This window comes from Citricoccus muralis, assembly GCF_029637705.1.
Classification (GTDB): domain Bacteria; phylum Actinomycetota; class Actinomycetes; order Actinomycetales; family Micrococcaceae; genus CmP2.
In genome coordinates this window covers 2706310-2763371 of the sequence record NZ_CP121252.1, presented here as the reverse complement: position 1 = coordinate 2763371, position 57062 = coordinate 2706310, and the positions used below count along the sequence as shown (strand labels likewise).

The window sequence follows — 57062 nt, the reverse complement described above, 5'->3', positions numbered from 1 at the left end:
GTGGCTCCGCCTATAGTATTCATCACCGCGTTGAAGATGAGCTTCTCCCAGATCGGCACCCGAACGTCCGGATGCGATCTGGCTTGGAGCCCCGCCGAATGCAGCAACGTCGCAGTCTGCTCGGCTAGTTCCGAAGGTGACTCTGTAAGCGCGGCGTCTCCAAGAATCACCGCTCCGCTGTCCACGGTGCCAATTTCAGTGAGAGATTTCCGGTCTGCAGGGAAGCTTGTCATGCCCATTAGCGTTCGGTCTTCGCCCAAGAGGTTGATAATCGCCCGTTCGTTTCCCACCCCGTTCTGGAGCGTGAGGCCTACCGTACGCTCGTCAACCACGTGACGGATTGAATCCAGAGCGTCGGACGTGTGAGACCCCTTGGTGAATACTAAGACGAGGTCGACCGAATCGGTCAGATCCTGCGCCTGCGCTGCCAACACTGGGACCGTGAAGCTGCTCATCGGTGTTGTTACGGTGATACCGCTAGTGTTCAACGCCGCCACGGTGTCGGCGTCGACGTCGATCATGGTGACCGTGTTTCCTGCGGCGGCCAGCCGGGCGCCGAAGAGCTGGCCCATGGCCCCGGCTCCGAGTATCGCGATGGTCATGGAAGTTCGGTCCTTTCGTGGAGGGGCGTGGGGCCCTGGGGCGTGGTTCGTCGCCGGGCTCCACCGCGCGTTACTGGACGATGGAGGGCAGCCAGAGGGTGATGCTGGGGAATGCGAAGAACACGGCAACCAGCAGGATCTCGATGACGACGAACGGCCAGATGCCGCGGAACACATCCGAGGAACGGATTTTGGCGGTGCCGGCCACCACGAAGCAGTTGATGCCGACCGGCGGGGTGACCATGCCGATCTCGATCAGCTTCACGATCAGGATGCCGAGCCAGACGCCGTCGAATCCCATGGCCATGGCGGCCGGGTAGATCAGCGGCACCGTGATCACCATGATGGAGATGGACTCCAGTGCGGTGCCCAGCGGGATGAGGAACGCCAACAGCAGCGCCAGGATGATCCAATTCGGCACGTCGAGGGAGGTGACCGCGTCTGTGACGGTTTTCGGGACTCTGGCCACCACGAAGAAGACGGACAGCAGGGCGGATCCGACGATGATGGCGAACACCATGCTCGTCGTCTTGGCCGTCTCCTTCAGCGCCTCCACGATCTCATGGCCGATCCGGCGCGCTCCGTCGCGGCGGAATTCGAGGATCAGGATCAGCAGACTGAACAGGGCCGCGATGGCGGCGGACTCGGTGGGGGTGAACAGTCCGGAGTAGATGCCGCCCATGATGATCAGGAAGATGACGGCCAGGCGGAACAGCCCGCGCAGCGGCAGACGCTGGTTGTCCTGGCGGATCTGTAGGTTGGTGATGGTGGTGTCCAGTTCGCCGGCGAGCTCCCCGGAGCCGCCGCCGACGGTTGCGGGAACCTTCGACGACGCCGTATTCGCCGGGGTCACCTGCTTGCGAGACTGCACCATGATGTAGATCGAGTAGGCGATGGCCGAGAGTAGTCCCGGGATGATGCCGGCAGCGAGCATGGCAGCGATCGATTCGCCGGTCAGGATGGCGTAGAGCACCAGGAACAGACTCGGAGGGATCATCGCGCCCAGGGTGCCGGAGACCGCGACCAGCGCGCCGGCGAGACTGGCGGAGTAGCCGGCCTTGCGCATCTCGCCGATCGACAGTCTCGACATGGTGGCGGTGGTGGCAATAGTCGATCCAGACACCGCCGCGAACCCGGCACAAGCTGCCACCGTGGCGATGCCCAGACCGCCGGGAAGACGCTGGAATGCTCGACGTGCGATAGCGAAGACCTGCTCGGCGATCCGAGCGCGCACGGCGAACACTCCGAGCAGAATGAACATCGGGATGATGGTCAGCGAGAACGTTGAGGTGTGCTCGAAAGCGGTCGACGCCAGCATTCCGCTCGTGAAGCGTTCATCACGGAGCAGCACCAGCCCGATGGCTCCGGAGAGCCCGAGGGCCACCCACACCGGCATACGGGTCAGCAGCAGGCCGATCAGCAGAACGACGACGATGACAACGGCGATTCCGGCGCTCATGAGGGGATGTCCTTGGTCTCGAGAGTGGTGTCCTCGTCCTCGCCGAGCAGCGGCTCGTTCATGAAGGACAGGGCAGCGTTGATCAGGGCGATGAGGAGGAAGGTGGCGAAGCCGATCACCACCAGCCAGCGGGAAGGCCACAGGGGCCACTGCATCAGACCCTGGCTGATCTCCCGCGAGGAGGTACTCTGCAGCGCTCGATCCAGGGTGGCTAGTACATACCAGAGCACCATCCCCGATGCCAGCAACCAGACGACCCCGGCGAACCGGCGAGCGAAAGCCTGCGGAAACCGATCCGTGAGCAGATCAACAGCAACGTGGGCGTTGGTGGCGCCCGCATAGGCGAGGCCGAGGAAAACCGTGGCCACAAGTGCCGTTTCGCTCATTTCCAAGAGTCCAGGTACTGACCTGCCGAGGAAATTGCGCGAAACCACATCAATGGTCACGGCGACCATGATGATCAGAGTGGAGATGGAGGCCAGCGCTGCCAGAGGTGCCGAGATGAACATCCCGGCACACCTGAGCACGCTGCCACGTTCATGTGTGCGAGTCGTAGACATGATGACCTGAATTCAGTGGGCTCAATGGGAACGATGTGGGTCAGCTTCGTCCAGCGCATTCGATGGCCGGGTCTTCGCGGACCTGACCCTCGAAGGTGTCGAGCTTCTCCTTGTACGCGGCCAGATAGTCGGCAGCACCTTCAAGCCCGTCACGTTCGGCGTCCTCGACCCAGCGATCCTCGAGGCTGTTGCCGAGTGCGTCAGCCCAGCGTGCGGTTTCGGATTCATCCCATTGGCGCAAATCGCCGATGTCTTCGAGCAGGGCGTCGCACTGCTCGGCGGTGACCTCGGTGAAGATCCGCTGAGCGTGCTCTCGGTTGAACTCCTCCGTGACCTCGTCGACGATGCTGCGGAGTTCGTCGTCCAGGGAGTCGTAAACTTCCTTGTTCATCCACATGCCAATGGTCGTGTAGGTGCCTACCCCCGGGTCGGTCCACTCAGGAAGAACATCCTTGAGCTGATAGGTGATCGTTCCGTCCAGAGGGAACGCGGCGGCGTCGGCAATGCCACGCTCGAGACCCTCGTAGGTCTCCGGTGCGGTCAGTGTTACGGAGTTGACGCCGATGGCGTCAACGGCATGCTGGGCGTACTGGCCGGCCATGCGCAGTCGTAGGTTCTGCAGGTCGTCGATCGAGGCAAGATCGGTGTGACCACCAAGCAGCAGACGACCCGGGGGCACATGGGCGATGGGGTGCAGGCCGTTTTGCTCCCAGAGCGCGGCCGCGCCCTCGTGCTCCTGGCTCAGATCGTAGACGGCCTGGGTGACGGCCTCGCTGTTGTTGTTCAGGAACGGGATGCTGGAGATGGTGGCCTGAGGAAACAGCTGTGAAGCGTAGTCCGTGAGGGACTGCCCCAGATCAGCGCGACCGTCGCGCACGCACTCCGGGATCTCGGAAGCGCTGCAGAGAGAGTCTGCTGCGTCGATGTTGAAGGTGATACGCCCATCCGAGCGTTCTTCAACCTGCTCATACCACCAGTTGCCCATCTCCTCTGAAACACTGCCTGGGGTGGCCCAGGACGCGACATTGAGTTCGATGGACTCGGTGCCGCCGCCTTCGGACTCCCCGCAAGCGGTGAGACCGAGAGCGAGTACGGTGACGCTGAGCGCTGCCACGGAGGAAGCGAAGCGGCGGGTGCTGCGTAGTGATGAAGTGGCCATGATGTGTCCTTGAGGTGAGTTGCGTGAGCAATGAGATGAATTGGGTGGTGGTGTCGTCAGACGATGCGGACGTCGATGAGGACGGGGCCCTCGGCAGCGAGGGCGCGGGTGTAGGCGGCGTCGAAGTCCTGGCGGTTGTCCACCCGCTGGGCGGGCACACCGTAGCCTTCGGCGATGGAGACGAAGTCGATGCCGGGGACCTCCAGGCCGGGGGTGTCGGGAACCCCCATGCGCTGGGCGAAACCGGAGAGGGCCCCGTAGCCGCTGTTGTTCACGATGATGAAAATCGTGCGGGTGCCGCGCTGGGCGGCGGTGTAGAGGGCAGTGATGCCGAAGTTTGCGGAGCCGTCCCCGATGGTGGCCACCACGGTCTTCTCCGGGGCGCCGAGGGCGTACCCCACCGCCACTGGCAGGCCGAAGCCCAGGCCACCGGAGGCCGGGAAGTGGTACATCCCGGGGCGGTCAATGGCGATCCGCTCGATGTATTCGAGATCCAGGGTGGTGGTCTCGTTGATGTAGGTGACCGTCTCATCGACGTGCTGGTTGAGCACCTCTAGGATCTCGGTGCCGGTCATGCCCTCCTCCGAGGTGTGGGCGGCGGGCAGGGTGCGGGAGCCGGGCTCGCCACGGCGGGTTCCCCCGTCGCTGACGCCGGCGGCGAGGGTGCGGACCGCTGCTGCGACGTCGGCCACCACGGCCTCGCCGAAGGGGGCGCGGGCGGCTTCGCTGGGATCTTCGGTCACGTGCAGCACCCGGGTGCCGGCGGTGAGGTAGTTGCTGGGCTCCCACCGGTGGTACCGGAACACGGCGGCGCCCAGGACCAGCACTGTGTCGTAGTCAGCGAGCCGGTCGCGCACCGACTTCACCCCCGGCACCAGCACGCCCTCGAAATTGGGATGCGTGGTGGGGAACGGGGCGCGGTTCGGTGACGGCGCCACGAACACTGACGCATCGGTCTTCTCAGCCAATTGCACGGCGGCGTCCATGACCCCGTGATCGCGCACCGCGGCAGCGTCCAGCTGGGGGCCGACCACCAAGGCCAGGCGTCCGGCATCACCGATCGCCTGGATCAGGTGATCGGCGATGTCCGCCGTGAGCTGACCGGAGCTGACCACGGTGCGTTCGGTGAGCAGCGCGTCGTCGTCGGAGGCAGGTCGATCCCAGTCGTCCAGGGGCACCGAGACGTAGACCGGACCCGAGGGAGCGGTAGTGGCCTCGAAGATCGCCTGCGACAGGGCGCGCGGCACGTCCTGCGGTGACAGAGGCTCATGGGCGTGCTTGACCAGCGGAGCCGGCAGCGCTGTGGCGTTCACGTTCGCCAGCATCGTCTCCTGTCCGACCGTGGACCGTACCTGCTGACCGGCGAGGATCACCAGCGGCGTCTGCCCATAGGCGGCGTTGGTGAGCGCACCCATGGCATTGCCGCTGCCCGAGGCCGCGTGCAGGTTGACCAGGGCCGGTCCGCCGGTGGCGCGTGAGTAGCCTTCCGCCATGCCGAGCACCACCTGCTCGTGCAGACCCAACACGAAGTCGAAGTTCTCGTCCAGTCCCGCCAAGAACGGCAGCTCGTTGGAGCCCGGGTTGCCGAAGATGGTGGTCAGGCCGTGGGCTTGGAAAACGTCGAGGGTGCTGTCGAGCACGGTACGGTCGGTGTCGGTCATGGTGGAGTCCTCTACGGATCGGTGCCGGTCAGTCAGGTAAAGGTGGTGGATGCTGGTGACGCCGTTTAGAACGGGACCGGGCCCATCTCCTGGCGCACGCCGATCCAGTGCAGCGTAGTGAAGTCCTCGATGGCCTGCTCGCCGTTGAAACGGCCGATCCCGGAGTTCTTCTCGCCGCCGAACATCACGTGCGGCTCGTCGTTGACCGTGGAATCGTTGATGTGGGTCATACCGGCCCGGATGCCGCGGGCGAAGCGCAGCCCGCGCTCGACATTTCGGGTGAACACCGCGGAAGAGAGGCCGAACTCGGTCTGATTGGCCAGGCGCAGCGCGTCGGCTTCGTCCTGGGCCTTGATGATGCCGATGGCGGGGCCGAAGATCTCCTTCTGGGCGATCTCCATGTCCTCGGTGACTCCGGCGAAGATGTGCGGGTGGATCACGCGTCCGTCGATGCCGCCCTCGGTGACGAGCTGTGCGCCCTGCTCCTGGGCGGAGCGGATGAGGGATGAGACGGTCTCGACCTGATCGTCATTGGCCACCGGCCCGATGATCACCGACTCGTCGGCGGTGTCGCCCACGGGAAGCTGCTGTGCGCGCTGCACGAAGCGCTCCACGAACTCGTCGTGGATAGACGCGTCGACGATGATGCGGTTGGCGGCCATGCAGATCTGGCCCTGGTGTAGGAACTTGGCCATCAGAGCGCCGTTCACGGCGCCGTCGATGTCAGCATCGTCAAGTACCACCAACGGGGCGTTGCCGCCGAGCTCCAGAGCAACATGCTTGAGGTGGCCCTGGGCGGCAAGCGAGCCGACGCGCTGGCCCACCGGGGTGGAACCAGTGAAGGAGATCATTGAGGGAACCCGGTGGGTGACCACGTGATCGCCGATCTCAGAACCGGACCCGGGTACCACGGAGAGCAGCCCCTGCGGCAAGCCGGCTTCTTCGAAGATCTCGGCGATGATCAGCCCGCCGGTGTAGGCGGTGTCAGAGGCAGGCTTGACGACGACGGCGTTGCCGAGCGCCAGGGCCGGGGACACCGAGCGCATCGACAGGTGCAACGGGAAGTTCCAGGGGGAGATGACACCGATAACACCACGGGCCTCGCGGTAGACGCGGTTCTCCTTGCCGGGGAACACCGAGGGGTGGATGGTGCCGTGTACGCGGGTGGGGAAGGTGGCGGCCTCGCGGGTGATGCCGATCGCCGAGCTCACCTCGATGTTGGCTTTCAACGCGGAGGATCCGGATTCCACCCGCAACAACGCGGTGACCTCGTCGCGGCGGGATTCCAAGATCTCGGCGGCGCGCAGCAGTACGGCGGTGCGCTCGGTCGGCGGCAGCTCGGCCCATTCCTGCTGAGCGGCCTCGGCTGCTTCATACGCGGCGTCGACGTCAGCCGTCGAGCATCCGGTGAACGTGCGCAGAACCGCTCCGTCGATGGCTGCGGAGATGGTGATCTCGCGCTCGGAGGAACCGTCCTTCCAGGCGCCGGCGATGAACGCGCCCGCGCGCAGTTGCTCGATGGCGCTGGCGGCCAGCTCGACGGCGGAGGTGGTGGATGCGGTGGTGGTCATGGGGAGCCTCGTTCCTGTGATTCCGCGAGCCCTCGAAGCGAGGGCGATGACGTTGCTCACAGCCTAGGTAACCCAAATCACGCAAGTCCAATAAAGATTCAGCGCCTGACCCATAAGATAGCGTTAATGATGGTAGTCCGGTCGCGAATCACGCGGAGGGGAGAACGATGGTGAATCTGAATGCGATCAGGGTGTTCTGTGCGGTGATGGAAGAAGGCTCGGTCACGGCGGCGTCGGAGCGGCTGAAGCTCTCACAGCCCGCGGTGACGCAGACGTTGAACACACTGCGCCGGGCCAGCGGGGATCAGCTGTTCCGCCGGGTGGGCCGTGGCATCGAGCCGACACGTGGCGCGGTGGAGCTCTATGAGCAGGTCAGCGGAGTGACGGATCAGGTGGAACGCGCGGTGACCAGCCTGCACTCATTTGACCCGGCAACGGCTCAGATCACTTTCCGGGTGGCCTTGACGGACCTCGGTCAGGCGGTGTTCTTACCGGAGCTGGTGGCTGTGTTGGCCCAGCGTGCCCCTGGGTGCAGTTTGGATGTGGTGAACGTTAATACGGCGACCGTCGTGGAGGATTTGGTTGCCGGGAAACTGGACGTGGCCGTCTCGTCGACACCGCTGGCAGGTCCCGTGCGCTCGGAGGTACTCCGTGCGGAACACTATTGTTGCGTCACCCGGCAGGGTCGCTTCGGGGAGCAGAGGCTGTCCACCGAGGAACTCGTCGAGTTGCCGCGTGTCGTGGTGCGTGGCTCGACCGGCCACACATTGGTGGAAGCACTCATGCCGCCACCGGTGCGCGGATCCGTGCACTTGTCCGGATTCGCGTCGATTCCGGCGGTGGTGTCGCGTACGGAACTGATTGCTTTCGTTCCGGATGCGGTGGCGGCCGAGTGGGTGGACCGTTGGGACGTCGAGATTCATGCGCTTCCCAGCGATGATTTCGCGATGACGGTGCGCGGGCACGTACCGGTGAAACCCGTGTCAGCGGCCAGTCGGTGGTTCATCGACTGGTCGCTAAAGGGGCTCTTCGGACATCCGGTGGGGGTAGGGCTCGCCGGGTGATGGTTGGCGTGTAGGGGTCGAGGTCCCCGAGGATCAGAAGCGCTAACTCTCTGATCTACCCCGAGGACCTCGACATGCTTCACCCTACTTCGGGGTGCGCTTCGGCGCGCTCTGCTTGCTGTCCGTGTGCCCGCTGTGACCTGCTGGTCGGCCTTCCCGGTGTTCATGTCGAGCACGTCGACCGTCGCGACGGGCTGCTGGTCGTGACGGTCTCGAGCCCCGCCGCGCCTGCCGGGTGCCCGTCGTGCGGTGTCGTCGCGACAGGTCGAGGGCGCCGCCGGCGGGTGCTGCATGACGTGCCCGGAGCGACCCGGGTGCGGATCGTGTGGCGGCAGCGGGTCTGGCGATGCGACGACGAGGGCTGTCTGCGGAAGACGTTCACGGAGCAGCTGCCGTCGCTGGTTGCCCGGCGCGGGTCGATCACGACGCGCGCTATCGGCTGGGCGATCGGGCAGCTGCGTCGCGAGCATGCCACGATCGCGGGCCTGGCCCGGCAGCTCGGGACGTCGTGGAAGACGGTGTGGCGGGCCGTCGAACCCGAACTCGTCAAGCTGGCCGTCGATGAGACCCGGTTCGAGAACGTCACCACGCTCGGCGTCGACGAGCACATCTGGCACCACGTCGACCCCCGCAAGCGCGGCCCGAAGGAGTTGACCGGGATGGTCGACCTCACCCGCGACGAGCACGGAAAGACGCGGGCCCGGCTGCTGGATCTCGTCCCGGGCCGATCGGGGAAGGCGTATGCCTCCTGGCTCGGTGATCGTGGCGACGCGTTCCGGAAGAACGTGCGAGTGGCAGCTCTCGATCCGTTCGCGGGATACAAGACTGCGATCGACGACAAGCTGCAGGACGCCACCGCGGTGCTCGACGCGTTCCACGTCGTCAAGCTCGGCACCGCCGCCGTTGACGAGGTCCGCCGGCGCGTCCAGCAAGACACTCTCGGGCATCGCGGCCGTAAGGGCGACCCGCTCTACGGGATCCAGACCATCCTCCGCGCCGGCGCGGAGAACCTCACCGAGAAACAGCGAGCACGGCTCACCGCCGCGATCGAGGCCGACCCCGCGCACGACGAGGTGTTCGTCGCGTGGCAGTGCGCGCAGCAACTTCGCTCCGCCTACCACCAGAAGGACCTCGCCGCCGGGCGGCGGATCGCCGAGCAGGTCGTCGAGACGTTCCACACCTGCCCGATCCCCGAGATCGCCCGCCTCGGCCGCACCCTCCGCCGCTGGCGGGACGCGTTCGTGGCCTACTTCACCACCGGCCGCGCGAACAACGGCGGCACCGAGGCCGTGAACGGGATCATCGAGCTCCACCGCCGCCTCGCGAGAGGATTCCGCAACCGCGACAACTACCGGCTCCGAATGCTCCTCGCCGCTGGCGGACTCATCCCCTGACCCCACCGGATGTCCGAAGAGCCGCTAAAGGTCATGAAGAGTCTGTCGCCACGTATCCCGCAGGGCGCCTCGTCAATTCTGGTCAGGGCTTCTGCACGGTGATCGACCACTCGGCGGCGCCGCGCTTGACGAACTCCGTCACCGGGTAGCCGTTCTCTGCGGCCCACTCGGGCAGCGAGTCGGTGGCCTGGGTGCAGTCGAAGTTGATGACGAGCTCGTCACCCGCCGGCAGCTGCTCCATGGCCTGCTTGGCCTCCACCAGGGGGAAGGGGCAGACCTGGCCGTCGGTGGACGGCTGCCGGTTCCCTGGTGGCGCATGATGAAGATCTTCGCTGCGGCGCCGGTGCCCAACACCATGAAGAGCAGAGCGGTCCAGCCCTGGAAGCTGAAGGTCGCGGTGTTGACCATGGCGTTGCCGATGGTGCAGCCACCGGCCCAGGCTGCGCCCCAGCCCATGAGGATGCCGCCGATGATCGAGCGCACCGTGGTCTGGGCGTCAGGGACACGGATCTTGAACTCATCGGATGCCTTTGCAGCGATGAAGGAACCGATGAGCAGGTGGGCCAGCCCCGTCTTCGACGCGGGCAGGGTGACCCGAGGACGCAGACGCTCCCGCTGCAGCTGGCGTGCGGCGGCCACCGCGACCACCGCGACAAGGATGGCGACGAAGATCCAGGGGCTCACGCCCAGCGCCTCCTGGAACGAGCCGTTCTGCGTCTCGATCGATCGGATGCCGTCGGTGGTGTCGGACAGCGGTCCGACGCGGAACACGGTGGCGCCGATCATGTAGAAGATCAGCGCTAGCCAGGATCCCACCAGGCCCTCATCGGCACGGTAATAGGTACCGGTGGCGCATCCGCCTGCGAGCACGATGGCGAATCCGAAGATGAATCCGCCGATGATGGTGCCCAGCCACGGGAAGGTGCTGGCCTCCAGGGAGATGACCCCGAACGCATCGAGCACGGTGCCCAGGATGAGGCCGGTGAGAATCATCCCTCCACGGTGGTGGAGTGCCCTACGGGAGTGACCACCGGAGCGTCAAAAAGTGTCATCTCTAGGCCGTGATGATCCGACCGGCGTCGATGGTGACGATGCGGTCGGCGACGGTGGCAGCCTCGTCGTGGTCGTGGGTGACGAAGACTGCGGCGATGGAGGTCGACGTCAGGATCTGGCGGATGTCCACGGCCAGGCGCTCGCGCAGGTCGCGATCCAGGGCGGAGAGCGGCTCGTCGAGCAGCAGCAGCTTCGGCCGCGGCGCCAAGGACCGTGCCAGGGCAACTCGCTGGCCTTGCCCGCCCGACAGGGTGGTGACCGGGCGATTCTCGAACCCCTCCAGGCTAACCAGCTGTAGCATCTGCGCCACCCGCTCCCTGCGCTCGGGCTTCGGGACCCCGGCGGCTTCCAGCCCGTAGGCGATGTTCCGCCCCACGGTGCGGTGCGGGAACAGCTGGCCGTCCTGGAACACCATGCCGCAGCCTCGCTGATGCACTGGACGCGGGATCACGCCCGGGCCGTCCACGACGACGTCGTCCATCAACACCCGCCCGGAGGTGATGCGCTCCAGGCCGGCCAGCCCGCGCAATAGGGTGGACTTGCCGGAGCCGGAGGGCCCGAGCAGGGCGACGATCTCCCCGGGGGCCACGGCCAGGTCAATGTCCTGTACCGCGGTGAAGCCATCGGGGTAGGTGATGGACACCTGCTGACATTCCACGGCGGGGACACTCACAGGGCACCGACTTTCTGGGTTGAGGGCGTGGCGAGGCTGGAGCCCAGCGTCTGTTCGGGGGCACGGTCGCGCAGGGCGCGCGGGCGCAGGCGCTCGCAGATCAGCAGCACGGCGGCGGTGATCACCGCCAGTAGCACGGAGCCGGCCATCGCCATTCCGTAGTTGTCCGCGCCGGGGCGGCCGAGCAATTGGACGATCAGCATCGGCAGGGTTTGGCGCTCGGGGGAGGCCAGGAAACTGGTGGCGCCGAACTCGCCCAGCGAGATGGCGAAGGCGAAACCGGTGGCCAGGCCGAGACCGCGCAGCAGGAACGGCCCGTCCACGGTAGCGAGCACCCGCAGCGGGGAAGCGCCCAGGGTGGCCGCGGCCTCGCGCAGCCGGGGACTGATCGCACCCAACACGGGCACCAGGGTGCGCACCACCATCGGCAGCGCCACCACCGACTGGGCCAGCGGCACCAGGGCGCCGGAGTAGGCCAGCTGCGGGGCGGCCAGCTGCACGGAGACCACGAAGCCGAAGCCGATGGTCACCGCGGACACCCCGATCGGCAGCATGATCAGCGCATCCATGCCGCGCTGCAGCCGCCGCCCCCACACGGTGCGCACCGGGCGGGTGAGCAGAAACGCCAGCGGCACCGCCATCACCAGGGTGATCAACGTGGCGTCGACGGCGATCCGCACGGAATGCTCCAGTGCCTCGAGCACCGTGGCACCGCCGGCGTACCCGGTCCCGGAGCTGGTGGCCAGCAGCTGGTAATTAGTTACGCTCCACTCGCCAGCAGTACGGAACGAGCGCACCACCAGGGACACCAGGGGCCCGGAGACCAGCAGCACCACGGTGGCCAGGGTGAGGGCCAGGGGCACGACGTCGGCGCGGGTGAGACGGTGGGTGTGGGACTGTTGCAGCCGCAGCCCGGTGGTGGTGCGCTTCAGTACTCCCTGGGTGAGCCCCACCGAGGCGAGCACGAACACGAACTGCAGCACCGAGAACACCGCGGCGGTGCGCAGATCCAGGAACACGTGGGTCTGCCGGTGGATCTCGGTTTCCACGGTGCCTACACCCGGCGCGCCCAGCGAGCGGACGATCCCGTAGGCGGTGGAACAGAACAGGAACACCAACCCCGCGGAGGAGGCGATGGCGGGTCCGAGCGCGGGCAGGGTGACGGTGGTGAACGCGCGCAGCGGGGAGGCGCCCAGGGTGCGCGCGGCATCCACGGTGCGCGGGTCCAGCACCTGCCACAGCGCGCCCACCTGGCGCACCACCACCGAGAAGTTGAAGAACACCATCGCGAGAACGACCGCCGCCGTCGTCTGGTCCAGACCCAGGAACTGCAGCGGCCCGCCGGGGCCGAACAGGGCGCGGAAGGCCACCCCCACCACCACGGTGGGCAGTACGAACGGGATGGTGGAGATTCCGCGCAGCAGCGACTGACCGGGGAACCGGCACCGGTAGAGGATGTAGGCGCCGGGGATGCCCAGCAGCACCGCCCCCGCCGTCCCAGCAACCGCCATGAACAGGGTGTGCCCGATGATCCGCCAACTGCGCGCACTGCCCAGCACTTCGGCGAACCCGGTGAGGTCGACCCCGTGCTCGCCGAGAAACCCGCGGGTCAGCATGGCTCCGACGGGCCAGGCGAAGAACACGGCAAGGAACGCCAGCGGGAGTGTTCCCGCCAGCGTCCATGCGAGGGGCCGGCCGATGCGGTGCAGGGTCAGGACTCGTAGAGCTCGGTCCAGGTGGTGAGCCAGTCAGCGCGCTGCTCGGCCACCTCGGCGGTGTCCGGCCGGATCGGGTCCTCGGCGAGCTGGGCGTTCTCGGTCCACTCGGTGGGAAGTTCAACACTGTCGTCCACCGGGTACATGTACATCGCCTCCGGCAGCGAGGCCTGGAAGTCCTCGGAGAGCAGGAAGTCAATGAACGCCTGGGCGCCTTCCGGATTCTGCGCGCCCTCGACGACCCCGGCGTATTCGACCTGCGGGGAGCAGGAATCCTCGATGATGCTGGTGGTGGGCTCATAAGCGGGCGACGACGAGTAGCTCAGCACCAGCGGGGAGGGGCCCTCGCCGTCGGATCCGGAGAACTCCACGTAGTAGGCGTCCGACCAGCCGGAGGCCACGGTCGCGCCGCCGTCGAGCAGGTCACTCCAGTAGTTCTCCCATTCGCCGTCGGGGTAGGCAGTGGCGGTGGCCGCAAGGAATGCGAGCCCGGGGGAGGAAGTGTTCGGGTCGATCACGGTGAGCAGCTCGGCATACTCCGGATCACGCAGCTGCTCCAGCGAGGTGGGAGCGGCCAGCTCGTCGGTGTTGCTGGCATCGTCTGCGAACCAGGCGTCGTCCACGTTGATGCACACCTGGCCCTGATCGATCGGGGTGAAGTAGCCAACCGCGTCGCCGTCGGCCAGCAGCTCCTGTGCGGAATCGGGCAGTGCCTCCGACGAATATTCAGCCATGACCCCCTCGTCCACCAACGGGGCGGTGGAGTAGTCCTCGATGCCGTACACCCCGTCCACGGTGGGGGAGTCCTTCTGCAGGATCAACTGGTTCACCAGGGCGCCGGAGTCCCCGGGCGCGGTAGTGACCAGCTCGTAGCCGGACTGCTCTTCGAACTCGGCGATCTGCTCTTCGGAGATCGCGAACGAGTCGTGGGTCATGATGGTCACGGTGCCGCCGGATTCCCCAGCCTCATCGGAGCCGTTGGAGTCACCGGATCCTCCGGTCAGCGAGCAGCCGGCCAGCGCCAGAGTACTGACGACGGCGAGGCCGGACACGGTGAGGGCGGTACGCGCTCGGCGCGTAGAGGTCGGGTTGAGCATGGATCCTCCATCGGTGTAGTGGAGGGGCCGCACGGAGCCCACCGCGTGCGGCAGAATCCGTGCGGGGAGAGAATTCTCGACTTCCTTCGCCGGTGCTAACCGGAAGCAGGTTCGAGGGTCTGCGCTTGCGTCGCGCACTCTCAGCACCAGCGTGGGTGCTCCCCTGTCGAATGTCCCTCCAGCATAGCGCCCTCGACGCGTGGTCAGGTACCGGCGGTCTCACGTAGGCTGGAGAATTGCTGAAACTGCGCAAACCGCCAGGTGCCGTGTTCACCTGCGTCCTCACAGGAGAGCCATGATTGTCGAGATGACCCTCACCGGGCTCCTCATTCTGCTCACGGTCAACGTGCTGATCAGTTTGGTGCGTGTGGTCCGCGGACCCACCGGGCGCGATCGCCTCACCGGTGTGCTCTTCGCCGGCACGACCGGAGCAGGGGTCATGCTGGTCGGCTCGGTGCTGACAGACCAGCCGGCGCTGCGCGACATCGCTCTGGGCCTGGTAGCCCTGGCCGCCGTGGTCGTTGTGGTGCGCTTGGCCGCCGAAAAACAGCGACGGTCCGTTTCATGAGTGTGCTCGCCGATGCGGTAACCGTGCTGTCTGCTCTGGGCGCGGCCGTATTTTTCACTGCAGGAACCGTGGGTCTGCTGCGATTCCCGGACCTGCGATCCCGCCTGCACGCGCTCACCAAGGCCGACTCCTTGGGGTTGGGGTTCGCAGCCCTGGCCGTGATGGTTCAAATGGATACGGTGGCGTCGGCGCTGAAGGTCTTGCTGGTCTGGTTGCTCGCGTTGGCCACCGCCGCCACTGCGGCCACCCTGCTCTCACGGGACGACGACGCGTGATTCCGCCCAGTGACGTGAACGCCGTGCACGTGGTGTTGGCCGCCGTCGTGCTCGTTGCGGCCGTGCTCGCCCTCTACGCTCCGCGACGGATGACCGCCGTGGTGCTGTTTCTGGTTTTCGGCGTACTGCTGAGCGGCTACTGGGCGATGATCGGGGTTCCCGATGTGGCCCTGGCGGAGGCGGTGATCGGCACCGGAGTGACGGGGGCACTCTTCGGCTGGGTGGCCACCCTGCTGCCCGAGACCCCTGGGCGACGCTGGGTGAACGGTCGGGGTCTGCTCGGCCTGACGCTCGGGACAGGCCTGGGAGCCGGGCTCGGGGTTGCGCTGGCGCGCATCGTGCCGGCGTCTGAGACAGCATCGCCTGCCGCGGAACCGGGGCTCGGTGCCGAGGTGGAGCGGGCGCTGCCGGCCACCGGGGTGGAGCACGGCATCACCGGGGTGCTGCTGAACCTCCGCTCCTTCGACACCCTGATGGAGATGGTGGTGCTGTTGGTCGCCGTGGTGGTGGCACTGGCCTTCGTCCGCTCGTCCGGGACCGCCTCGAACCCTCAGCCCGTCACCTCGGACAGTGGTGATGCTGGAGCCTCTCAACCTGACGACGACGCCGCACCACTGCTCTGGCTCTTCGTGCGCCTGGTCGCCCCGGTGGCGCTGTTGCTGGCGGCCTGGGTGCTGTTCGCCGGCTCCTCCCAGCCCGGCGGCGCGTTCCAAGCCGGCGCCGCTGGAGCAGCCGTGCTGATCCTGATGCACGCTTCGCGTACCCGCGCCATCGCCCCCGGAACCGGGCTGACGGCGCTGCTGGTGGTCGGAGTGCTCGGCTTCGTGGCCGTGGCCGTGGGCGGGCTGGTGGTCGGCGAGTCGTGGCTGATGCTGCGCGGTGAGGGTGCCGGTGTGGTCACCGTGGTGCTCGAGACGCTGCTCGCGGTGAGCATCGGCGCCAGCCTCGCCGTGGTATTCCTGGCCTCGGCCCGAGGACGCCGATCATGAGTGAGCTGACCTTGTGGCTGGGAGCTCTGCTGACGGGGATCGCCGTGATCCGTCTGCTCACCGTGGAGGAGCCGCTGTCTCGGCTGATCGCACTGAACATCACCGGCGGAGGCACTCTGATGATCCTGGTCGGGCTCGCCGTGCGCAGCGAGGCCCCGGACCCGGTACCCCAGGCGCTGGCCCTGACCGGGATCGTGATCACCGTGGCGTTCACTGGAGTGGGTCTCGTGCTGCTGCGCGCAGTGCACGAGGAGGAACTGACCGACCTCGACGATGCCGAGGAGACTGAGGACACTGAGGGCGCTGCGGATACCGGAGAGCAGGAGAGCCGATGACTGATATCCCGGGTGCTTCCGCACTGTTGCCGGCGGTGGTGCTGCTGCCGGTGCTCGGCGCTGTGGTGTGCGTGTGCCTGTCACGTCACCGCCAGGTGCTGCCCGGCGTCATCACTGCCGCGCTGAGCGTGCTGATCTCGCTCGCGCTCGCGGTCACCGTGGCCTCGTCGGGTCCGCTGGAGCATCAGATGGCTGGCTGGGCGCCGCCGTTGGGCATCGTCCTGCGCGCCGACGGCATGGCAGTGGCGTTCATCGCGCTCGCCGGCGTCGTCGGTCTGGCTACGCTGCTGGTGGCCAGCACCGACGAGCGGACCACCGGGGACCGCAATGGATTCTGGCCGCTGTCGCTGCTGTGCTGGTCCGGGCTGAACGCGGTGTTCCTCGCCCAGGATCTGTTCAACGCCTACGTCGCCCTGGAGGTGCTCAGCCTCGCCGCCGTCGGGCTGGTGGCCCTCGGCAGCGGGGGCGCGCTGCGTGCTGCGCTGCGCTATCTGGTGGTCGCGGTGATCGGTTCCATGCTGCTGCTGGTGGCGATCGCGGTGATCTACGCCCAGACCGGCACTCTGGACATGACCCTAGCCGGGCAGCGTCTCGATGCGCCGACCGCCCGGCTGGCCCTGGTGTTGGCGGTGGTCGGAATGGGGCTCAAAGCCGCAGTGGTGCCGATGCACGCCTGGCTCCCTCCGGCCCACGCCGGTGCTCCGGCCGCGGTCAGCCCGTTAATGTCGGCGCTGGTGGTCAAGGGTGCTTTCTACCTGTTGTTGCGACTGTGGCTGGAGGTTGTCCCCGCCGATCCCGTTATCGGGCTGGCGCTCGGGATTCTGGGGGCAATCTCGGTGGTGTGGGGCAGCCTGATGGCGCTGACCGAGAAGCATCTCAAGCGCATTGCCGCCTACTCGACCATCTCGCAGATGGGCTACCTCTTCCTCGCCTTCCCGCTGCTGCAGTCCGCCGAGCCCGACGAGCAGGTCAGGGCCATGCTCGCCGCCGTGATCACCATGGCCCTGGCCCACGGCTTAGCCAAAGCCGCGCTGTTTTTGGTGGCCGGCGCCCTGATGCTCGGCACCGGCACCGACCACGTGGACGGGTTCGTCGGAGCTGCACGTACCCAGGGTGTGCTGGTCGCGGGGATGATCATGGCTGCGGTGAGCCTCATCGGGCTGCCTGTTTCCTTGGGCTTCACCGCGAAGTGGGGATACCTGACCACCGCCATGGACCAGGGCGTCTGGTGGATCGTGGCGGTGCTGCTGCTTGGCACCCTGCTGGCGGCTGGGTACCTGCTGCGCCCGATCGCCGCACTGCTGCGCTCCGCCGACATCTATGACGAATCGTTGCGCGTGGAACCCAGTTCCCGGCCAGCCCTGCAGCGCTGGGTGCCGTTCTCGCTCGGGGCAGCCGCGATCGCCACCGGCTTCCTCGGCGCGCCGATGGCTCAGCTCGCCGTGGCGGGGGTGGGCGCCGGATGACCACGCTGTTGACGCTCGTCCCGCTGGTGCTATTGATCCTCTCCGCGGTGCCCGCCCTGATCATCTTCATGATGCCGGAGCACGCCTCCCGGGCCCGGATTACCCTCAACGTGAGCGCCGCCGCCGTGAAGCTGGTGCTGATGGCGGCCCTGGTGCCGTTCATCATGGACGCCGACATCGCCCCGGAGGTCCGTTTCGAGTTCGTGCCCGGGATCGATCTGGTGTTGCGCGTCGACTCGCTCTCGCTATTGTTCACGCTGCTCTCGGCCCTGCTCTGGCTGGTCACCACCATCTACGCGGTCTCCTACCTGCACGGCCAGCCCAACCGGCGCCGGTTCTTCGGGTTCTTCGCCCTCTGCGTGACCGCCACGGTGGGGATCGGCTTTGCCGGGAATCTGCTCACGTTTCTGCTCTTCTACGAGATGCTCACCCTCGTGACCTATCCGCTCGTGGCCCACTACGGCACTCGCGCGGCGCTGAAAGCAGCCCGAGGGTACCTGTTCTACGCACTCAGCGGGGGACTGGTGATGCTCGTCGGGGTGGTGTGGCTGACCATGCTCATCGGTCCGGTCGAGTTCAGCGTGGGCGGGGCCCAGGCCGTCGCCGAACTGGCTGCCGAGCGACCTGGCACCGCAGCCGCCATCTTCGGTCTGCTGGTCGCCGGGCTCGGTGTGAAGGCCGCCCTGTTTCCCCTGCACGGCTGGCTCCCGCGCGCCATGGTGGCCCCAGCCCCGGTCAGCGCCCTGTTACACGCCGTGGCCGTGGTCAAGGCCGGCGCATTCGGACTCATCCGGGTGATCGATGATCTCTACGGGGTGGAAGTCGCCTCGGAGCTGGGCGTGCTGACCCCGTTGCTGATCGTCGCGGCAGTGACTGTCCTGTACGGTTCCGTACGCGCGCTGCTTCAGGATGATCTGAAGAAGCGACTGGCCTATTCGACCGTAAGCCAGGTGAGTTACATCGCCCTGGGGCTGACCTTGCTGAGCGTGACCGCCACCACAGGCGGACTAGTGCACTTGATCCACCAGGGCCTGTCGAAGATCACCTTGTTCTTCTGCGCCGGCCTGATCGCGGAGGTCTGGGGGATCAAGAAGGTCAGCCAGCTCGACGGCCTGGGGCGGCGGATGCCGCTCACCGCGGCGGCGTTCACCGTGGGCGCGCTGAGCATGATCGGGGTGCCCCCGACGGCCGGATTCATCACCAAATGGCATCTCGGGGTGGGCGCGGTCGAGGCGGAATCCTCCTGGGTGGTCGCGGTGCTGATCACCAGCGCGCTGCTCAACGCCGCCTACTTCTTGCCGCCGGTAGTGCGAATGTGGTTCCGTGAGCCGACCCCGGTCCCGGATGGTCCCGTTCAGGAACGCCGACATCCGGTACTGGAAGCCCCGCCTTGGCTGCTCACCCCCGCACTGGCCACGGCTGGATTTGTGCTCTTGGTGGGTCTGTTCGCCGGCGTCCCGTACTCGCCCCTGGAGGTCGCCGAGTATCTGGCAGACAGGGTGTATCAATGATGCTGACTTTGTGGATCGTCTCCGTGCTCGCCCCGCTGCTCGTCGCCGCGGTGCTCGCCGGCACGCACCGGGCGCGCACTCCGCGCATCCGGGTGATTGCCCAGCGGCACCTGAGCCTGGCGCCACTCAGCCTATTGCCGGCCGCGCTGCTGACCCTCCTCGCGCCCGCGGAACCGCTGCACGCCAACTGGCTGATGATGGGCATCACCGTGGGGTTCGATGTGGTCTCGCGGGCGCTCACTATGGTGGCGGTGCTGCTCTACGCCGCCGCGATCTGGGCGGTCACCTGGCGCTACGACCATCGCGCCCCGGAGCTGGTGGCTTACTTGCTCGTCTGCTTCGTGGGCAACGCCGGGGTGTATCTGGCCCAGGATGTGGTGATGCTCTACGCCAGTTTCTCGCTGATGAGCCTGGCGGCAGTGGGCCTGGTGGTACACGAGCGGACCGCGGAGGCGTTTCGCGCGACCCGGATCTATCTGGTGCTCGCGGTGATCAGCGAGATGGCGGTCCTCGCCGGGGTCGTCTTCACCGCCCAGGCCGGTGGCTATCTCGTTGTTGACGCCCCGGCGGCCGTGGCAGAGTCTCCGCACCGGGCCGTGATCGTGGTGCTGCTCATCCTGGGCTTCGGCATCAAGGCCGGACTCGTCGGGCTGCACATGTGGCTGCCGCTGGCTCATCCGGCGGCACCCCCGCCGGCCAGTGCCGTGCTCTCCGGCGCTATGGTCAAAGCCGGGCTGGTCGGCATGCTGCGGCTGCTGCCCCTAGGGGAGGCTGCGATGCCCGCTGTGGGCGCAGCCGTCATCGTCCTCGCGCTGTTTGGCGCCTTCGCCGCCGTCGTTCTGGGCGTGGTGCAGCGCGACCCCAAGGTGGTCCTGGCCTACTCAACCATCTCCCAGATGGGTTTCCTGAGCGTGCTGGTGGGCACCGCATTGGTCGCACCCGAGCTGGCCGGGGCCTGCATCACAGCCGCCGTCATCTACGCCGTGCACCACGGACTGGCCAAGGGCGCCCTGTTCATCGGGGTGCCCGTATGGAAGCATCACGCGACCGGGCTGCGTCGCCACCTGGTGATTGCGGGTATGGCGGTGGCAGGCCTCGTAGTGGTCGGCGCGCCGCTGAGTTCGGGTGCCGTGGGTAAGTACGCGGCGAAGGAAGCCATCGAGAGCACTGAGATCTGGGGTGTTCAGGTGGCAGACCTGCTGCCCTTCGTCGCCACTGGGTCTACCGTGCTGCTGGTGCGACTGGCGTGGATCTTGCTCGCCACGGAGCGCGAGCCGCGCCATCCGAAGGATGATCCGGCCCTGCCCGCGTGGTTACTGCTCGTGGCGCTCAGTGCCAGTGTGCCCTGGATTCTCACCGATCGCTGGGTGCCTCTGGACTCGGTGCCGGGCCTGGAACCGGTCACTCTGTGGGATGCCACCTGGCCGATGCTGATCGGCCTCGGTATCGGCGCACTCGCCTGGTACGTGGTGCCGCGATGGTTGCCGCGACTCAGTGCGCACCTGGAAACCATCATGAAACCCGGCGACCTGGTGATCCCGATTGAAGCCGGCACACACCGACTCGCCATGGGCGCTCGGTTCATCACCGAACGCATCGGAACCCTCCGCGACAGCGTTTCGGACGTGGCTATTAACCTGGGCATTGGCGGGACTCGGACTGTGGCGCAGGTCGCCCGGGCCGAGACTGCGGCAGCGAAGTGGAGCAACAGCGGTGCGGCACTGATTGCGGTGCTGATCGTGCTCACGGTGCTCATGCTGTTCACGGAAGGAACATCCTGATGACCTCGTCAACATCGAAGAGGAATCGAATGTTTTCGTGGGTGCGTGCCGCCCTGGTTCGCGGGCTCGTGCTGCTCGTCTTATGGTGGGTGCTCATCGAGGGCGGCTCGTCCTACCTGGGGTACGCGCTGATCGCGGTGCCGCTGGTCGTGGGGGCGAGCCTGATGCTGTCCCCGCCGCAGACGGGTCGGTGGAGGGGCGTGCCCGGAAGGTTGCTCGCTGCTCTGCGGCTGGCCGGGTGGGTGATCGGTCAGATCGTCTCCGGCGGGGTTGACGTCGCGCTTCGTGCGGTGGCACGCCAACACGGGGGCCGCATCAGTCCCGCATCGGTGCTGGTTCCTGTTCGTGCCACCGGAACAGCGAGGGCTTTCTGCATGGGCATCTTCAACCTGATGCCCGGCACCTTGGTGCAAGGCATCAGGACCTACGACGGGCAGGATCAAGCGGAACTGCATGTGCTTGCCACCGAACTCGATGCGATAGGGAACTGGACGTCCTTGGAGGACCGCATCTTCCGAGTTTCCGGCACAGAGGACAGTGAACTCGACTTCACGTGACACCGTCGCGACGAGAAAACCGATCACTCTAGCCGAATGCGGCCAACAACTCGGCGGCCATGTTGTGCTCCTCAGTAGCAGGGGATCTCGAATCGAGCCAATAGATGGTGAACATCATCTAATGAAGCTGCGGTGGGTGCCAACGACGGCGTGATGCCGCCCGCTGGCGAAGGATTCTGCGATGACCACGACCACCTTGCTCTACCTCGACGATCTCTCCCTAGGGGATCGCTTCGAAAGCGGAGCCCATGCGCTCGACGCCGATCAGATCGTCGACGTCGCGGACGACTCCGACCCGTAGCCCTTCCATCTGGATCCGATCGCGGCGAAGGACACCTTCTTCGGCGGCCTCGCTGCCAGCGGCTGGCATACCGCCGCGCTGACCCTGAACCAGCACGACGAGGTGTGCCAGAACCTTGCCGCGAAGCTGGTGGTGTTTCGTCGGCCCGACCGTCCCGAGCATCCCCCGTCAGACAGCGCAGCAGGAGTCCTGATGGGGCGGGTGAGTCAGGCCCGAGCCGCGGAGAACCGGGAGCGCGTGGTGGCCACGGCGTCGCGCCTGTTCCGTGAGCGCGGGGTGGAGAACGTCTCGATCGCCGATGTTATGGCGGAGGCGGTACTCACCGTGGGTGCCTTCTACAAGCAATTCGAGTCAAAGGAAGCCCACCGCAGCGAGGCATTTGCCTACACTTTCGACGACGCCGCCCGGTCGTGGTCCACCGTGGTGGCGAGGACCCCGTCAGTGTATGCGCTGGCGGAGCACTATCTAAGCTCGCGCCCGGCCCGGTACACCTGCCCAATCTTGGCGATTGCCGCTCCGGCCAGTCATTCCGTGCCCGAAGCGGAGCCGCGTGCGACCTACGCGCAGGGCGTGGAGTCGTTGTACGCCCAGTTTTGCGAGGCTGCAGGGGTGAATCACGACGACGCCGAACCGAGCGGCGAGGATCCGCGGGTCACCTTCGCCGCGATGATCGGTGCCGCCTTACTCGAAAAAGCCGTCGGCCCCACCGAATAGGTCACCGCCATCCGCTCCGCGGTGGTGGGGCGCAATTAGCGGGCGCGGCGGGAGGCCCGGTATAGCTCGTGGGCGTGATCTTCGGTCTTGCTCCACATATCAAATGTGATTATGCCAATACGCCGCTGTGGGCTTGCCCGCAAGTTGTGGACATGTTCTTAGTTCATCAGGCCGTTGCCTGAAGTCTTTCTATCTCACCGGCTGACTGCTGTTCCCTAAGGGAATGTTCGTATTCCACCGGCGGGAGCATCCCGAGGGCCGAATGCAGTCGCCGACGGTTGTAAACCTGCTCAATCCAATGAACGACCCCAGCACGAGCTTCAGCCCGGGTAGCCCAGACACGACGGTCATAGAACTCGGTTTTCAATTTGGAGAACACGCTCTCTGCCATCGCATTATCGAAGCAAACCCCGGTCCGGCCGACTGACTGAGCCAAGCCCAAATCCCAACAGACTTTGTACGTGTCTTCACTGGTGTACTGGGCCCCTCGATCCGCGTGAAATACCAGGCCATCAGGCTTGTGATTCTGCCGGACCAAGCACGCTCTTCGCAGCGCGGATTCAATCAGCTCGGAGTTCTGCACCCTCGACATCGACCAGCCCAGCACGCGCCGGCTATGGGCATCGGTGACCAGGCACAGATACAGCCATCCTTCCCCGGTACGTAGATACGTCACATCACTGATCCAGACCTTGTCCAGTTCGCCTTGATCCCAGGTGCGCTTCACCCGATCTGGAATGCGATGCGGGCGTACTCCAGCGATCGTGGTCACCGGGGAGAACTTCGTGGGCTGTGGCGCATAGCCTTAGATGAAAGCGCTGGTCTGGGTAAGTGGTAGCGGAGTTCTGACGACCGGGAAGCACCTCTATGGTGCTTCCCGGTCGTCGGTTTCTCGAGTTTTTCTACTCCCAGTAGCCAGGGGCCGCTCGTGTCTGTTCACCTTGGTGGCGCCGCATATCAATGTCGCCAAGGTTTATCGTGCGGGCATTATTCGCCAGTCGATTGACGATACTATCCGCAGCGATTCTGTCAGGGAGAGCTGAAGCCCAGTACGCGGGCCCGGTTTGAGAAGCGATCATGGTCGCTGCCCGGTGTTCTCGGTTTGCCAGTATCGCGAAAAGATCGTTCGCGGCTTCAGGGTCAATACCGACGGTCAGGAAATCGTCGATGATGAGTAGATCCGCATCAGATAACCGGTTCAACAAGGCCTGATGAGCGATGCCATCGCCTCGAGCGATCACGAGACGACGAGCGAGCTCGTCCATACGGGTGTAGAAGACCTTATGCTCGTTGTGACATGCCGCTACGGCAATCGCACAGGCAATATAGGTCTTTCCTCCTCCTGTGGGCGAGGTAATCAACAAGTTAGCGGTCTCATTGGCCCAGTCATGTCCGGCGTAGCGGGCCATCCTGGCTGGGGTAATGTTCCGTCCTTCTTGATAATGGATCTCCGCGATCGAGGCCCGCATGATCGGTAGCTGAGCAGCCAGGAGCAGTTTCTGAATGTTCTTCACTCTTCGCTGGTCTAAAGCGTCATCAACGGCAGCCAGGAATACTTGCTCCGGGGTCAGGTGGTCGTTGCTCTCATCGATGATGAGTTCTTCGAATTTCGCAGCCAGATGCGTGATCCGCAAAGTGCGAAACTTCTCTTTGTCCGCCGTGCTGAACACTGAATTCATCAAGGCAGGGCTCGCCGGTGTCGTGGTCATGGCACTGTTCACCGTCCCTGCTGGTAATAGTCAGCTCCACGCACGTAGATCTGCGCTGGATCGAGATCAGTGACAGCCGCCTCGGGCTTCACGGTGGCAGCTGCTGGCCTGTGTGGCCGAGATGTTTTCGTATCAGAATCAATGGCAGCCATGAGTCGCTTGAGTCCGGAATAGCTGGCATACCCACCCAGGTTGGCTAACTGCGTGCACGCAGCCTCGAGGCGTTGCTTATCGCGCTTGCCCAGGGACTCGAGAATGTTCTGGCACTCCAGATACCCCTGAGCCTCGATCTTATGGCGGTCTAAAACCGCGGTGATGATCTCCACGGTAGCCGGCCCAAACGCGGCCGCCCGACGGATAAACCAATCACGAGACCACAAGCCAGCGACGTCTTGGTGCTGGAGGGGTACATGCGCGGAATCAGTGGAGTACTGGCCCCGGCGGCCGTGTTTTCGTCGGTGCTCTGCAACGATGGCATCGCCATCGAAGATACTGACCTGTTGATCCGTCAGTCGTGCTCGCAGCAATTGACCTGCGAGTCGGTGAGGCACTGAGTAGTGCTGATAATCGCAGGTCACATGATAATTCCGTCCCACTTTGACCTGCCGGTATTCAACATCTTCAAACCCCTCAACAGGCAAGCCTCCCAAAGCAGATGCCTCTTCTGCCATGAATCGTTCGGCCCTGGTGGTCCCATCAGCCCGGCGGATCTCTTCATTGATTTCCCTCATCCGAACAGCGATCGCGGTGTTGAGCTCGGTAACGGTCGTGAAGACGTCTTCGCAGAGATATCCGATGACTCGCTTGTTGATCACCTGAACGGCAGATTCTACGGCGGCTTTGTCTCGAGGCTTGCGCACCCTGGCAGGCACGATCGCCGTTGCGTAGTGATCAGCTAACTGCTGGTACTTCGGATTCACGACCCGAGCAGACTCACCTTTGGTAGGGCGGTGAGTAGCAGTGGGCGCGTTATCAGGGACCACAATCTGGGGCACCCCACCGAAATACTCGAAAGCTGCCTTGTGAGCGCTCAACCACGCGTTCATACGCATATCAGTGCACCCCGTGCAGTACACCAACCCTGAGTACGGCAACACCGCGACGAACAAGTAGACCTTGGTGATTTCACCGGTGACCGCGTCGCAGACCTGGAGGGTGTCACCGGCCCAATCGATGAATACCGCCCGCCCCGGTTCATGGTGCAAAGTGGCTACAAGATCGTTTCTTGCCGCGTAATCGCTGAAGAGGTGGCAGTACTGAGAATACGAGTATTTCCGCAGTTCGGAGGCCACACCGAGATAAGTTCTCCACCCCTGGAGCAAAGTGAAGTGACGGTTTGATCGCATCGATGCCACGACCGGGCCGAATTCCGGCGCTAGATACTCACCTGCAACTCGTCGGCGCCGATCGGGGAAGAGTTCCTCTACCCGTTCTACGGTCATGACAGCTACTTGATCACCTGTGAGGCCGTGCTCCTTGATCACCGCACGGGCTTTAGCGACGTCTCGTTGAGAACATCCTAAGGACTCAGCGATATCTCGATAAGACCGCGACTCCAGCAACAGAGACATGATCTTCTTGTAATCAACCACGATGAAGGCCTGCTTCCATGAATCTAGAAGAGAAAGCAGCGCCGGACGACGCCGCTACTCCTCAGCAGACCACAGTGCTACCACATACCCAGAACAACGCTTCCAGGTACCCAGACCAGCGCTTTCATCTAACGCTATGCGCCAGGCTGATCCCTTCCAACCCCTGACGACGCATCGACGCAGCCACCGTTTTCCGATTGACGTTGATCCCTTCTCGGCCGAGTTGAGCACTGATCCGAGGCGCTCCATACACGTGACCAGACTCGGCATGAACGTCGCGAACCTTCGCGTCGATCTGTCGTTGACGTGCCGCACGCGGCCCGGGAGGACGACCTTCGCGACCGACCCAGGCGTAATAGCCCGAGGCGGAGACTCCTAATAATCGCGCCATGCGCTTGATTTGGTGATTGTGCTTCTCCACGTGCATCAGTTCAAACCGTTCCGGTCCTGACGCTTCTGCGCGAAGAAGCTCGCGGCTTTTCCCAGGAACTCATTGTCCTTTCTGGCCTCGTAGAGTTCCTTCGTTAGCCTCGCGTTCTCAGCTTCAAGCTCCTCGACGGTGCGTCGTTTCGTTGGCTGGCGAGACTCGCGCTCGATCTTCACCCACCGGCCAAGTGACTGTTCTCCAACGCCGATCTCTTCGGCGACAGCTCGGATGCTGCGATCGGTATCGATCACCAATCGAGCGGCTTCTCTTTTGAATTCCGGGGTAAAGCTCCGGCGTTTACTCGTCATGGTTCTCATCGTGACACCTTCCTGGTAACAGCCACAGCCGCCACCTTGCTCAGATGTCCACTAATTCAGGGTAAGCCCAGCTGACCACAACGAACTTTGTTCAGCACTGAGGGTCAGTTGTCCTGAATTCCGCGAATGATCTCCTTGGTGAGCATGTCTGCCAGATCTTTGACTGCCCCCTTCGGCTCTTGATCTGCAGGCCAAGCCAGGCCGATTTCCTGCACTAGGTCGACATGCTGAATACGAATAAAAGGTACGTCGGCGTATTCAGGTCGACTGGCTAATGATTCTGGGGCAAAAGTCACTCCGATGCCAGAGGTGGCGAGATCGATCATGGGCACGACGTTATTGATGTTCATCACTCGACGGGGCCTGACTCCCAACCTGGTTAGAAAATCACGGCTGACCGCACCGATATTGTGATCTTGATGCATGAGGATCAGTCGTTCACTTTGCAGAAAATTCTTGAGCTGGATGGCTGAGATAGTTGATCCGCGCTCTCGACCGGCCAAAATTTTACTGACGGCCTTCCCGACGATTAGCACCCGCTCGTCGGCAATTTTGCTGAAGTGTACGCCGATGCCGATGCGGCCGGTATACATGACGGCGAGATCGAGCTTCTTGGAACGTACTCCTGCCAACAGGTCCGAATTTGACATGCCATGGATGTCGATTCGCAGTCCGGGCCAAACTTCGAGAATTTCCGACAGAACTTGGGGGATCAAAGTAAGTGTGCGCCACGCGGTGGCTCCGAGGTTCACTGTCTCGCCACTTAGCTGTTCCATACCTTTGAGATCAGCCTCCATCGACGCACGGAGCTTCTCTGAGGCCTGGAGGTAGTCGCTGTAGCGATGTCCTTCCGACGTCAGCACTATGGGCTGTGAACTTCGATCGATTAGCTTCACTCCGACTGACTCCTCAAGGCGAGAGATGTATCGGCTAAGGGCCGGCTGGCTAATGAAGAGCGTCGCTGCGGCTTGAGTCAAACTTCCTTGCTCGACGATCGTCTGAAGGTACCTCAACGCGTCGCTCAATTCACTTCCTCCATAACCAAGATGTTATAGCAAGGCAGTCATTTTTGCATTGGACCAGAGTGATTCAGCTCACATATCGTCATGTTCAAACCTAATCATCTCACGCGGAAAGAAGAGGGGACCATACGATGACCACCACCGTAGACGCAGAATCTTTGACGAAATCTTGCGCACTGTCGCTGCAACACTCGGGCGTTTCCCCGGAGGATGCACAGGACGTAGCGCATAGCTTGGTCCTCGCAGATGCACGTGGATTGAGCTCTCACGGTGTCAGCCGTATGTCGATCTACACCAAGGCAATTTTGGCGGGTGTCATGGTTCCCGATGCTCATCCCGAAATATTGCGTGATAGTCCGGGCACGTGTCTGATCGATGGTCACAACGGTCTGGGAGTACCTACTGCGTTTGCCGCGATGGACGCCGCAATAGAGAAAGCGCGTGCTGTCGGGATCGGGTTTGCAGTGGTACGTAGGTCCAATCATTTCGGGATGGCTGGCCACATTGCCGAACGTGCATCTCAACGAGGACTTATTGGATACGCAGCTACCAATGGTCCATCTCGCATGGCCCCATACGGAGGAGCGACACCAGTCTTTGGAACCAGTCCATTTGCGTACGCAATTCCCACGAGTGCGGGGCCCCCGATTCTCATCGATATGGCCACTTGCGTAGTGGCACGCGGCAAAATCATCATGGCCGAGCGTGCCGGTGAGGAGATTCCAGAAGGCTGGGCAGTCGATTCCAATGGGAACTCCACCACGGATCCGACGGCAGCTCTCGCGGGCTCCGTGCTTCCCTTCGCTGGTCCCAAAGGATCGGCTCTGGCGATGCTTGTAGAGGTTCTGGCCGGTGTCCTGGGCGGATCCGTCTGGGGACAGGGCGTTGGCGACATGTACAAATTGAATGGTCAGCCGAGCGGAACCAGCCACAGCGTCTCCGCGTTGGACATTGAAACGATCATTGGGCGCGATGAATTCGACAACAATCTTGCGGATCTCATTTCACAGATCAAACTCAGCCGTGCAACTTCTGGGACCGAGGTCTTCCTGCCTGGCGAGAGAGAGTCGCTTGCTCTAGAGAGAGCACTAAATACGGGCATACCCCTCGAAGACAACGTCGTCTCCGAGTTGGATGCGCTGTTTAGTAGGCAGGGACTTCCCACAATCTCATCAAAGTCTCGGACAGATCTTTGAGCTCGCCGAACCTCAAGGTAAGCACGGGCAACTCAACTATGACCTCGAAAAGCGAAAGCGAGAACACTATGGGAACAGTCGGAAACCGCACAAGAGTCAACACTACGATTTCAGCGAAGGAAGAGACCGTGCAACGACTGGCCAAAGCGCCAGTTGCCAACATCGGCGATGTGATGCAACGTCTCTACTCATTCGACGCTGGACTCGTCCCACTCAACTCGCATCGTCTGTGCGGCCCCGCATTTACGATTCGAGTTCCGACAGGAGACAACCTGTATCTACACCACGCGATGGACATGCTCTCTACGGGGGAAGTGCTCGTCGTTGCGGCGGAGGGGAGTAGCCGAAGGGCGATCACAGGTGAACTCATGCTTCAGTACATGGCCACGAAGAACATTGGTGGTGTCGTGGTCGACGGCTATGTGCGAGACCTCGACTACATCAAAACCACCTGCCCCTACCCAGTATATGCACGGGGGACCAATCCCAATGGTCCGTACAAGAACGGCCCAGGCGAGATCAACTACCCAGTTGCCATCGGTGGTGTCGTCGTCAATCCCGGCGACATCATTGTCGGCGACGTTGACGGATTGGCAGTTGTCCCGGTCGCTGAGGCCGAAGCGGTCGCGAATGAAGTTGAAGCGGTCATGGCTAAAGAAGCCTCGATCATCGAGAACATCACTACCAAGAGTGAATTCAACCGTCCATGGGTCGCAGAGCAGATGAGCCGCATCGGCGCGGTCCACATCTGATCGGTAAATCAACAACACACAACCGGAGGAACATCTTGAAGAACTCACGACTTGCCACAGTCATCGCAGGAATATCGACACTGGGACTTACTCTCACAGCATGCGGAAACAGCGACCCCGAAAGCGCTGACTCGTTCCCGTCGGAACCTATTGAAGTTATTGTCGGCTTTGCTGCTGGAGGTGGCACCGACCTCGGTGCCCGTCAGCTCATGCCGTTGGTTGAAGACGAGCTCGGCGATGGCGCACGGCTTCAGGTCGTTAACCAGCCAGGAGCAGGCGGTTGGGTGGGCTGGGAAGCTGCCTTGTCCGAGAACCCGGATGGTTACACCCTTACATACTTGAATACTCCAAATCTGCAGTCGGGATATCTCAACCCTGAGCTCGGCCGTGACAACACTCCAGATGATTTCACTTTGATCGCGAATCAAGTCACTGATCCAGGTGCTATTTCAATCCGTACCAATGAGGACAGGTTCACGGACCTCGAGTCCCTCATTGAATACGCCCAGGAAAACGAGCTGACGACGACGTCGACTGGGGTGGGAAGTGATGATCATATCGCCGCGCTGCAATTGAACCAGGAACTTGGTACCAAGTTCAAAATCGTCCACACTGAAGGCGCCTCCGAAGGAATGGCATCATTCCTTGGTGGGCACATCGACGTTCTCATTAATAACGTTGGCGAAGCCTTTCAAGCCCATGATCAAGGCGAACTGAAGACTGTCGCGGTCGCGGCAGATGAACGTTCCGAGTTCATGCCGGACGTGACAACCCTGGAAGAAGCTGGCTTCGGACCCATCTACAGCAGTTCCTCACGTGGGATTGGCGCACCTAGCGACATGCCAGCAGAGATTCACCAGAAGCTGGTAGACGCCTTCCAGTCTGCAATCGAGTCCGAAGAACACAAGGAGTTGATGGGCGAGCAGGGACTGGCGATCAATTACCTCGGACCTGATGACTACAAACAGCTGATGATCGAAGAAGATGAGAAGATCAGAGGCCTCATGGACCTCCTCGGCTGGAGCTGACTCCATGAGGGACAGAATTAGCTATATCGGAATCGCCGGGGTGATTGTCGGAACGATCATACTTTTCAGCGTGTCCGGTCTTCCGAACTTGTCGGCCCTTTTTCCACGCACAATCGCTTGGGTGCTCATCGTCATCGGGGTCATCGAGATGATCCGAAACTTCGTTGTCGGTACAAGAGACGCAAGGGACGCCAAAGTCATCGAACGCGACCAGTCTGACTATCAGGAGCCCATCGCTGGCGATTTCGACGAGGCAGACGCCGACTCCAGAGGCCCTATCAAGCCGGTAATTATCTTTGCTGTCGTCACTATCGCCTACGTCGCACTTATTCCGGTTGTCGGATTCTACGTAATGACCTTGGCATTCCTAACCGGTCTCATGTTGGCCTTGGGTATTCGAAATGTGCTCCTCTATCTCGGCGTACCGGTCATTCTCACCGCCATTATCTACCTGACATTCACAATGCAACTGAGCGTTCCGCTCCCCGAAGGAGTTCTGTTGTGAATACGTCAGTAAACACACCCGCAGGGGGTTATGTCCATGTTCGTTGATGTCATCGGCGAAGTTTTCCAACCCGCCAGCTTGATCGCGATCCTCTTGGGCACCGTCATTGGTGTTGTCATTGGAGCATTGCCCGGTCTCTCGGCCACAATGGCGATCGCCCTGCTTATTCCAGTCACGTTCCTCATGGAACCGATTCCCGGAATCATCCTGCTCGTCACGGTATATACCGCTGGCGTGTACGGAGGATCGATCTCGGCAATCTTGCTCTATACACCAGGTACACCCGCAAATGCGGCGGCGAGCCTCGACGGGTATCCGCTCACTAAACAAGGTCTGGGGTATCGGGCGATAATCATTGCCACGGTCTCTTCGATGGCGGGCGGAATACTGAGCGCTATCGCGCTGGTTCTATTTGCTCCTCTTCTGTCACGGATCTCGTTGGTCTTTGGCCCGCAAGAGTACTTTTGGGTTGCGATCTTCGGGCTTACTATTATCGGAGGCCTGGCTGGAAACTCGCTACTCAAGGGGATCATCGCTGCCCTACTGGGTCTTTCCTTAAGCTTTGTTGGCATTGACAACATGGTCGGCACTCAGCGCCTGACATTTGGCGTTCAAGGGCTCCAATCCGGGGTGCAGATGATCCCGGCCATGATTGGGCTCTTCGCGGTTGCTCAACTGGTGGTCCTATTGCGTCAGCCGCATGACAGCTCCAAGAAGATCCCCAAGCAGGAGACGAGTCTGCGAAAATCCAATCTCAGCTTCATAGAATGGATACGCATCAGTCCGACCATTATCAAGTCAGGAGTCATCGGCACAGGCGTTGGCGTCCTCCCCGGGGCCGGCGGTGATATCGCTTCATGGATCGCTTATAACGAAGCGAAGCGAGCGAGCAAAACCCCGGAGAAGTTCGGAACGGGACACTATCCGGCAATTGCTGCACCTGAATCATCCAACAATGCAGTTGTTGGCGGCGCGCTCATCCCCACCTTGACTCTGGGGATTCCGGGCAGTACCGCGACGGCAATCCTCCTCGGAGGACTGATCATGAAGGGGCTAGTGCCGGGTCACGAGCTCTTTACTCGTAATGCCGTTGAGACGTATTCGATCATTGCTGGCTTCATGATCGGCACAATCCTCATGGGTATCGTTGGATTGCTTCTCGCCCGCTATGTCGTCAAGGTCGCTGACGCGCCAGTTGCTGTTCTGGTCGCTGTAATCATTGCTCTGTCGGTGCTCGGGGCGTATGCAATCCGCAACTCAATGTTTGATGTCGTCATGATGTTGGTGTTTGGTCTCATCGGCTACGGACTCCGCGTCCTGAATATCAGCGCTGCGCCGGTGATTCTTGGGCTGATCCTCGGTCCGATTGCCGAACGCGGATTCCGGCAGACAATGACGATTGTCGGGGACGAGAATATTTGGCTTTCCTTCCTTACGCGTCCGATCAGCGTCGTCCTCATCGTCCTGATCCTTGGAACCTTGCTGTTCCCGATAATCAACAAATGGCGTTCGTCATCGAGAGCCAAGCGCGTCCAAGCTAAGTCCTCAATTCTGACGCACAACTGAGAAAGCAGGAAGCATGGCGACTGTTGGAATTCTTGGCGCCGGCATGGTCGGCAGTACCTGGTTGCGTGGCATCCCGTGGAATGAGATAGGAATGCGGCCATTGGTCTATGAACCCGCAGAAGTAGACCTGCAGCCATTCGACCGCGTAGCCGACCCGTCTGAGCTTAGGGATTGCGATCTTGTTCTCGTCTTTGTCAGTGGCGGTATCGCCGATAAGGTTATCCGCACGGCTTTCGGAAAATACGGCGAAGTCGGACCGCGAGAAATTCTCGACTTCACGTCCAACGGTCCGGACGGTAAGAAAGCAACTGCGGAATGGTGCAACGATCATGGCAGTAGCTATGTCGACGTCACTATTCTCGGCGCCATCGCCGCTGGAGGGCTAAAAACCCCTCTGGCGATCGCTGGCACGCCATCTGAAGCAGCCGGTGCGTTGATCAACGCGAGCGGTGCGTCGCAACTCAAGATGGAAGGCGCAGAGGCCGGAGCAGCGGCCCGTATTAAGCTGGTGCGCTCCATCGTGACCAAAGGACTCGAAGTGCTCGCCTGTGAGGCTCAAATCATTGCCGATGAGTTCAACATGGGACCGGACTACACGCGCGTTTTCGAAGACTTCGACACCGGACGATTTACCACCATCATGAACAGCATGGTGCAAACCCACCCGGACCACCGGGAGCGTCGTGGCAAAGAGGTCCGTGAATTGCTATCCATGATCGGCGCTGATGGGCGGCAGAGCGCCCTTCTTGATGCGGTTGCGAAAAACTACGAACTCGGAGCATTCCGTCCCGTGGAGTAGCCACGGAACTCAGGCATCGGGTCGTCCACCACACGCAAGAGATGTTCATGTACGTGATTGGTGCCACCGTTGGTGCTCATCGTCGCGTATACGAATGCCCGACACATACTTCACCCTGCTCGAATGAGCCAGTCTTGCAGAAAGGACTATCTAATACTATGGCGAAGGTCTACATTACCGATCCGATCGCTCCGGAGATTTACGCCGACCTCGAATCGAGGCACACTGTGTACCGTGCCTATGGCGAGGAGGCCAAGTCTTGGCACGAGGTCGCCCCGGAGATTGACGCTGCTCTAGTTCGATCAGAGAACATAACCGCCGACATGATCGATGCGGCGCCTAGATTGCGTATCATCGCTCGGCATGGCGTTGGCTTCGACAACGTCGACCTGGAGACCGCAGCGGCGCGAAATATTTGGGTGACCACGACGCCGGGTGCAAACGCTGCCGCCGTGGCTGAGCATGTCTTCGCTCTCGTGCTCAGCGCAGCACGACGAATCGTCGAAGGATCCTGCGCCGTTGTGGACGGCGAATGGCATTCTGCCAAGCCCCGGCTCCTCGGTCGCCAATTACATGGCAGGACCATCGGCATTATTGGATATGGCCAGATCGGTCAACGGGTCGCAACCATTGCACGCGGCTTTGGCATGTCACTCGTTGTCGTTGACCCATTTCTTGTGGCCTCCGATATCGTCGAGGACGATGTGCGGCTTACTCATTTGGACGATCTCCTTGAGTCTTCCGATGTCGTCACGCTTCACGTGCCTCTTACGCCCGAAACGTGGCACATGATCAACGCAGATGCCTTGGCCAAGCTCAAGGATGGGGCGATCCTTGTGAACACCAGTCGCGGAGGCCTAATTGACGACGCTGCCCTAGAAAACGAAATTAGAAGTGAGCGACTCAGTGCTGGCTTGGACGTCATCGAAGGAGAAGCGGTAAATATGAACGCTCCGCTTCCGCACTCGCGCATTGACGTTGACCTTCGCGGGCTCGTTGTGACTCCACACATCGCAGGACAGTCTGATCAGTCGATGATCGACGTAGGCAATGCTGCGGTGGCATGCATCGAAGAGGCTCTGACAGGACGAAAACCGAAGCATGCGGTGAACCTTGAAGCAAGTAACAGCTAGGCGGTCTCGTCCGGAGTCGCAGGACCTCGTGGTTAGCGGGCGCGGCGGGAGGCGCCGGCGCGCGGATGGGGCAGAGTGATCGCCCGGATGGAGGCGCCGCGGTCGTAGAGCTCCTGGCTGATCACCGGGTTCAGCTGGCGATCCGGGAACACGGCGCTGAGGATCTCGAAGGCCTCGTCGTCGTGAGGGTCAATAAACCGCGGGGCGAGCAGCATCGAGTTCAGCGGGCGCAGGTCCACGTAGGACCACGCCACCGGGCCGATGCCATCGGAATGCGTCTGCGGAGCGGGCACGCGGACCACCTCGATGCGGCGCCCCTTGGCGTCGCGGGCCTGGTTGAGCAGCCGCTCGGCCTCCACGGAAATCTGGTGGTCCGGGTGGCTCGGGTCGGACTGCCAGTGCAGTAACACCGCGCCGGGCTCGATGAAGGTGACCAGCTGGTCCACGTGGCCGCCGATGCCCTTGGCGCTGCCGCGGGTGAGCCCGCGGGGCAGCCAGATGATGTTCTCGATGTCGGTGAGGCGCTTCAGCTCGCGCTCGACGGTGGCGGCGGACCAGCCCGGGTTGCGGCGCGGGTCGGTGAGAATGGCAGCGGACGCGATCGCGGTACCGTCGCCATCGCTGATCCAGGCGCCGCCCTCGTTCACCATCATGGACATGGAGCGCGGCAGGGGAGCGTTCCCCGCACCCATCAGTTCGGCCAGGGTGCCGTTGGCGACGTCGTCGAGCTTGTACTCCACGCCGGTGCGCCGGCCGAACCCGTTGAAGGTCCAGTCGATCATGCCCACTGGGCGGCGGTGGCCGTTCTTCGACGCCAATCCGAGCCCGAAGGTGGGTCCGGTCCGACCCAGCTGGGCGTTGTTGATCGGCACCGTGAGGTACGGGATGGACGTGTCCACGTAGGTGTGCAGGATCTCCCGGTCGGCGGGATCCACCACCAGGGAGACGGGGAGCTCATCGTTGATGGTGTGAATGATGCGGGCCCAAGCGCGGCGTGCGGAAGAGAGTTGCCAGGAGGTGGCGGTGTTGACCGACTGGGCCGGAGGGAACGCGATCCAAACGCGCTCCTGGGGAGCCGTTTCAGCTGGGACATGCCAGTACCCAGCGGATGGACTCATAGGTCGACTCACCCTCCCGGCGGCTGGATTGAAAGACTACCCACCTATTCTACCTAGTCGGCGCAACACTCGATACCTGCACCGGAACACGATCCGATAACGGGCGTATAGTGGACGCACGACGACGTCGTGATAGGTCGTCTGCGGGGCTATAGCTCAGTTGGTAGAGCGTTTCGTTCGCAATGAAAAGGTCAGGGGTTCGATTCCCCTTAGCTCCACCATGTAATGTCCTGGGACATCGTGCAAACGATGTCCCAGGACATTCGTGTTTTCTAGCGACATTCCAGTGGGTCCCGCGCATTTGCTGGGACGCAGAAGTGATGGCTGCGAGGTACTTTCACTCGGGCCTATCGGGACACGCAGGTACTGTACGGAATTCTCGTCGCTGACAGTGTGCTCCGTATTTTCTCGGGCGCATGACGTGGCCGCTTCGGCTCCAGCAACCCCGGTGGCGTTGGTATGCCGCGCCACCAGGGCGGTCGAGTGCGTGTATATACGTGTCGCGTGCCATTGTGCTCGCGGTGGCGTGCTGTCCGGTATTGAAAGCTGGGGCCTTGTGCTGTTGCCTGTCTGGCGAACGATGTCTTAGGACATTAGGTGAAGTATCTCTGTGGCTTCTAGGTGCTCGTCTTGGTGGTGCTGGGGTGCGAAGGATGTCTCAGGACATGGGTGAACGATGTGTTGAGATCACACACCCTTGCCTCCACCACCGGAAGTCCCGGATCATCGGCAACGATGATCCGGGACATTCGTGTTTTCTGGCTACCTTCTCTTTGGTCCCGCACATTTTCTGGTGATGCAGAGATGAGGTCAGCGGGGTGTTTTCACACGGACGTATCGGGGCACGTCGATGCTGGGTGATTTTCTCGTTGCGGACAGTGTTCTCGATATTTTCGCCGGCGCTTGATGCAGCCGCATCGGTTCATGAATCCCACCGTGTCGTTAGTCTGCCGCGTTCCAGGGGGGCGAGCGCGTGTATCTACGTGTCGGGTGCCATCGTGCTCGCGGTGTCGTGCTGTCCGGCGTTGAGGGGCGGGGCTTGTGCTGTTGCCTGCCGGACGAACGATGTCTTAGGACTTTAGGTGAAGGATCTCTGTGGCTTCTAGGTGCTCGTCTTGGTGGTGTTGGGGTGCGAAGGATGTCTCAGGACATGGGTGAACGATGTGTTGAGATCACACACCCTTAGCTCCACCAGTTCGTGAACTACATCTCTTCGTGGGTCTCCGGGTCGCCACCGAACAGGCGCCCGTCGGGCCGGCCGAGCGCGGTGATCGCCGACACCTCGGCGTCGCTCAGGGTGAAGCCCCCGAGGTCGAGGTTCTCGCGCTGCCGCTCCGGGTTGCCCGACTTCGGGATCGGCAGCGAGCCGATCTGCTGGTGCCAGCGCAAGATCACCTGGGCGGGCGTCACCCCGTGCGCCGCGGCCGCCGACGCGACCGGTGCCGATTCCTTTACGGGAGCAGCCTTGCCGAGCGGGCTCCAGGCCTCGGTGACGACGCCGTGCTCGGAGTGGAAGGCGCGCAGCTCCTCCTGCGGGAAGAACGGGTGAAGCTCGACCTGGTTGACCGACGGCATGACGCCGGTCTCCTCGGCGACGCGCGTCAGGTACTCAGCGGTGAAGTTCGAGACCCCGATCGAGCGCACGCGGCCCTCCTCGCGCAGGCGCACCATCGCGCGCCACGCGTCGACGTACTTGTCGACGTTCGGGTTCGGCCAGTGGATCAGGTACAGGTCGAGAACGTCGAGCCCGAGCCGCCCCATCGAGCCGTCGAACGAGCGCAGCGTCTCGTCGTAACCGTGATCGCGGCCCGGCACCTTTGTGGCGACGATGATGTCGTCGCGCGGAACGGGAGTTTCTGCGATGGCGCGACCCACAGCATCTTCGTTGCGGTAGTTCACGGCCGTGTCGATGAGGCAGTAGCCGAGCGAAAGGGCGCTCAGCACCGCGGCCGTTCCCTCCTCGCCGCGCAGCGGGTACGTGCCGAAGCCGATATCGGGCAGGGTCGTTCCGTCGTTCAATTCAGGCATGGATGCACGCTACCGTGCCGCCCTCTGGCCCTGTACAGGGTGCCCAGCCGGGCGTACCATCGGGGGCCATGGAGACCGACAAGGGTCCACGCGTCATCCGCCGAGGCGACGGCGACGTCATCGACGAGGGCGTCGAGGCAACAGCGACAGTGGGCGACGTCGTCGTGAAGCCTCGAGGGCGCTGGCACACCTTCTGGAACGCCGGCGACAACGAGCTACGCGTTCTCGAGATCATCGTGCCGGGCGGGCTCGAGCAGATGTTCCGCCTCTTGGCCGAGCCGGGAGGCGAGTACTCGCCGGAGACGCTTCCTGCCCTGGCGGCCGAATACGGTGCGGAGGTCGACTTCGAGGCGACCATGCCGCTCGTCGAGCGCCACGGGCTCGTGTTCTGAGGCTGCGGCCGGTTTAGTCGCGGCGTGCGTACGACAGCTGCACGAAGCCGTTCTCGAACCGCTTCTCGTTGGTCAGGGTCAGGTCGAGGCGCACGCCGTCGGGAAAGATGGGCAGGCCGCCGCCGATGATCACCGGGCAGAGCATGACCTCGACGACGTCGACGAGGCCCAGGCGAAACGCGTCGGCGGCAAGCGTCGGCCCCTCAATCGTCAGGTCGCCCTCGGATTCCGTACGCAGTCGCTCGACGAGCTCTCGGCTCAGGGCGCGCTCCAGGCGCGTTCGGCTCGTGTCGACCCGATCGAGTGTTCGCGAGAAGACGACCTTCTCGGCCGCAGTCCACGCGGCGGCGAACTCCGCCGAGGCGGGCGAACCCTCGGCATACGTCGGGTCGGTCTCCCACCCGCGCATCGTTTCGTACATTCGCCGCCCGTACAGGAACGTGCTGACGCCCGCGAGGTCGGTAGTAAGTGAGGCGACCGCCTCCTCCGACGGAAACGCCCACGAGAAGTCGCCGTCCGCATCCGTCATATAGCCGTCCAGGGACGCGATGACCGAGTAGATGATGCGTGACGACTTCGCCATGGTGTGCCTCCTCGCGACGAACTTATTGTCGTCAGAGGGCACGGCGCTGTCGAGGGGTGGTCGGTGTCGGCGCACGCGAGTAGCCTCGCGCCATGGCCGCCGACACCCGAGACTCTCTCGACCCGTCACTCACCGCCTGGATGCTCGCCACCGACCCGGCGCTGGCCTGGCAGGTCGAACGCGACCTGCTCGGCGCGCCGGAGGATATGTGGCAGGCCACGCGGGCGCGGGTCGCGACCGATGGGCTAGGGTCGCGGATGCTCGCCCACCAGGACCCCGACGGCCAGTGGGCGGGTGGCGCCTACTTTCCGGGCGGCTTCGACTTTCACGGCCCCGAGGCCGCGCCCGGCGCGGGTCAGCCCTGGACCGCCACGACGTGGTCGCTGAACACCCTGCGCGAGTGGGGTCTCGACGCGTCGGCGCTCGCCGGCACGGCCGAGAAGCTCGACGCGAACAGTCGGTGGGAGTACGACGACCTGCCCTATTGGGGTGGCGAGGTTAACGCGTGCATCAACGGCTTTACGCTCGCCAACGGCGCCTGCCTCGGCGCCGAGGTGTCGGGCATCGCGGACTGGTTCGCCGAGCACCAGCTTGATGACGGCGGCTGGAACTGCGAGTGGGTCGAGGGCTCGACGCGCTCCAGCTTTCACTCGACCCTGAACGCACTGAAGGGCATTCTCGACTGGGAGATCCGCACCGGCGACGACCGCTTGCGCGAGGTGCGGCACCGCGGTGAGCAGTATCTGCTGACGCGGCGCCTGCTGTACCGCGCCTCGACGGGCGAGAAAGTGGGCCCCTGGGTGGACCTCTTCGGCTATCCGTTCCGGCACGTGTACACGGCGCTCAATGCGCTCGACTACCTGCGCCGGGCATTCCTGCATGACGGCGTTCCACCCGATGAGCGCGCCGCCGACGCGGTCGCGATCGTGCGCGATGCCCGCCAGGGCGACGGCACGTGGCTGCAGGGCAGGCGCTATGCGGGCGCCGTGTGGTTCGAGATCGACGTGCCCGTCGGCGAGCCGTCGCCGTGGCTGACGTTCTTCGCGACGCGGGTGCTCGACTGGTGGGCGGCGGCCGACCCCGCAGCCCGGTGAACTCCTGACAGTTCCTGCCACGCGGCGTCGCGTCCGGGTAGTCTGACGGAAACGCTCAGGCCCGGGTTCTGGACTGAAGTGCAACACTCCCCGAGGCGTATGGGAAATCCACCCGGACGTAGCACGGGAGTGTGACACTTGATCGGTTACCACACTGATCAAGAAAGGCCACACTCCCGTGAAACCAGGATACTCCCACCTGAGCCTTGATGAACGCATCGAGATCGAGAAACGATACGACCGGGGCGAATCCGGACGCACCATAGCCGGTGCGCTGTCCCGCAGCCCGGCAACGATTTCGCGGGAACTGGGCCGGGGGAGGTGGCGTCCCTTCCATGAGAACGCTTCCTACACCGTCTACCGCGACCCCGCCTTACACGGCGGTGAGCGCACTCAGGCCCAGTACCGGGCAGCCCGTGCCCACCGTAAAGCTCAGACCCGGGGCGCACGATCGCATCAGCGAACACGGCTGTGCAGCGACGAGGCGATCACCTACCTGATCACCAAACTCCGGGACGGCTGGACCCCAGAGATGATCGCCGGGCGATCGCGCATCGAGTTCCCCGACACCCCAGCTATGCACATGTCACACGAGACGATCTACCGGTTCATCTACGCCCGGCAGAACCGGCATCGCCGCTTGTACGAATACCTGCCCCGCGGGCGGAAGAAGCGCCGCAAACACCACGGGCGCAGGGTCCACTCCTCGAAGATCCCCAACCGGGTTTCGATCCGCCACCGCCCACCCGAGATTGATGCCCGCACCGTGTTCGGCCACTGGGAAGGAGACAGCGTCCTGGGGGTCAAGAGCCGCGGTGATGGCATCCACACTGAGGTCGAACGACACTCCCGGATGATGATGGCCACCAAGGTCGAAGCACTGACCTCCCAGGCAGGCGTCGATGCCCAGAAACGGCCCTTCGGCCCACTGCCGGAACATGCCCGGGTGTCGACCACCATGGACAACGGCACCGAGATGCACCGCCACACCGAGCTGGTCACCGACTATGGCATGGACACCTACTTCGCCGACCCCTACTCCTCTTACCAGCGCGGCACCAACGAGCACCACAACGGCAGGCTGCGCCGCTATTACCCCAAGGGCACTGACTTCAGCCACCTCAGCGAAGCAGAACTCCAAGCCGCTGTCACCGAGATCAATAACCAGCCCCGCAAATGCCTCGGCTGGTTCACTCCCGCAGAAGCCTTCGACGAGCACCTACACTCGGAAACAACCGATCAGTGTTGCACTTCAAATTAAAATTCGGGAGGAACGGCCACCCGATAGTCTGATGATACATTTGCAGGAAAAGCTTTGCCTGCTTTCAGTGTGCTTGACCCGATCGGAGCCCCATGTCGAACACTTCGGTCACCACGCTTCGCGCCCCCGCGGCCGTGCACGCCGCCAGCGTCGACGAGACCTACGCGGCTCTCGCCGTCACGGCCGATGGGTTGAGCGCCGACGAGGCTGCCCGCCGACTCGAGAGGGTTGGCCCGAACCGTTTGCCCGAGAAGGCACCCGACCCGGCGTGGAAGCGCCTGCTGCGGCACTTCAACGACGTTCTTATCTACGTGCTGCTCGCGGCCGCCGTGCTGAAGGCGTTCCTGCTCGAGTGGGTCGACGTGGGCGTCATCCTCGCGGTCGCCATCATCAACGCGTTGATCGGCTTCATTCAAGAGGGTCGCGCCCAGCGCGCCCTCGACGGCCTGCGCAGCATGCTGTCGGTGCGCGCTCAGGTGCGCCGCGACGGCGAGTGGGTCGGCACGAACGCCGAGAACCTCGTGCCCGGCGATGTGGTGCGTGTGAAGTCGGGTGACCGCATCCCGGCCGACATCCGCATCACTCACTCCACCGAGCTGCGCGTCGAAGAGGCGGGCCTGACGGGCGAGTCTGAGCCCGTCACGAAGAGCGCCGACCCGGTCGACAAGGCCTCGGGCATCGGTGACCGCACGTCGATCGGCCACTCCGGCAGCCTCGTCGTCAGCGGCCGCGGCACCGGTGTCGTCGTCGCGACCGGCGCCGAGACCGAGATCGGTCGCATCAACACGATGATCGAATCGGTCGAGCAACTGTCGACCCCGCTTGAGCGCAAGATTCACCGCTTCAGCGTTCTGCTGGCTCGCATCATCTTGACCGTTGCGGTGCTGCTGACCGTGTTCGGCTTTGCGGTGCACGACTACCCCGTGCCCCTGTTGCTGACCGTCGCGGTGGCTTTCGCGGTCGCGGCGATCCCCGAGGGCCTGCCCGCCATCGTGACCATCACGCTCTCGTTAGGCGTGCAGGCGATGGCTCGCCGCAACGCGATCACCCGCCGGCTCACGTCCGTCGAGACCCTCGGATCCGTCACCGTCATCTGCTCGGACAAGACGGGCACGCTCACAAAGAACGAGATGACCGTTGAGCGGGTCGTGACATCCGAGGCCACCTACGACGTTGACGGAACGGGATACGACCCGAGCGGAGGCATCCGCCGCGACGGCGCTGAGGTCGACGCCACCAGAGAGGATGCTCTGCGCCAGTTGATCACGGTCATGGCCGTTGCCAACGACTCGGGCCTCCGAGAGAAAGCTGGCGCGTGGTCGATCGTCGGCGAGCCGACCGAGGGCGCCCTCGTCACGCTCGCGCACAAGGCGCAGGCCGTTCCCGAGGGGTTCGAGCGCCTCGCGGCTGTTCCCTTTGAGTCAGAGCACAAGCTGATGGCGACCCTCGACCGCGGCCTCGACGGCGACGTCACGGTGCACGTGAAGGGGGCGCCCGATCGGGTGCTCGACCGCTGCGTCGCACAGCTCGGGGCGAACGGCGACACTGAGCCGCTCGACGTCGACTTCTGGCGCGAGCGCATCGCCGAGCTCAGCGCTGATGGCCTGCGGGTGCTGGCGGCGGCGCAGCGTGCCGCCGAACCCGACACGAGCGACCTCGCGCTCGCGCACCTCGACGACGACCTCGTCTTCGTTGGCGTCGTCGGCATCCTCGACCCGCCTCGCCCCGAGGCGATTGAGGCGATCGACGACGCGAAGCGAGCCGGAATACGCGTGAAGATGATCACGGGAGACCACGCCGGAACGGCGACGGCGATCGGCCGCCAGATGGGCATCATCGACCCCGACGACGACCACGCCGACGAGGCCATCACCGGTGCCGAACTCGACGCCGCCAGTGACGATGAGCTGCGCGACATCGTGCAGCGGTACGACACGTTCGCCCGGGTGAGCCCCGAGCACAAGCTGCGCATCGTCGAGGCGCTCCAGGCGCACAACGAGGTCGTCGCCATGACCGGCGACGGCATCAACGACGCGCCCGCTCTGCGCCGCGCAGACGTTGGCGTGGCCATGGGCATCAAGGGCACCGAGGCGACCAAGGAAGCCGCCGAGATCGTGCTCGCCGACGACAACTTCGCCACGATTGCGCGCGCGGTCGAGGAGGGCCGGCGCACCTTCGACAACATCGTGAAGTCGGTTGTGTTCCTGCTGCCGACGAACGGCGCGCAGTCGCTCGTGCTGCTGGTCGCCGTGCTGCTCGGCCTGTCGATCCCGCTCGCCCCGGTGCAGATCCTGTGGGTCAACCTCATCGCGGCCGTCACCCTGTCACTCGCCCTCGCGTTCGAACCGGCCGAGGCCGACGTCATGAAGCGCGCACCGCGCATCCCGGACAGCCCGATCGTCGGCGCGGCCCACCTGATCCAGATCGCACTCGCCTCGCTGCTCATCGGCGGGGGAACCCTTGCCATGTATTACCTCGCGCGTGGACAGGGCGTCGACGACCCGCAGGCGCAGAGCCTCGCCGTGACCACCCTTGCGGTCGCGCAGATCGGCTACCTGCTGACGTGCCGCAACCTGCGGGGGGCAACGGTGTCGCCAGCCCAGTGGTTCTCGAATCCCATCGTGTGGCTGTCGATCGGCGGACTGCTCGTGCTGCAGGCGCTGTTCGTGTACGCGCCGTTCATGAACACCCTGTTCGGCTCGGCCCCCCTGCCCGCCAGCTCGTGGGCGCTCGCGTTCGCGATCGCGGCCGCCGTGTACGTCGCCATCGAGGTGACGAAGGCGATCACGCGCCGACTCATGCCCGAGGCGGCACCGCGATGACGGACACCCTGTGAGCGCCGCGGTCAGTGTCGCCCTGATCGTGGCGGCCTTCATCCTGTTTGCCTGCATCCTGGCGGGGCTGTGGCGCGCCGTTGCGGGCCCGACGATCGAAGACCGGCTCACCGCGTTCGTGCTGTTGGGCGCGGGCGGTGCCGCCCTGTTCATCGTGCTCGCGGCGATCGCCGACCTGCCGGCCCTGCGTGACATCGCGATCGTCGTCGTCGGCCTGGCCACCATCGTCGCGGTCGTGTTCACTCGGCGGTCGGTGCGCTGATGGTCATCGTCGACGTGCTCGTCATCACCCTGCTCGCGGCGGGTGTCTTCTTCGTTGTCGCGGGCACGGTGGGGCTGCTGCGCTTCCCCGACCTCGCGAGCCGCTTGCACGCGGTGTCGAAGGCCGACGTCCTCGGCCTCGGACTCATCGCCACCGCGCTCGCCCTGCACCTTCTCATCACCGAACCGGGATGGGCAGCGGTCGGCGTGGTGGCGAAGCTGGCCCTCATCTGGATTCTCGCCCTCATCGGCACCGCCGCGAACGCCTACCTCATGGCGGGCAGCAGGCGGCGGGCCGAGGTAGAGACGGAGGAGGAGCCGTGACGGTCATCGCCTTCTCCGACGTCGACGTGCTCGACGTGCTCGTCGTGGCGGCCGTCGCCGTCACCGCGATACTCGCCATCGCGATTCCTCGCCGGGTCGGCGCGACCATCGCCTTCCTCGTCTTCGGCCTGCTGCTCGCGCTGCTCTGGGCACGTGTCGCCGCGCCCGACGTGGCGATCGCCGAGGCGGCGCTCGGCGGTGGGGTGGCGGGGGCGCTGCTGGTCGATGCACTTCACCGGCGACAGCCCGCGCAGCCGAAGCGCGACCATCGTCGCGCGGTGGCGATCACGGCGGTCGGCGCCGCGCTCGGTGCGGTGACGTTCGCCGCCCTTGCGACCGTGCTGTCGCGTCTCACGGCGGAGCCCGCCGACCTCGGGCCGCTCGCCCTGGAGGCCGTCGAGCGCAGCGGCGTGAGCCACCCCATCACCGCGGTGCTGTTGAACTTCCGCAACCTCGACACGCTGCTCGAGATCGCGGTCGTCGTGTTCGCCGCGGTGGGTGCCGCGGCGCTGTCGCGTGACCGCATCCGCACCGTGACCGACCCGGGCCCGGTTCGGCGCGTCATCGCCGTCATCATCGTGCCGGCTCTCGTGCTGCTCGCCGCCTGGCTGCTCGTGGCCGGAACCAGTGAGCCCGGCGGAGCCTTCCAGGCCGGTGCCGTGCTCGGTGCCGCGCTCATCATCGCCCACCTGTGCGGGGTGCGCGCCGCCCGCGCGGCCGGAGGGCGCGCGCTCGTGCTCGTCGTGGCGGGCCTGCTGGCGTTCATCCTGCTCGGCGGCATCGGGCTCGCGGTGACGGGAACGTGGCTCGCGCTCGACCTCAGCTGGGCGTTCGCGGCCATTCTCTCCATCGAGACCCTGCTCACCGTCAGCATCGGGGTCGCGCTCGCCATGCTCTTCCTGGCCGCCGGCTCGCGCGACGATGCGGCGGCCGCCGACAGCGCGGCAGCCGCCCCAGCCCTGGGGGGTGCCGCGTGACCACCCTGCAGCTGTTTATGTATGCCGGTGCGTTCATCCTCGTGGTGGGGGTTGCCGCGACCCTGCTGGTACGCGACCTGATTCGCCGCCTGATCGCCCTCAACGTCGCCTCTGGGGGCGTCATGCTGCTGTGGTTGGCGCTCGCCGATCGCGGCGACGGCGAGCCCGACCCCGTGCCGCAAGCCCTCGTGCTCACGGGCATCGTCGTCATGGCGGCCGTCACGGGCATCGCCATCGTGCTGGCGCGACGGGTCGAGCAGCTCGACGACGACCTCGAGGAGGTCGAGCAGTGATGTCGGCCGCAGCCCTCGTGCTCGCGCCCGTCTTTCTGCCCCTCGCGGTCGGCGCGCTGTCGGCCGTGCTGCCTCGGCGAGCGGCGGCGACGCTGACGGTCATCGCGGCCGCCGCCACGCTGATGGTCGCCGTGTTGCTGGGCATCGCCGTGCTCGACGCGGGCCCCGTGCGGCTGGAGGTGGCTGGCTGGGCGCCGCCCGTCGGAATCCTTCTCGCCGCGGACGGGCTCTCGGTCGTCATGATCGGCCTGTCGGCAACCGCGGTGCTGGCTGCTGCGCTCGTTGCCGCCGCCGACGACCACTTCGCGGGAGGGCACGCGTTCTGGCCGCTCGTTGGTGCGGCGGCCGCGGCCGTCAACGGCGTCTTTGTCGCGCGCGACGTGTTCACCGCCTTCGTGCTGTTGGAGCTGTTGACCATCGCATCCGTCGCGCTTGTCGCCCTGGGGGGAGCGCGATCGGCCGCAGCCGCCCTGCGCTACCTCTTCGTTGCCGTGACCGGCTCGCTGTTCTTCCTGCTCGCGGTCGCCCTCACGTACGGGCACACCGGCACCGTCGACCTGGCGCAGGCCGCCGAGCGCGCCGATGACACCGTCATCGTCGGGGCCATCATCGCGCTCACCGTGGTTGGCATGGCCGCGAAGACGGCGCTGTTCCCGTTGCACTCGTGGCTGCCGGCCGCCCACCCCGCTGCCCCGACGGCGGTCAGTGCGCTGCTCTCGGCGCTCGTGATCAAGGCGTCGATTGTGATCCTGTGGCGCATCGTCGAGTACTTCGGCCCGCTCACCGACCTCGCCGCTCCGCTCGCGACCGCCGTGGGCGTAGCGGGCGCCGCCGCCGTGCTGTGGGGCGGGGTGCTCGCGCTGCGACGCGACCGCCTGAAGTCGATCATCGCCTACTCGACGGTCGCCCAAGTCGGGTACATGGTGCTGCTGGTGCCGCTCGTGTTCACCGCGAGCGACCCGCAAGTGGCCTGGATCGGCGGCATTCTGATCACTCTGGCTCACGGCGTCGCGAAGGCCGCCATGTTCCTCGCCGCCGGAGCGCTCGCCGCCGCGGCCGGCACCGGTCGGCTCGACGGGCTCGAGGGCACCATCAGCCGCATGCCGTGGACGGTCGCCGCGATCGGGCTCGCCGGCGTCAGCCTCGCGGGGCTTCCGCCCACGCTCGGCTTCGTCGGCAAATGGATGCTCGTGCAAGCCTCGCTCGACGCGGGCGCCTGGTGGTGGCTGGCTCTGCTCCTCGGCGGCGGGCTGCTGACCTTCGCCTACACGGCGCGCATGCTGCGAGCCACCTTCAACCCGCCCGGTGACTTCTCGGGCGCCCGCGAGCTCACCCGGCCCGCGCGCACCGTGGCCATCGTGCCGCTGGCGCTCGCCGCCCTGTCGGTGGTGCTCGGTCTCATTCCGTGGCTGCTCATTGATGTTCTGAGTGCTGCGCCGATGGGAGGTGGCGCATGAACGATGACACGGTTACCGTGATGAGCGCGCTGCCGGTCGTGCTTCTGCTGACGTCGCTCGTGCCGGCGATGCTGATCTTCGCGCTGCGCGAGAAGCGGACGGTACTGCGCACCACCCTGAACCTCGCCGGCGCGATCGCGAAGGTTGTGCTCGTGATCGTGCTGATTCCGCGCGTCGTGGCGGGCGAGGAGCTACGCGCCGAGTTCACGTGGATTCCCGGGCTCGACATCGTATTCGTCACCGACACGTTCTCGCTGTTCTTCGTCGCGCTCTCGGCGGGCCTGTGGTTGGCGACGACGATCTACGCCGTCGGCTACCTGGAGGGCTCGCCCAACCGCAGCCGGTTCTTCGGCTTCTTCAGCCTGTGCGTCACGGCCACGGTCGGTATCGCCCTGGCCGGCAACCTGCTTACTTTCCTGATCTTCTTCGAGCTGTTGACGCTCGTCACGTACCCGCTGGTGGCGCACCGCGGAACGCGGGCGGCCCTGCGCGGCGCCCGCATCTACCTCGCGTACACGCTCGGCGGCGGCGTCGCCCTGCTGCTCGGCGTCGCCTGGCTGACCCTCGAGGTTGGGCCGGTCGAGTTCCGTGCCGGCGGTATCCCCGAGGTGGCGGAATTCGCCGCCCGCGACCCGCTCACCGCGACGGTGATCGGCGCGGTGTTGTTGCTCGGCGTCGGCGTGAAGGCCGCGCTGTTCCCGCTGCACGGTTGGCTACCGATTGCCATGGTGGCCCCCGCGCCGGTGAGCGCCCTGCTGCACGCGGTGGCCGTGGTGAAGGCCGGCGCCTTCGGAATCATCCGCATCGTCGAGGACGTTTTCGGCCTGGCCCTGTTCGCCGAGCTCGGGATGCTGCAGGCGCTCGCCGTCGTCGCCTCCGTCACGATCGTCTACGGGTCCGTCCGCGCGCTCGCGCAGGACGACCTGAAGAAGCGCCTCGCATATTCGACGGTGTCGCAGGTGTCGTACATCGCGCTCGGCGCGGCGCTGCTGTCGCCGATCGCCACCGCCGGGGCGATCGTGCACATGGTCAACCAGGGCTTCATGAAGATCACGCTGTTCTTCTGCGCCGGCCTGTTCGCCGAAGAGCTCAAGCTGTCAAAGGTCAGCCAGCTCGCCGGGGTCGGCCGACGGATGCCCGTCACGAGCGCCGCTTTCACCATCGCCGCGCTCGGCATGATCGGGCTGCCGCCGTTCGCCGGCTTCATCTCGAAGTGGGCGCTCGGGCTCGGTGGGCTCGACGCGGGCCAGCCGTGGGTGATCGCCGTGCTGCTGACCAGCACGGTGTTGAATGCCGCCTACTTCCTGCCGATCATCGCGACCATCTGGACGTCGCCGCGATCAGAGTCGGAGGGCAGCGATGAGGGCACGTTCCCGGTACCCGCCCGGCGTTCGGGCTGGGAGGCGCCCGCGAGCCTCCTGCTGCCCGCGGTCGCGACCGCGCTCTTCGTCATCCTGTTTGGCGTCGCCGCCGGCTGGGGCTACTCGCCCTGGGTTCTCGCGCAGATCGTGGGGGAGGGAGCATGGCCGTGATGTGGACTCTCTCCTTCGTCGTCCCGCTTCTGGTGGCGGCGACGATCGCCGCGCTGAGTCTCGGGGCGGGCGAGGCGCGTGCCCGCGCCCGCGAGCTCGTCGTGCAGTACGCGTGGCTCGCGGTCGTGCCGACGGGCATCGTCGCGAGCCTCGACGACGGCGCGCTGAAAACGGTCGACTGGATGCTGTTCGGCACCGCGATCCGCCTCGATGAGGTGGGGCGCCCGCTCGTGCTGCTCGCGGTCATCCTGTACGGCATCGCGCTGGCGTTCGTGCCACGGTCGATCTCCGAGCGCCCCGCCGGGCTGAACGGCTTCCTGCTGCTGTGCTTCACCGCGAACGTGGGGGTCTTCGTTGCGGCGAACCTCGTCACGTTCTACCTCGTGTTCGCCGCCATGAGCTTCCTCGGCTACGCGATCGTCGTGCACGACCGCACGACCTCGGCGCGCCGGGCCGGCGCGGTGTACCTCGTGATGACGGTGTTTGGGGAGTCGGCCGTGCTGGGCGCATTCCTGCTCATCGCGTCCGAGGGCGTCACCGACGTTATCAGCGTGCCTGCGGCGGTCGCCGCATCAGACGCTCGAGACGTCATCGTGGCGCTGCTCATCATCGGCTTCGGGGTGAAGGCCGGCATGATTCCGCTGCACGTGTGGTTGCCCCTTGCCCACCCCGCCGCGCCGAGCCCGGCCAGCGCCGTGCTGTCGGGTGTGATGCTCAAAGCGGGAATCATCGGCCTGCTGCGCTTTTTGCCGCTCGGCGAGGGGGCCGCCGAACCGCTCTGGGGCGGTCTGCTCGTCACGCTCGCCCTCGTCGGGGGGCTGCTCGCTGCCGTCGTCGGCGTGCTGCACGACAACCCGAAGGTGATTCTCGCGTACAGCAGCATCGGCCAGATGGGCTTCATTACCGCGCTCATCGGTGCGGCACTGCTCGAGCCGGCGATCGCGCCCGCGGCCATCGCCGCTGCCGTCGTCTACAGCGTCGCCCACGGGCTGATCAAGGGCGCGCTGTTCTTCAGCATCCAGGTGTGGGATCTCAGCCGCGCCCCCACGTGGGCTGTCGTCGTGCCCCAGACCGTGGCCGCGCTGGGCCTTGCCGGAGCGCCGCTGACGGCGGGCTTCATCGCCAAGTACGTGTCGAAAGAGTCGCTCGGAGACGTCGCATTGCCCGGCCTTCCGGTGGTCGCGCTCGCCGACATCCTCCCGTGGTTTGCCGTCGGGTCAACCGTGCTGCTCGCCCGATTCGCCATCGCCATGAGCCGCCGAACGCGCCGCCGCACCGCCGGAAAACCGATCAGCACCGCGGCCTGGGCGGTGCTGGCGCTCGCCGCGGCCGCCCCCGTGTGGTGGCTCGCGACCGGGTTCGCACCCCCGCTCACCGTGCCCGGCTGGTTCTCGCCCGGCCCCGTCGTCGACCAGTCGTGGCCGTTCCTGCTCGGGATCGCCCTCGCGCTGGCCGCGGCCGCGCTCGCGCGTCGGCCGCGATTCCGGGAAGCTCGCCTGCTGCATCCACGCGGAGACATCGTGCCCGAGGGCGACATCGTGGTGCTGCTTGAGCGGGCTGCCGGTGGCACGATGCGGGGCGTGATCCGCGCATCCGGAGTTCTTGGGGCGACGCGCGACGCGCTCGTGGAGCGCGTGCGGCGGGGGCCGTCGGCGATGCTGGCGATCGATGGCCTGCAAGCGCGGCTGGGAAGCTGGGTGATCTCGGGCGCGCTCGCCGCCGCCGCGCTTGCTGCCGCCCTCGTGTTCGTGGCGATGGGCGGAGGGGGAAGCTGATGGTCGTGTCCATCCTGGTTCGCACCGTGGTGATCGCGGCGGCGTGGTGTGCGGTGACCGAACTGCGCCCTTCCGCGCTCGTCTATGCGCTCGCGGCCGTGCCCATCGGAGTAGCCGCGACCTACATGGTGACGGGGCTGCCTAGACGAGGACGCCCGCTCGGATTCAGTCGCGGATTCACGGCGACGGCGGCGAGCCTGCGTTTACTCGGCTGGGTAGCACGCAGCGCCATCGCCGGCGGAGGTGACGTCGCACGCCGGGCGTTGTGGTTGCCGCGCCCCGACGTGGACCCCGCATGGGTGACCCGGCGCACCAGCCTCGCGACGGCTGCCGGGCGTGTAACCCTGGCGCTCGCCACCAACCTGACACCCGGCACGCTCAGCGCGCGCATCGACGGGGACGAGCTGGAGATTCACGTCATCACGACGGAGCTCGACCTGGACGCGGCGCTCGCCGCGCTCGAAACCCGCATCGCCGCCATCGAACGGGCGGTGAGTGTGGACACGAGGTTTTCTCGTCGCTGATATCCTCGATGGATGCGCCTCGCGGACGACCCTGATCGAGCCGTCGTCGCATGATGGGGCCCGCTCGGCTGCGCAGTCGCGCCGGACTCGCGACGGCGATCGCCATCGTCGTGGCGCTCGCCGCGGGACTGTTCGCCGCGGTCGCCGCCGTGGCCTCCGCGACCGTCGTCGAAGGCGCGCGCGCTGCCATCGGTGAGGCGCGCGGCGCTGGCCCCGTCGTCCGGGTCGCGATCCGGTGGGCCGGGCAACAGCCCGCCGACGCCGCCGCGGCTGCGGTTGCGGCCGCCGAGCAAGACGACGCGGTGCGCGAGGCGCTTGCGGCGACCATGCCGGAGGCCGCGCTGGAGGCCGCATCGAGCATCCGCAGTGAGCCGCTGGCGATCGACGGCCTGTCGGCGCAGTTGGTCCTGCGCAGCGACGCCGCCCTGGCCGACCGTTCCCAGCTGACGGAGGGCGCCTGGTCGGCGAGAGTCGACGAGGCCGCGCTGCACGCCGGCGCGGCCGCGGCGCTCGACCTCCAGGTGGGCGACGTCATCACGCTCCCGGGGCGAGGGGATGCCCCCGTGACCGTGCGCGTCACGGGGCTGTGGGAGCCCCTCGACGGACGCGACCCCGCGTGGGCGGGTGACCCGATCGCCGATCGCGGTGCCGACGGCATCACGGCCGGGCCGCTCGTTGTCGACGAGTCGCTGTGGCGTGACCTCGCGACGCGGCCCATCGCCGAGTGGGTGGCGGTGCTCGAGCCGAGCCGCGTGTCGGCTGCGGTACTCGACGAGGTCACCGCCACCCTGCCGTTGTTCGCCGGCGTGATCGACGACGACGAGCGCAGCCAGGGCACCGGCATCGTCATGAACGGCGGGCTCGCCGCCACCGTCTCTGAGGTGCAGCGCGCCGCTGCCGGGGTCTCGGCCGTCGTTCCCGTCGCCGTTGCGCTGATCGCCATCGCCGGGCTCACGACCCTGCTTGAGCTGCAGAGGCTGCTCGTCGCAGTGCGCCGCGACGAAACCGTGCTGCTGCGCTCGCGGGGGGCTTCGCCGCGCCGGATCACGACTCATGCGGCCCTCGAGGCCGCCGTCATCGCTGTTCCCGCGGCCGCGCTCGGGGCCGCGGGGGGAGTCTTCGCCGTTCTTGCCGCGTCGCCCGAGCGACAGACCGCGCTCGCGAGCGATCCGGCGCCCATCGTGGCGCTCGCCGCACTCAGCGGCGGGGCCGTCGCCCTCGCTGCCGTGCTGCTCGCGACGATCCTCGCCTGGCGCGGCGCTCGCCGCGCGCTGCGCCGCGACACGCTCAATGACTCGGGTCGGCTGGCGCGCGCCGTTGGGGCGGTCGCACTCGTGCTCGTCGGCGTCGCGGCGGGCGTGGCCGTCAGCCAGTACTGGCTGTACGGCGGCCCGGTTGTGCCCACGGCTGACGGCGGGGCCGCCGTCGATCCTGTCGCCGTGCTCGCCCCGGTGCTCGTTCTTGTCGCCGGAGCGCTGCTCGCCGTCGTTCTCGTCGAGCCCATCGCCCGGCTGCTTGCGCGCACCGCCGACCGAAGCGTCCGCCTTGCTCCGGTGCTCGTGGCGCGGTCACTTGCGCGCTCGGCCGCCATCGTCACAGCGCCCGTTCTCTTGCTCGGCCTCGGTGTGGCCGGAGTGACCATGGCCGCCGCCGTCGACGCCACGACGCGCGACTCAGAACGGGCGGCAAGGGAACTCACTCTCGGCGCCCCACTCGTGGTCACCGGAGGGCTGCTCGATGTGCAGACGCGCAGCGAGCTCGGCGCGCTCGGCGAGCCGATCACTCTGGACGGCATCGACTTTTCGGGTGGGCCCGTCGCGATCGCCGAGTTGACCTTGTCCGGCGCGCGCGGCACGCTCCTGGTCGTCCCGTCCGAGGTGATGCGCTCGACCGTCGCACCTGCGGGTGGGGCCGTCACTCCCGCCGCGCTCGCCGACGCGATTGCGCCGGAGGGTCTGCCAATGCCGGAAATCCCTGAGACAGCGACGCGCATCCGTCTGGACGCGGACGGCGGCATTCTTTCGGCTGTCTATTGGGTGGCGGATGAACGGGGCGGCGTTGCCCGCATCGCCTCCGACGGCGAGGCTGGCGCGCTGCTCCCCGAGGCCGGGTCTGGTGCAGGAACAGGTGACATCAAACGTGGCTAGCCGAGAGGGCTGGCCTGGAAGGATGTCATCATGCCTAAGCCGTTCCCCAAGGAGTTCAGAGATGACGTGATCCGCGTCGCCCAGAACCGTGATCCGGACGTCACCCTCGCGCAGATCGCGAAAGATTTCGGCGTTCATGTCGGGACCCTCGACAAGTGGATGCACCGGGCCCGCATCGAGGGTGGCAAGCAGCCTGGCCAGACACAATCGGAGTCTGCGGAAATCCGTGAACTCCGTAAGCGCAATCGTCTCCTCGAGCAGGAGAACGAGGTGCTGCGTCGCGCAGCGGCATACCTGTCACAGGCTCATCTGCCGGGAAAATGACGCTTCTATGCCCACTGTCAAGCCATGCGAGTCTTCAGCTCTCGGTAGAGGACCGGCAGATGTAGCGTTTCAGGCACCCTCGGATTTCACGTTTGCTCAGCCCTTCGCTTTGTCTTCTGAGCACGTAATCTCGTGTGGTGGGGTCGCAGCTCATCCGGGTGCGAGTGATGACATCAATAGCGCGGTTGAGCTGTCGATCACCGGATCGTGAGAGTCGGTGCCTGGTGGTGTTTCCTGTTGAGGCCGGTAATGGTGCGATGCCTCCAAGTGCTGCGAAGGCAGCTTCTGAACGGATCCGCCCGTGGTGGGAGTAAGCGGTGATGAGAATCGCTCCGGTGACTGGGCCGACCCCTTGGGTCTCTTGGAGTCCAGGAGCCAATTGCTCGGTGAGACGGGCGAGTTCTTCGTGGTTCTTCTCCAGCAAATACGTCTGTTCGAGGACAGTCTTTGCCAGCCGCTTCGCTTCTCGTCGTAGAGGCCCGATGCCAGGATCTTGGCTTATTCGGCTCTTCGTAATTAGGGGTGTAGTAACTGGTGGCGTGGCGATGAGCTGATAGAGGTCGAGGCCTTCCGATGATTGGAGTTACCACACTGCCAATCAGAAAGACCTCGACTTGTTCAACGCTACCTTCAAAGCCCCTGATCTTGATAGCTTCTGTCTGCTGGACCAGCTGGGATTGACCGCGGTTGGCCAGCGTCTGGAGCCCGACGGGGCTGTGCTGGAATGCAGGGTTCCCGAGGAGGACTCTTGGTGCCGGGACTGCGGTGCCGAAGGCCTCCCACGGGACACCGTGCTCAGGAAGCTATCCCATGTGCCGCTGGGATGGCGGCCGACAACTCTCTGGGTCCGGGTCCGCCGGTATCGGTGTGCGGACTGTGCCAGGGTCTGGCGTCAAGACACTTCAACGGTGGCAGCGCCGAGGGGGAAGCTGTCTCGGCACGCGGTGCTGTGGGCGCTGAAATCAGTGGTGATCGACAGGCTCTCCATCGCTCGGATCGCCGCATCTCTGGCGACCTCCTGGCACACCGTCAATACAGCCGTGCTCGAAGCCGGCAGAGAGCTGTTCATCAATGATCCCGCCCGTTTCGACGGCGTCCACGTCGTCGGGGTCGACGAACACTGTTGGCGCCACACCGGCGGTGGCAGTCACTACGTCACCGTGATCATCGACCTGACCCCGATCAGGGACGGCACCGGGGCCTCCCGGCTGCTGGACATGGTCCCGGGCCGGTCGAAGAAGGTCTTCAAAACCTGGCTCGATGACCAGACCAAGGGCTTCCGAGACGGGATTGAGGTGGTGGCCATGGACGGGTTCACCGGCTTCAAGACCGCCACCGCTGAAGAACTCCCCGAAGCGGTAGCGGTGATGGATCCATTTCACGTCGTCGCCTTAGCAGGGGACGCATTGGACCGGACCCGACAGCGCGTCCAACGCGACACTCTGGGCCACCGGGGACGTTCAGGTGACCCGCTCTACGGGGCACGCCGGACCCTGCGTACCGGGGCTGATCTGCTCACCGAGACCCAACACCACCGACTGCAGAAAGTCTTCACCAGCGACGACAACGTCGAGGTCGAAGCGACCTGGAGCATTTACCAAAAGATCGTGGCCGCCTACCGCAACCCCTCGCGGCTGGAGGGGAAGAAGCAGCTGCAGGAAGTCATCGCCTCGCTCAGCCGTGGGGTCCCAAAGCGATTGACCGAGTTGGTCAGCCTGGGTCGAACCTTCAAGCGCCGCGCAACCGACATCCTGGCCTACTTCGACCGCCCCGGTACCTCGAATGGTCCAACTGAAGCGATAAATGGTCGGCTCGAGCACCTGCGCGGGACCGCCCTGGGGTTTCGGAACCTGACTCACTACATCACCCGAGCACTGCTGGACACCGGCGGCTTCAGGCCCTATCTACACTCTTATCTGCGATGAGCCGCTTATTCGCCACTTGGCGATCACCGAGATCTGTTCGTCTTTGGCTGGCGGAGGAACATCAATGCCTAATTCGAAGCTGCGCAGCAAGGCGGTGAGTGCGTTGCGGTTAGCTGTGCGCTGCTGATCGATCAATGACCGGGCGGCCAGAAGCACACGCAGGGTTGCTCGATCGCCGGAAGCACGGGGCTGGGCAAGGGATTCGACATTGATGCCCAGAACGCGCCGTGCAGCAGATTCGGCGTCGATCGTGTCCGATTTTCCGGCATGGGCATGTTCTCGTTTAGGTCCTGGGCGGACCTCGGCGACTTCGATAGAGGCTCTGCGTAGGGAGGCAGTGATGCCTGCACCGTAGGAAGCGGTGCCTTCGACTGCTGCCAGTATGCTGCTGTTGTTCCCGCGCCTTTGGATCCAGCTGATCGCCCGTTCGTTACCGGGCTTTGAGGCGGGAAACTGAGCGCTATCGATGACCGCGCCGGTGCGAGTCTGGATTAGACAGTAGGTGTGGGTCCGTGCATGGGTGTCGACACCGACGACGTAGTCGAAAGCTTCAACGACGGAAACCATAATCATCCTCCAAGGACATAGAGCGGATAAGGTCAGCCCGGCTCGTGGGGTCGCTCAGAGTCCACATCTGTAATGAGTCACAACCACTGTTTCCTCGGGGGTCGGACAGGCTTCTAATCAAGGCATCTGCGCGCAGAAGCCGAGCTCAGCCCAGTGCGGACACGTCATTTTCAAGACACCCCTTGAACGCCTCATGAGGGTCGGAAATACCCGGGGTCACGCACTGAGACTGAACTCAGCATCTCAGCCGGCCACAGGCTGGCCAATACCCATTACAGATGTACCCGCTCGTTTCCGAGCTCGCCGCGGACGGGATTCCGGTCGTGGTGTCGTGCCGGGTACTGAAGCTCGCTCGTCAGCCGTACTACCGCTGGCTGCGCAACCCTGTGACCAGGCGAGAGTTGAGTGAGGCGTATCGCGCGAACGCCCTGTTCGACGCTCACCGAGACGACCCCGAGTTCGGGTATCGGCTCCTCGCCGACGAAGCCCGCGACGAGGGCGAACCGATGTCGGATCGGACAGCGTGGCGGATCGCGTCCGCGAACGGCTGGTGGAGTGTGTTCGGGAAGAAGCGGAGCAAGAACGGGAAGAAGCCTGGCCCTGCTGTTCACGACGATCTTTGTGTCGTCATCGACGAGGACGGGCGTGAGCGTCACCGGTTCGATGCCACTCGGCCGAACCAGCTGTGGTTGACCGACAGTGAGCGCCACGAGGCGCTTCTGGACCTTGCGGTGGTGAAAGGACACCGCTTCGCGTCTGTCGCAGCAGGCGTGTGATAGCTGGAGGACGATCTGCCGTGTTGGCGTGAATGCGGCGGGTGGAGCAGTCCTCGACAACGACGAGTCGTATCAGTACTGCCAGATGGTGCGGGCTCGGCTAGCGAGACGGAGAGGCATACGGATAGGAACCAGTGGCTGAAAGCCCCTCAATTGAAGACCACCGACTCCAACCTGGTGGATGTGGGTCGGGTTGCATCGCGCACCCTCGCCGCTTCGGTGGTGGGGAGAACTCCTGGGCTGGGTGATGTCGCCGGTCGGGAGGCCACGGTGAATGCCTGCGGCGTAGTCGTGGCGAGGATGCTGGGGCATAACTGGG

53 protein-coding genes, 1 tRNA gene, 3 pseudogenes and 1 riboswitch (1 of these 58 running past the window's edge) are annotated in these 57062 nt (G+C 64.7%); of the genes and pseudogenes, 35 read left to right on the top strand and 22 right to left on the bottom strand.

Features of this window, described 5'->3' with window-relative positions; translation table 11 throughout:
• From P8192_RS12690 to P8192_RS12665, 6 genes are all read right to left on the bottom strand, one after another.
• Window positions 1–602, bottom strand: the 5' portion of a protein-coding gene (locus tag P8192_RS12690; protein WP_278157382.1) for a ketopantoate reductase family protein. It extends 340 nt beyond the left edge of the window; only the first 602 of its 942 coding nucleotides appear in the window; it begins with the start codon at window positions 600–602; the stop codon falls past the left edge of the window.
• A gap of 70 nt (window positions 603–672) precedes the next feature.
• Entirely contained in the window at window positions 673–2061 is a 1389-nt protein-coding gene (locus P8192_RS12685; protein ID WP_278157381.1) for a TRAP transporter large permease, read from the bottom strand.
• Window positions 2058–2570 (bottom strand): TRAP transporter small permease, encoded by a 513-nt coding sequence (locus P8192_RS12680; protein ID WP_278157380.1) that lies wholly within the window; start codon window positions 2568–2570, stop codon window positions 2058–2060. The genes P8192_RS12685 and P8192_RS12680 overlap by 4 nt, the downstream gene beginning before the upstream one ends.
• A 91-nt stretch (window positions 2571–2661) precedes the next feature.
• The gene (gene dctP / locus P8192_RS12675; RefSeq protein ID WP_278157379.1) at window positions 2662–3780 is read right to left on the bottom strand and encodes a TRAP transporter substrate-binding protein DctP; all 1119 of its coding nucleotides are present in this window, start codon (window positions 3778–3780) and stop codon (window positions 2662–2664) included.
• Between the two features lie 56 nt (window positions 3781–3836).
• Entirely contained in the window at window positions 3837–5441 is a 1605-nt protein-coding gene (gene mdlC / locus P8192_RS12670) for a benzoylformate decarboxylase (RefSeq protein ID WP_278157378.1), read from the bottom strand.
• Window positions 5442–5506: 65 nt separating this feature from the next.
• Window positions 5507–7012 (bottom strand): aldehyde dehydrogenase family protein, encoded by a 1506-nt coding sequence (locus P8192_RS12665; protein ID WP_278157377.1) that lies wholly within the window; start codon window positions 7010–7012, stop codon window positions 5507–5509.
• A 167-nt stretch (window positions 7013–7179) separates the two neighbouring features.
• On the opposite strand from P8192_RS12665, the gene P8192_RS12660 reads away from it, so the two are divergent.
• Both P8192_RS12660 and P8192_RS12655 read left to right on the top strand, forming a co-directional pair.
• Window positions 7180–8076, top strand: a complete 897-nt coding sequence (locus P8192_RS12660; protein WP_278157376.1) for a LysR family transcriptional regulator — start codon at window positions 7180–7182, stop codon at window positions 8074–8076.
• 74 nt (window positions 8077–8150) lie between these two features.
• On the top strand, window positions 8151–9470 hold the full coding sequence (locus P8192_RS12655; RefSeq protein WP_278157375.1) for an ISL3 family transposase: 1320 nt from the start codon (window positions 8151–8153) through the stop codon (window positions 9468–9470).
• Between the two features lie 82 nt (window positions 9471–9552).
• Here P8192_RS12655 and P8192_RS12650 read toward each other — a convergent pair whose 3' ends face one another.
• The 5 genes and pseudogenes from P8192_RS12650 to P8192_RS12630 form a co-directional block, all read right to left on the bottom strand.
• Complete coding sequence (locus tag P8192_RS12650) at window positions 9553–9732, bottom strand: sulfurtransferase TusA family protein (RefSeq protein WP_278159830.1); 180 nt, start codon at window positions 9730–9732, stop codon at window positions 9553–9555.
• A 140-nt stretch (window positions 9733–9872) separates the two neighbouring features.
• Window positions 9873–10463 (bottom strand): annotated as a pseudogene (locus P8192_RS12645) (YeeE/YedE family protein); the annotation flags it as partial.
• A 61-nt stretch (window positions 10464–10524) separates the two neighbouring features.
• Window positions 10525–11196, bottom strand: coding sequence for an ABC transporter ATP-binding protein (locus tag P8192_RS12640; RefSeq protein WP_278157374.1), 672 nt, complete (start codon window positions 11194–11196; stop codon window positions 10525–10527).
• Complete coding sequence (locus P8192_RS12635; protein ID WP_278157373.1) at window positions 11193–12839, bottom strand: ABC transporter permease; 1647 nt, start codon at window positions 12837–12839, stop codon at window positions 11193–11195. The genes P8192_RS12640 and P8192_RS12635 overlap by 4 nt, the downstream gene beginning before the upstream one ends.
• A gap of 68 nt (window positions 12840–12907) precedes the next feature.
• Entirely contained in the window at window positions 12908–14008 is a 1101-nt protein-coding gene (locus P8192_RS12630; RefSeq protein ID WP_278157372.1) for a thiamine ABC transporter substrate-binding protein, read from the bottom strand.
• Window positions 14009–14072: 64 nt separating this feature from the next.
• A riboswitch (TPP riboswitch) is annotated at window positions 14073–14183 on the bottom strand.
• A 120-nt stretch (window positions 14184–14303) separates the two neighbouring features.
• Between P8192_RS12630 and P8192_RS12625 the strand changes: the two genes are divergently transcribed.
• The 9 genes from P8192_RS12625 to P8192_RS12585 all read left to right on the top strand — a co-directional run bounded on the left by P8192_RS12625 (window position 14304) and on the right by P8192_RS12585 (window position 22505).
• Window positions 14304–14576 (top strand): hypothetical protein, encoded by a 273-nt coding sequence (locus P8192_RS12625; RefSeq protein ID WP_278157371.1) that lies wholly within the window; start codon window positions 14304–14306, stop codon window positions 14574–14576.
• Window positions 14573–14851, top strand: a complete 279-nt coding sequence (locus P8192_RS12620) for a cation:proton antiporter (protein ID WP_278157370.1) — start codon at window positions 14573–14575, stop codon at window positions 14849–14851. The genes P8192_RS12625 and P8192_RS12620 overlap by 4 nt, the downstream gene beginning before the upstream one ends.
• Window positions 14848–15840 carry a DUF4040 domain-containing protein gene (locus tag P8192_RS12615; RefSeq protein ID WP_278157369.1) on the top strand — a complete coding sequence of 331 codons (993 nt, stop codon included), beginning with the start codon at window positions 14848–14850 and terminating at the stop codon, window positions 15838–15840. Before P8192_RS12620 ends, P8192_RS12615 begins: the two co-directional genes overlap by 4 nt.
• Window positions 15837–16175, top strand: coding sequence for an NADH-quinone oxidoreductase subunit K (locus tag P8192_RS12610; RefSeq protein WP_278157368.1), 339 nt, complete (start codon window positions 15837–15839; stop codon window positions 16173–16175). The genes P8192_RS12615 and P8192_RS12610 overlap by 4 nt, the downstream gene beginning before the upstream one ends.
• A complete protein-coding gene (locus P8192_RS12605; RefSeq protein WP_278157367.1) occupies window positions 16172–17641 on the top strand; it encodes a complex I subunit 5 family protein in 1470 nt (489 codons plus the stop codon). Before P8192_RS12610 ends, P8192_RS12605 begins: the two co-directional genes overlap by 4 nt.
• Window positions 17638–19152, top strand: a complete 1515-nt coding sequence (locus P8192_RS12600; protein WP_278157366.1) for a proton-conducting transporter membrane subunit — start codon at window positions 17638–17640, stop codon at window positions 19150–19152. The genes P8192_RS12605 and P8192_RS12600 overlap by 4 nt, the downstream gene beginning before the upstream one ends.
• On the top strand, window positions 19149–20933 hold the full coding sequence (locus P8192_RS12595) for a proton-conducting transporter membrane subunit (protein ID WP_278157365.1): 1785 nt from the start codon (window positions 19149–19151) through the stop codon (window positions 20931–20933). Before P8192_RS12600 ends, P8192_RS12595 begins: the two co-directional genes overlap by 4 nt.
• A 29-nt stretch (window positions 20934–20962) precedes the next feature.
• Entirely contained in the window at window positions 20963–21490 is a 528-nt protein-coding gene (locus tag P8192_RS12590; RefSeq protein WP_278157364.1) for a Na+/H+ antiporter subunit E, read from the top strand.
• A gap of 493 nt (window positions 21491–21983) precedes the next feature.
• Window positions 21984–22505, top strand: a complete 522-nt coding sequence (locus P8192_RS12585) for a TetR/AcrR family transcriptional regulator (RefSeq protein WP_278157363.1) — start codon at window positions 21984–21986, stop codon at window positions 22503–22505.
• Between the two features lie 166 nt (window positions 22506–22671).
• Here the strand turns inward: P8192_RS12585 and P8192_RS12580 are convergent.
• The 6 genes and pseudogenes from P8192_RS12580 to P8192_RS12555 form a co-directional block, all read right to left on the bottom strand.
• A pseudogene (locus P8192_RS12580) lies at window positions 22672–23295 on the bottom strand (IS3 family transposase); the annotation flags it as partial.
• A 112-nt stretch (window positions 23296–23407) separates the two neighbouring features.
• The gene (locus P8192_RS12575; RefSeq protein ID WP_278157362.1) at window positions 23408–24214 is read right to left on the bottom strand and encodes an ATP-binding protein; all 807 of its coding nucleotides are present in this window, start codon (window positions 24212–24214) and stop codon (window positions 23408–23410) included.
• Window positions 24215–24222: 8 nt separating this feature from the next.
• The gene (istA, locus tag P8192_RS12570) at window positions 24223–25806 is read right to left on the bottom strand and encodes an IS21 family transposase (protein WP_278157361.1); all 1584 of its coding nucleotides are present in this window, start codon (window positions 25804–25806) and stop codon (window positions 24223–24225) included.
• A 124-nt stretch (window positions 25807–25930) separates the two neighbouring features.
• Window positions 25931–26227 carry an IS3 family transposase gene (locus P8192_RS12565; protein ID WP_278157360.1) on the bottom strand — a complete coding sequence of 99 codons (297 nt, stop codon included), beginning with the start codon at window positions 26225–26227 and terminating at the stop codon, window positions 25931–25933.
• A gap of 5 nt (window positions 26228–26232) precedes the next feature.
• Window positions 26233–26541, bottom strand: a complete 309-nt coding sequence (locus P8192_RS12560) for a transposase (RefSeq protein WP_278157359.1) — start codon at window positions 26539–26541, stop codon at window positions 26233–26235.
• 113 nt (window positions 26542–26654) lie between these two features.
• On the bottom strand, window positions 26655–27575 hold the full coding sequence (locus P8192_RS12555) for a LysR family transcriptional regulator (RefSeq protein ID WP_278157358.1): 921 nt from the start codon (window positions 27573–27575) through the stop codon (window positions 26655–26657).
• Between the two features lie 128 nt (window positions 27576–27703).
• Here P8192_RS12555 and P8192_RS12550 point away from each other — a divergent pair, with 128 nt between their 5' ends.
• The 7 genes from P8192_RS12550 (at window position 27704) to P8192_RS12520 (ending at window position 34551) form a co-directional block, all read left to right on the top strand.
• Window positions 27704–28768, top strand: a complete 1065-nt coding sequence (locus tag P8192_RS12550; protein WP_278157357.1) for an Ldh family oxidoreductase — start codon at window positions 27704–27706, stop codon at window positions 28766–28768.
• Window positions 28769–28806: 38 nt separating this feature from the next.
• Entirely contained in the window at window positions 28807–29520 is a 714-nt protein-coding gene (locus P8192_RS12545) for a methyltransferase (RefSeq protein ID WP_347403410.1), read from the top strand.
• Between the two features lie 35 nt (window positions 29521–29555).
• The gene (locus P8192_RS12540; RefSeq protein WP_278157356.1) at window positions 29556–30548 is read left to right on the top strand and encodes a tripartite tricarboxylate transporter substrate binding protein; all 993 of its coding nucleotides are present in this window, start codon (window positions 29556–29558) and stop codon (window positions 30546–30548) included.
• Window positions 30549–30552: 4 nt separating this feature from the next.
• Window positions 30553–31053 carry a tripartite tricarboxylate transporter TctB family protein gene (locus tag P8192_RS12535; protein ID WP_278157355.1) on the top strand — a complete coding sequence of 167 codons (501 nt, stop codon included), beginning with the start codon at window positions 30553–30555 and terminating at the stop codon, window positions 31051–31053.
• A gap of 36 nt (window positions 31054–31089) precedes the next feature.
• Window positions 31090–32619 (top strand): tripartite tricarboxylate transporter permease, encoded by a 1530-nt coding sequence (locus P8192_RS12530; protein ID WP_278157354.1) that lies wholly within the window; start codon window positions 31090–31092, stop codon window positions 32617–32619.
• A 13-nt stretch (window positions 32620–32632) separates the two neighbouring features.
• Window positions 32633–33418, top strand: coding sequence for a hypothetical protein (locus P8192_RS12525; RefSeq protein ID WP_278157353.1), 786 nt, complete (start codon window positions 32633–32635; stop codon window positions 33416–33418).
• A gap of 158 nt (window positions 33419–33576) precedes the next feature.
• A complete protein-coding gene (locus P8192_RS12520) occupies window positions 33577–34551 on the top strand; it encodes an NAD(P)-dependent oxidoreductase (RefSeq protein ID WP_278157352.1) in 975 nt (324 codons plus the stop codon).
• 32 nt (window positions 34552–34583) lie between these two features.
• Here P8192_RS12520 and P8192_RS12515 read toward each other — a convergent pair whose 3' ends face one another.
• The gene (locus P8192_RS12515; protein ID WP_278157351.1) at window positions 34584–35669 is read right to left on the bottom strand and encodes an agmatine deiminase family protein; all 1086 of its coding nucleotides are present in this window, start codon (window positions 35667–35669) and stop codon (window positions 34584–34586) included.
• A gap of 145 nt (window positions 35670–35814) precedes the next feature.
• Between P8192_RS12515 and P8192_RS12510 the strand changes: the two genes are divergently transcribed.
• Window positions 35815–35890: transfer RNA gene (locus P8192_RS12510), tRNA-Ala, on the top strand.
• A gap of 982 nt (window positions 35891–36872) precedes the next feature.
• Here P8192_RS12510 and P8192_RS12505 read toward each other — a convergent pair.
• Window positions 36873–37697 carry an aldo/keto reductase gene (locus tag P8192_RS12505; RefSeq protein ID WP_278157350.1) on the bottom strand — a complete coding sequence of 275 codons (825 nt, stop codon included), beginning with the start codon at window positions 37695–37697 and terminating at the stop codon, window positions 36873–36875.
• A 68-nt stretch (window positions 37698–37765) separates the two neighbouring features.
• On the opposite strand from P8192_RS12505, the gene P8192_RS12500 reads away from it, so the two are divergent.
• A complete protein-coding gene (locus P8192_RS12500) occupies window positions 37766–38089 on the top strand; it encodes a cupin domain-containing protein (RefSeq protein WP_278157349.1) in 324 nt (107 codons plus the stop codon).
• 13 nt (window positions 38090–38102) lie between these two features.
• Here the strand turns inward: P8192_RS12500 and P8192_RS12495 are convergent, their stop codons facing one another.
• Window positions 38103–38672: a dihydrofolate reductase family protein gene (locus P8192_RS12495; protein ID WP_278157348.1), complete on the bottom strand. Its 570-nt coding sequence runs from the start codon at window positions 38670–38672 to the stop codon at window positions 38103–38105.
• A gap of 92 nt (window positions 38673–38764) precedes the next feature.
• On the opposite strand from P8192_RS12495, the gene P8192_RS12490 reads away from it, so the two are divergent.
• From P8192_RS12490 to P8192_RS12430, 13 genes and pseudogenes are all read left to right on the top strand, one after another.
• Window positions 38765–39766 carry a squalene cyclase gene (locus P8192_RS12490; RefSeq protein WP_278157347.1) on the top strand — a complete coding sequence of 334 codons (1002 nt, stop codon included), beginning with the start codon at window positions 38765–38767 and terminating at the stop codon, window positions 39764–39766.
• Window positions 39767–39944: 178 nt separating this feature from the next.
• The gene (locus P8192_RS12485; RefSeq protein ID WP_278157346.1) at window positions 39945–41027 is read left to right on the top strand and encodes an IS30 family transposase; all 1083 of its coding nucleotides are present in this window, start codon (window positions 39945–39947) and stop codon (window positions 41025–41027) included.
• Window positions 41028–41119: 92 nt separating this feature from the next.
• Complete coding sequence (locus P8192_RS12480; protein ID WP_242136201.1) at window positions 41120–43849, top strand: cation-translocating P-type ATPase; 2730 nt, start codon at window positions 41120–41122, stop codon at window positions 43847–43849.
• Window positions 43850–43859: 10 nt separating this feature from the next.
• A complete protein-coding gene (locus P8192_RS12475) occupies window positions 43860–44123 on the top strand; it encodes a pH regulation protein F (protein ID WP_096420807.1) in 264 nt (87 codons plus the stop codon).
• The gene (locus tag P8192_RS12470) at window positions 44123–44446 is read left to right on the top strand and encodes a cation:proton antiporter (RefSeq protein WP_096423310.1); all 324 of its coding nucleotides are present in this window, start codon (window positions 44123–44125) and stop codon (window positions 44444–44446) included. Before P8192_RS12475 ends, P8192_RS12470 begins: the two co-directional genes overlap by 1 nt.
• Window positions 44443–45423, top strand: a complete 981-nt coding sequence (locus tag P8192_RS12465) for a hydrogenase subunit MbhD domain-containing protein (RefSeq protein WP_242136202.1) — start codon at window positions 44443–44445, stop codon at window positions 45421–45423. Before P8192_RS12470 ends, P8192_RS12465 begins: the two co-directional genes overlap by 4 nt.
• Window positions 45420–45716, top strand: a complete 297-nt coding sequence (locus P8192_RS12460) for an NADH-quinone oxidoreductase subunit K (RefSeq protein WP_096420809.1) — start codon at window positions 45420–45422, stop codon at window positions 45714–45716. Before P8192_RS12465 ends, P8192_RS12460 begins: the two co-directional genes overlap by 4 nt.
• Window positions 45716–47173 (top strand): complex I subunit 5 family protein, encoded by a 1458-nt coding sequence (locus P8192_RS12455; protein WP_278157345.1) that lies wholly within the window; start codon window positions 45716–45718, stop codon window positions 47171–47173. The genes P8192_RS12460 and P8192_RS12455 overlap by 1 nt, the downstream gene beginning before the upstream one ends.
• Window positions 47170–48705, top strand: a complete 1536-nt coding sequence (locus tag P8192_RS12450; RefSeq protein ID WP_278157344.1) for a complex I subunit 5 family protein — start codon at window positions 47170–47172, stop codon at window positions 48703–48705. Before P8192_RS12455 ends, P8192_RS12450 begins: the two co-directional genes overlap by 4 nt.
• The gene (locus tag P8192_RS12445; RefSeq protein ID WP_278157343.1) at window positions 48696–50480 is read left to right on the top strand and encodes a complex I subunit 5 family protein; all 1785 of its coding nucleotides are present in this window, start codon (window positions 48696–48698) and stop codon (window positions 50478–50480) included. Before P8192_RS12450 ends, P8192_RS12445 begins: the two co-directional genes overlap by 10 nt.
• The gene (locus P8192_RS12440; RefSeq protein WP_278157342.1) at window positions 50480–51004 is read left to right on the top strand and encodes a Na+/H+ antiporter subunit E; all 525 of its coding nucleotides are present in this window, start codon (window positions 50480–50482) and stop codon (window positions 51002–51004) included. The genes P8192_RS12445 and P8192_RS12440 overlap by 1 nt, the downstream gene beginning before the upstream one ends.
• A gap of 50 nt (window positions 51005–51054) precedes the next feature.
• Entirely contained in the window at window positions 51055–53151 is a 2097-nt protein-coding gene (locus tag P8192_RS12435) for an FtsX-like permease family protein (protein ID WP_278157341.1), read from the top strand.
• 30 nt (window positions 53152–53181) lie between these two features.
• A pseudogene (locus P8192_RS12430) lies at window positions 53182–53454 on the top strand (transposase); the annotation flags it as partial.
• A 55-nt stretch (window positions 53455–53509) separates the two neighbouring features.
• On the opposite strand, the gene P8192_RS12425 reads toward P8192_RS12430, so the two are convergent.
• A complete protein-coding gene (locus tag P8192_RS12425) occupies window positions 53510–53854 on the bottom strand; it encodes an IS110 family transposase (protein ID WP_278159826.1) in 345 nt (114 codons plus the stop codon).
• Between the two features lie 235 nt (window positions 53855–54089).
• Here P8192_RS12425 and P8192_RS12420 point away from each other — a divergent pair, with 235 nt between their 5' ends.
• On the top strand, window positions 54090–55400 hold the full coding sequence (locus P8192_RS12420; RefSeq protein WP_278157340.1) for an ISL3 family transposase: 1311 nt from the start codon (window positions 54090–54092) through the stop codon (window positions 55398–55400).
• On the opposite strand, the gene P8192_RS12415 is transcribed toward P8192_RS12420, so the two are convergent.
• Window positions 55380–55967 carry an IS110 family transposase gene (locus P8192_RS12415; RefSeq protein ID WP_278157339.1) on the bottom strand — a complete coding sequence of 196 codons (588 nt, stop codon included), beginning with the start codon at window positions 55965–55967 and terminating at the stop codon, window positions 55380–55382. The two genes, P8192_RS12420 and P8192_RS12415, sit on opposite strands and share 21 nt — an antisense overlap.
• Before the next feature lie 278 nt (window positions 55968–56245).
• On the opposite strand from P8192_RS12415, the gene P8192_RS12410 reads away from it, so the two are divergent.
• On the top strand, window positions 56246–56743 hold the full coding sequence (locus P8192_RS12410; RefSeq protein ID WP_278157338.1) for a hypothetical protein: 498 nt from the start codon (window positions 56246–56248) through the stop codon (window positions 56741–56743).
• Window positions 56744–57062 lie beyond the last annotated feature (319 nt).

What these genes read in the sequence shown, in the direction of transcription:
- P8192_RS12480 (WP_242136201.1), top strand. Translation starts at nt 41,120, where the DNA reads ATGTCGAACACTTCGGTCACCACGCTTCGCGCCCCCGCGGCCGTGCAC.
- P8192_RS12680 (WP_278157380.1), bottom strand. Translation starts at nt 2,570, where the DNA reads ATGTTCATCTCGGCACCTCTGGCAGCGCTGGCCTCCATCTCCACTCTG.
- P8192_RS12610 (WP_278157368.1), top strand. Translation starts at nt 15,837, where the DNA reads ATGAGTGAGCTGACCTTGTGGCTGGGAGCTCTGCTGACGGGGATCGCC.
- P8192_RS12435 (WP_278157341.1), top strand. Translation starts at nt 51,055, where the DNA reads ATGATGGGGCCCGCTCGGCTGCGCAGTCGCGCCGGACTCGCGACGGCG.
- P8192_RS12445 (WP_278157343.1), top strand. Translation starts at nt 48,696, where the DNA reads ATGGCCGTGATGTGGACTCTCTCCTTCGTCGTCCCGCTTCTGGTGGCG.
- P8192_RS12655 (WP_278157375.1), top strand. Translation starts at nt 8,151, where the DNA reads ATGCTTCACCCTACTTCGGGGTGCGCTTCGGCGCGCTCTGCTTGCTGT.
- P8192_RS12525 (WP_278157353.1), top strand. Translation starts at nt 32,633, where the DNA reads ATGGCGACTGTTGGAATTCTTGGCGCCGGCATGGTCGGCAGTACCTGG.
- dctP (WP_278157379.1), bottom strand. Translation starts at nt 3,780, where the DNA reads ATGGCCACTTCATCACTACGCAGCACCCGCCGCTTCGCTTCCTCCGTG.
- P8192_RS12630 (WP_278157372.1), bottom strand. Translation starts at nt 14,008, where the DNA reads ATGCTCAACCCGACCTCTACGCGCCGAGCGCGTACCGCCCTCACCGTG.
- P8192_RS12620 (WP_278157370.1), top strand. Translation starts at nt 14,573, where the DNA reads ATGAGTGTGCTCGCCGATGCGGTAACCGTGCTGTCTGCTCTGGGCGCG.
- P8192_RS12415 (WP_278157339.1), bottom strand. Translation starts at nt 55,967, where the DNA reads ATGGTTTCCGTCGTTGAAGCTTTCGACTACGTCGTCGGTGTCGACACC.
- P8192_RS12660 (WP_278157376.1), top strand. Translation starts at nt 7,180, where the DNA reads ATGGTGAATCTGAATGCGATCAGGGTGTTCTGTGCGGTGATGGAAGAA.
- P8192_RS12455 (WP_278157345.1), top strand. Translation starts at nt 45,716, where the DNA reads ATGTCGGCCGCAGCCCTCGTGCTCGCGCCCGTCTTTCTGCCCCTCGCG.
- P8192_RS12595 (WP_278157365.1), top strand. Translation starts at nt 19,149, where the DNA reads ATGATGCTGACTTTGTGGATCGTCTCCGTGCTCGCCCCGCTGCTCGTC.
- P8192_RS12685 (WP_278157381.1), bottom strand. Translation starts at nt 2,061, where the DNA reads ATGAGCGCCGGAATCGCCGTTGTCATCGTCGTCGTTCTGCTGATCGGC.
- P8192_RS12505 (WP_278157350.1), bottom strand. Translation starts at nt 37,697, where the DNA reads ATGCCTGAATTGAACGACGGAACGACCCTGCCCGATATCGGCTTCGGC.
- P8192_RS12410 (WP_278157338.1), top strand. Translation starts at nt 56,246, where the DNA reads ATGTACCCGCTCGTTTCCGAGCTCGCCGCGGACGGGATTCCGGTCGTG.
- P8192_RS12665 (WP_278157377.1), bottom strand. Translation starts at nt 7,012, where the DNA reads ATGACCACCACCGCATCCACCACCTCCGCCGTCGAGCTGGCCGCCAGC.
- mdlC (WP_278157378.1), bottom strand. Translation starts at nt 5,441, where the DNA reads ATGACCGACACCGACCGTACCGTGCTCGACAGCACCCTCGACGTTTTC.
- P8192_RS12605 (WP_278157367.1), top strand. Translation starts at nt 16,172, where the DNA reads ATGACTGATATCCCGGGTGCTTCCGCACTGTTGCCGGCGGTGGTGCTG.
- P8192_RS12450 (WP_278157344.1), top strand. Translation starts at nt 47,170, where the DNA reads ATGAACGATGACACGGTTACCGTGATGAGCGCGCTGCCGGTCGTGCTT.
- P8192_RS12575 (WP_278157362.1), bottom strand. Translation starts at nt 24,214, where the DNA reads ATGACCACGACACCGGCGAGCCCTGCCTTGATGAATTCAGTGTTCAGC.
- P8192_RS12560 (WP_278157359.1), bottom strand. Translation starts at nt 26,541, where the DNA reads ATGACGAGTAAACGCCGGAGCTTTACCCCGGAATTCAAAAGAGAAGCC.
- P8192_RS12545 (WP_347403410.1), top strand. Translation starts at nt 28,807, where the DNA reads ATGACCTCGAAAAGCGAAAGCGAGAACACTATGGGAACAGTCGGAAAC.
- P8192_RS12600 (WP_278157366.1), top strand. Translation starts at nt 17,638, where the DNA reads ATGACCACGCTGTTGACGCTCGTCCCGCTGGTGCTATTGATCCTCTCC.
- P8192_RS12515 (WP_278157351.1), bottom strand. Translation starts at nt 35,669, where the DNA reads ATGAGTCCATCCGCTGGGTACTGGCATGTCCCAGCTGAAACGGCTCCC.
- P8192_RS12530 (WP_278157354.1), top strand. Translation starts at nt 31,090, where the DNA reads ATGTTCGTTGATGTCATCGGCGAAGTTTTCCAACCCGCCAGCTTGATC.
- P8192_RS12535 (WP_278157355.1), top strand. Translation starts at nt 30,553, where the DNA reads ATGAGGGACAGAATTAGCTATATCGGAATCGCCGGGGTGATTGTCGGA.
- P8192_RS12585 (WP_278157363.1), top strand. Translation starts at nt 21,984, where the DNA reads ATGGGGCGGGTGAGTCAGGCCCGAGCCGCGGAGAACCGGGAGCGCGTG.
- P8192_RS12470 (WP_096423310.1), top strand. Translation starts at nt 44,123, where the DNA reads ATGGTCATCGTCGACGTGCTCGTCATCACCCTGCTCGCGGCGGGTGTC.
- P8192_RS12520 (WP_278157352.1), top strand. Translation starts at nt 33,577, where the DNA reads ATGGCGAAGGTCTACATTACCGATCCGATCGCTCCGGAGATTTACGCC.
- P8192_RS12550 (WP_278157357.1), top strand. Translation starts at nt 27,704, where the DNA reads ATGACCACCACCGTAGACGCAGAATCTTTGACGAAATCTTGCGCACTG.
- P8192_RS12590 (WP_278157364.1), top strand. Translation starts at nt 20,963, where the DNA reads ATGTTTTCGTGGGTGCGTGCCGCCCTGGTTCGCGGGCTCGTGCTGCTC.
- P8192_RS12490 (WP_278157347.1), top strand. Translation starts at nt 38,765, where the DNA reads ATGGCCGCCGACACCCGAGACTCTCTCGACCCGTCACTCACCGCCTGG.
- P8192_RS12500 (WP_278157349.1), top strand. Translation starts at nt 37,766, where the DNA reads ATGGAGACCGACAAGGGTCCACGCGTCATCCGCCGAGGCGACGGCGAC.
- P8192_RS12440 (WP_278157342.1), top strand. Translation starts at nt 50,480, where the DNA reads ATGGTCGTGTCCATCCTGGTTCGCACCGTGGTGATCGCGGCGGCGTGG.
- P8192_RS12625 (WP_278157371.1), top strand. Translation starts at nt 14,304, where the DNA reads ATGATTGTCGAGATGACCCTCACCGGGCTCCTCATTCTGCTCACGGTC.
- P8192_RS12495 (WP_278157348.1), bottom strand. Translation starts at nt 38,672, where the DNA reads ATGGCGAAGTCGTCACGCATCATCTACTCGGTCATCGCGTCCCTGGAC.